Annotated in this window: 48 protein-coding genes, 1 pseudogene and 1 riboswitch; of the genes and pseudogenes, 36 read left to right on the forward strand and 13 right to left on the reverse strand. The window is 73.9% G+C overall.

The window, feature by feature from the left end; translation table 11 throughout:
- From NFU81_RS28575 to NFU81_RS28650, 16 genes are all read left to right on the forward strand, one after another.
- Nucleotides 1–1708: glycoside hydrolase family 3 C-terminal domain-containing protein (locus NFU81_RS28575; protein ID WP_251495942.1), on the forward strand; the 1708-nt coding region annotated here is incomplete at its 5' end.
- Between the two features lie 298 nt (nt 1709–2006).
- The gene (locus tag NFU81_RS28580) at nt 2007–2513 is read left to right on the forward strand and encodes a hypothetical protein (protein ID WP_251495945.1); all 507 of its coding nucleotides are present in this window, start codon (nt 2007–2009) and stop codon (nt 2511–2513) included.
- The gene (locus tag NFU81_RS28585) at nt 2513–3901 is read left to right on the forward strand and encodes a hypothetical protein (RefSeq protein ID WP_251495947.1); all 1389 of its coding nucleotides are present in this window, start codon (nt 2513–2515) and stop codon (nt 3899–3901) included. The genes NFU81_RS28580 and NFU81_RS28585 overlap by 1 nt, the downstream gene beginning before the upstream one ends.
- Nucleotides 3898–5376: a vWA domain-containing protein gene (locus NFU81_RS28590; RefSeq protein WP_251495950.1), complete on the forward strand. Its 1479-nt coding sequence runs from the start codon at nt 3898–3900 to the stop codon at nt 5374–5376. The genes NFU81_RS28585 and NFU81_RS28590 overlap by 4 nt, the downstream gene beginning before the upstream one ends.
- A 60-nt stretch (nt 5377–5436) precedes the next feature.
- On the forward strand, nt 5437–6510 hold the full coding sequence (locus NFU81_RS28595; RefSeq protein ID WP_251496042.1) for an ATP-binding protein: 1074 nt from the start codon (nt 5437–5439) through the stop codon (nt 6508–6510).
- The gene (locus NFU81_RS28600) at nt 6507–9347 is read left to right on the forward strand and encodes a DUF5682 family protein (RefSeq protein WP_251495952.1); all 2841 of its coding nucleotides are present in this window, start codon (nt 6507–6509) and stop codon (nt 9345–9347) included. The genes NFU81_RS28595 and NFU81_RS28600 overlap by 4 nt, the downstream gene beginning before the upstream one ends.
- A 301-nt stretch (nt 9348–9648) precedes the next feature.
- Complete coding sequence (locus NFU81_RS28605; protein ID WP_251495954.1) at nt 9649–10860, forward strand: ROK family transcriptional regulator; 1212 nt, start codon at nt 9649–9651, stop codon at nt 10858–10860.
- Between the two features lie 129 nt (nt 10861–10989).
- The gene (locus NFU81_RS28610; RefSeq protein WP_251495957.1) at nt 10990–12426 is read left to right on the forward strand and encodes an aldehyde dehydrogenase family protein; all 1437 of its coding nucleotides are present in this window, start codon (nt 10990–10992) and stop codon (nt 12424–12426) included.
- 9 nt (nt 12427–12435) lie between these two features.
- On the forward strand, nt 12436–13770 hold the full coding sequence (locus NFU81_RS28615; RefSeq protein ID WP_251495959.1) for an ABC transporter substrate-binding protein: 1335 nt from the start codon (nt 12436–12438) through the stop codon (nt 13768–13770).
- Nucleotides 13770–14666 (forward strand): carbohydrate ABC transporter permease, encoded by an 897-nt coding sequence (locus NFU81_RS28620; RefSeq protein WP_251495962.1) that lies wholly within the window; start codon nt 13770–13772, stop codon nt 14664–14666. The genes NFU81_RS28615 and NFU81_RS28620 overlap by 1 nt, the downstream gene beginning before the upstream one ends.
- A complete protein-coding gene (locus NFU81_RS28625) occupies nt 14663–15565 on the forward strand; it encodes a carbohydrate ABC transporter permease (protein WP_251495964.1) in 903 nt (300 codons plus the stop codon). The genes NFU81_RS28620 and NFU81_RS28625 overlap by 4 nt, the downstream gene beginning before the upstream one ends.
- 212 nt (nt 15566–15777) lie before the next feature.
- Nucleotides 15778–16977, forward strand: coding sequence for a glycoside hydrolase family 6 protein (locus NFU81_RS28630; protein WP_251495967.1), 1200 nt, complete (start codon nt 15778–15780; stop codon nt 16975–16977).
- A gap of 388 nt (nt 16978–17365) precedes the next feature.
- The gene (locus NFU81_RS28635; protein ID WP_251495971.1) at nt 17366–18127 is read left to right on the forward strand and encodes an RNA polymerase sigma factor; all 762 of its coding nucleotides are present in this window, start codon (nt 17366–17368) and stop codon (nt 18125–18127) included.
- Between the two features lies 1 nt (nt 18128).
- Complete coding sequence (locus tag NFU81_RS28640) at nt 18129–18830, forward strand: hypothetical protein (protein ID WP_251495973.1); 702 nt, start codon at nt 18129–18131, stop codon at nt 18828–18830.
- A gap of 58 nt (nt 18831–18888) precedes the next feature.
- Nucleotides 18889–19437: a hypothetical protein gene (locus NFU81_RS28645; RefSeq protein WP_251495975.1), complete on the forward strand. Its 549-nt coding sequence runs from the start codon at nt 18889–18891 to the stop codon at nt 19435–19437.
- 85 nt (nt 19438–19522) lie between these two features.
- Nucleotides 19523–20476: a carbohydrate kinase family protein gene (locus tag NFU81_RS28650; protein WP_251495977.1), complete on the forward strand. Its 954-nt coding sequence runs from the start codon at nt 19523–19525 to the stop codon at nt 20474–20476.
- Nucleotides 20477–20533: 57 nt separating this feature from the next.
- On the opposite strand, the gene NFU81_RS28655 is transcribed toward NFU81_RS28650, so the two are convergent.
- The 4 genes from NFU81_RS28655 to NFU81_RS28670 form a co-directional block, all read right to left on the reverse strand.
- The gene (locus tag NFU81_RS28655) at nt 20534–21340 is read right to left on the reverse strand and encodes a DUF6227 family protein (protein ID WP_251495979.1); all 807 of its coding nucleotides are present in this window, start codon (nt 21338–21340) and stop codon (nt 20534–20536) included.
- 216 nt (nt 21341–21556) lie between these two features.
- Complete coding sequence (locus NFU81_RS28660) at nt 21557–21781, reverse strand: hypothetical protein (protein WP_251495981.1); 225 nt, start codon at nt 21779–21781, stop codon at nt 21557–21559.
- A complete protein-coding gene (locus NFU81_RS28665) occupies nt 21778–22866 on the reverse strand; it encodes an AraC family transcriptional regulator ligand-binding domain-containing protein (RefSeq protein ID WP_251495983.1) in 1089 nt (362 codons plus the stop codon). The genes NFU81_RS28660 and NFU81_RS28665 overlap by 4 nt, the downstream gene beginning before the upstream one ends.
- Before the next feature lie 455 nt (nt 22867–23321).
- Nucleotides 23322–23957 carry a TetR family transcriptional regulator gene (locus NFU81_RS28670; RefSeq protein WP_251495985.1) on the reverse strand — a complete coding sequence of 212 codons (636 nt, stop codon included), beginning with the start codon at nt 23955–23957 and terminating at the stop codon, nt 23322–23324.
- Nucleotides 23958–24058: 101 nt separating this feature from the next.
- Between NFU81_RS28670 and NFU81_RS28675 the strand changes: the two genes are divergently transcribed.
- Both NFU81_RS28675 and NFU81_RS28680 read left to right on the forward strand, forming a co-directional pair.
- Nucleotides 24059–24211 (forward strand): hypothetical protein, encoded by a 153-nt coding sequence (locus tag NFU81_RS28675; RefSeq protein WP_251495987.1) that lies wholly within the window; start codon nt 24059–24061, stop codon nt 24209–24211.
- 136 nt (nt 24212–24347) lie between these two features.
- Nucleotides 24348–24563, forward strand: coding sequence for a DUF4190 domain-containing protein (locus NFU81_RS28680; RefSeq protein WP_422665311.1), 216 nt, complete (start codon nt 24348–24350; stop codon nt 24561–24563).
- Nucleotides 24564–24626: 63 nt separating this feature from the next.
- Here NFU81_RS28680 and NFU81_RS28685 read toward each other — a convergent pair whose 3' ends face one another.
- Nucleotides 24627–26069 carry a glycine hydroxymethyltransferase gene (locus tag NFU81_RS28685; protein WP_251495992.1) on the reverse strand — a complete coding sequence of 481 codons (1443 nt, stop codon included), beginning with the start codon at nt 26067–26069 and terminating at the stop codon, nt 24627–24629.
- A gap of 23 nt (nt 26070–26092) precedes the next feature.
- Nucleotides 26093–26183: riboswitch (ZMP/ZTP riboswitch) on the reverse strand.
- Nucleotides 26184–26387: 204 nt separating this feature from the next.
- Between NFU81_RS28685 and NFU81_RS28695 the strand changes: the two genes are divergently transcribed.
- The 11 genes from NFU81_RS28695 to NFU81_RS28750 all read left to right on the forward strand — a co-directional run bounded on the left by NFU81_RS28695 (nt 26388) and on the right by NFU81_RS28750 (nt 38817).
- Nucleotides 26388–27377: an enoyl-CoA hydratase/isomerase family protein gene (locus tag NFU81_RS28695; protein ID WP_251495994.1), complete on the forward strand. Its 990-nt coding sequence runs from the start codon at nt 26388–26390 to the stop codon at nt 27375–27377.
- A gap of 112 nt (nt 27378–27489) precedes the next feature.
- Nucleotides 27490–28230 carry a class I SAM-dependent methyltransferase gene (locus NFU81_RS28700; RefSeq protein ID WP_251495996.1) on the forward strand — a complete coding sequence of 247 codons (741 nt, stop codon included), beginning with the start codon at nt 27490–27492 and terminating at the stop codon, nt 28228–28230.
- A gap of 161 nt (nt 28231–28391) precedes the next feature.
- The gene (locus NFU81_RS28705; RefSeq protein WP_251495998.1) at nt 28392–29417 is read left to right on the forward strand and encodes a LacI family DNA-binding transcriptional regulator; all 1026 of its coding nucleotides are present in this window, start codon (nt 28392–28394) and stop codon (nt 29415–29417) included.
- Nucleotides 29418–29719: 302 nt separating this feature from the next.
- A complete protein-coding gene (locus NFU81_RS28710) occupies nt 29720–31636 on the forward strand; it encodes a ricin-type beta-trefoil lectin domain protein (RefSeq protein WP_422665310.1) in 1917 nt (638 codons plus the stop codon).
- Between the two features lie 293 nt (nt 31637–31929).
- On the forward strand, nt 31930–32907 hold the full coding sequence (locus NFU81_RS28715; RefSeq protein WP_251496000.1) for a lysylphosphatidylglycerol synthase transmembrane domain-containing protein: 978 nt from the start codon (nt 31930–31932) through the stop codon (nt 32905–32907).
- 217 nt (nt 32908–33124) lie between these two features.
- Complete coding sequence (locus NFU81_RS28720; protein ID WP_251496002.1) at nt 33125–34402, forward strand: RICIN domain-containing protein; 1278 nt, start codon at nt 33125–33127, stop codon at nt 34400–34402.
- Complete coding sequence (locus NFU81_RS28725; protein WP_251496004.1) at nt 34402–35784, forward strand: ricin-type beta-trefoil lectin domain protein; 1383 nt, start codon at nt 34402–34404, stop codon at nt 35782–35784. Before NFU81_RS28720 ends, NFU81_RS28725 begins: the two co-directional genes overlap by 1 nt.
- A 94-nt stretch (nt 35785–35878) precedes the next feature.
- On the forward strand, nt 35879–36613 hold the full coding sequence (locus NFU81_RS28730) for a response regulator transcription factor (RefSeq protein ID WP_251496006.1): 735 nt from the start codon (nt 35879–35881) through the stop codon (nt 36611–36613).
- The gene (locus NFU81_RS40865) at nt 36610–38091 is read left to right on the forward strand and encodes a sensor histidine kinase (RefSeq protein ID WP_274037606.1); all 1482 of its coding nucleotides are present in this window, start codon (nt 36610–36612) and stop codon (nt 38089–38091) included. Before NFU81_RS28730 ends, NFU81_RS40865 begins: the two co-directional genes overlap by 4 nt.
- 55 nt (nt 38092–38146) lie before the next feature.
- A complete protein-coding gene (locus NFU81_RS28745; RefSeq protein ID WP_251496008.1) occupies nt 38147–38593 on the forward strand; it encodes a hypothetical protein in 447 nt (148 codons plus the stop codon).
- Nucleotides 38590–38817, forward strand: a complete 228-nt coding sequence (locus tag NFU81_RS28750) for a hypothetical protein (protein ID WP_251496010.1) — start codon at nt 38590–38592, stop codon at nt 38815–38817. Before NFU81_RS28745 ends, NFU81_RS28750 begins: the two co-directional genes overlap by 4 nt.
- Nucleotides 38818–38839: 22 nt before the next feature.
- On the opposite strand, the gene NFU81_RS28755 is transcribed toward NFU81_RS28750, so the two are convergent.
- Nucleotides 38840–40537, reverse strand: coding sequence for a bifunctional 3'-5' exonuclease/DNA polymerase (locus NFU81_RS28755; protein WP_251496012.1), 1698 nt, complete (start codon nt 40535–40537; stop codon nt 38840–38842).
- 88 nt (nt 40538–40625) lie between these two features.
- Nucleotides 40626–40997: a thioredoxin gene (gene trxA / locus NFU81_RS28760; RefSeq protein ID WP_251496014.1), complete on the reverse strand. Its 372-nt coding sequence runs from the start codon at nt 40995–40997 to the stop codon at nt 40626–40628.
- Between the two features lie 119 nt (nt 40998–41116).
- Here trxA and NFU81_RS28765 point away from each other — a divergent pair, with 119 nt between their 5' ends.
- The gene (locus tag NFU81_RS28765; RefSeq protein ID WP_251496017.1) at nt 41117–41332 is read left to right on the forward strand and encodes a hypothetical protein; all 216 of its coding nucleotides are present in this window, start codon (nt 41117–41119) and stop codon (nt 41330–41332) included.
- A 164-nt stretch (nt 41333–41496) separates the two neighbouring features.
- Here the strand turns inward: NFU81_RS28765 and NFU81_RS28770 are convergent, their stop codons facing one another.
- The gene (locus tag NFU81_RS28770; protein WP_251496019.1) at nt 41497–42831 is read right to left on the reverse strand and encodes a citrate/2-methylcitrate synthase; all 1335 of its coding nucleotides are present in this window, start codon (nt 42829–42831) and stop codon (nt 41497–41499) included.
- A gap of 110 nt (nt 42832–42941) precedes the next feature.
- Between NFU81_RS28770 and NFU81_RS28775 the strand changes: the two genes are divergently transcribed.
- The 6 genes from NFU81_RS28775 to NFU81_RS28800 all read left to right on the forward strand — a co-directional run bounded on the left by NFU81_RS28775 (nt 42942) and on the right by NFU81_RS28800 (nt 47704).
- Complete coding sequence (locus NFU81_RS28775; protein WP_251496022.1) at nt 42942–44150, forward strand: citrate synthase/methylcitrate synthase; 1209 nt, start codon at nt 42942–42944, stop codon at nt 44148–44150.
- A 191-nt stretch (nt 44151–44341) separates the two neighbouring features.
- Nucleotides 44342–45295, forward strand: coding sequence for a quinone oxidoreductase family protein (locus tag NFU81_RS28780; RefSeq protein WP_251496024.1), 954 nt, complete (start codon nt 44342–44344; stop codon nt 45293–45295).
- A 129-nt stretch (nt 45296–45424) separates the two neighbouring features.
- Nucleotides 45425–46324 (forward strand): zinc metalloprotease HtpX, encoded by a 900-nt coding sequence (htpX, locus tag NFU81_RS28785; protein WP_251496027.1) that lies wholly within the window; start codon nt 45425–45427, stop codon nt 46322–46324.
- Nucleotides 46324–46881, forward strand: coding sequence for a PspA-associated protein PspAB (pspAB, locus tag NFU81_RS28790; protein ID WP_251496029.1), 558 nt, complete (start codon nt 46324–46326; stop codon nt 46879–46881). The genes htpX and pspAB overlap by 1 nt, the downstream gene beginning before the upstream one ends.
- A gap of 133 nt (nt 46882–47014) precedes the next feature.
- Nucleotides 47015–47200: a hypothetical protein gene (locus tag NFU81_RS28795; RefSeq protein ID WP_251496031.1), complete on the forward strand. Its 186-nt coding sequence runs from the start codon at nt 47015–47017 to the stop codon at nt 47198–47200.
- 63 nt (nt 47201–47263) lie between these two features.
- Complete coding sequence (locus NFU81_RS28800; RefSeq protein ID WP_251496034.1) at nt 47264–47704, forward strand: nitroreductase family deazaflavin-dependent oxidoreductase; 441 nt, start codon at nt 47264–47266, stop codon at nt 47702–47704.
- A gap of 31 nt (nt 47705–47735) precedes the next feature.
- Here NFU81_RS28800 and NFU81_RS28805 read toward each other — a convergent pair whose 3' ends face one another.
- The 5 genes and pseudogenes from NFU81_RS28805 to NFU81_RS28825 all read right to left on the reverse strand — a co-directional run.
- Nucleotides 47736–48203, reverse strand: coding sequence for a hypothetical protein (locus tag NFU81_RS28805; protein ID WP_251496036.1), 468 nt, complete (start codon nt 48201–48203; stop codon nt 47736–47738).
- Entirely contained in the window at nt 48200–48640 is a 441-nt protein-coding gene (locus NFU81_RS28810) for an RNA polymerase sigma factor (RefSeq protein WP_251496048.1), read from the reverse strand. The genes NFU81_RS28805 and NFU81_RS28810 overlap by 4 nt, the downstream gene beginning before the upstream one ends.
- Before the next feature lie 342 nt (nt 48641–48982).
- Complete coding sequence (locus NFU81_RS28815; RefSeq protein ID WP_251496038.1) at nt 48983–50440, reverse strand: MFS transporter; 1458 nt, start codon at nt 50438–50440, stop codon at nt 48983–48985.
- 49 nt (nt 50441–50489) lie between these two features.
- The gene (locus NFU81_RS28820) at nt 50490–50855 is read right to left on the reverse strand and encodes a nuclear transport factor 2 family protein (RefSeq protein WP_251496040.1); all 366 of its coding nucleotides are present in this window, start codon (nt 50853–50855) and stop codon (nt 50490–50492) included.
- Nucleotides 50856–50951: 96 nt separating this feature from the next.
- Nucleotides 50952–51311, reverse strand: a pseudogene (locus NFU81_RS28825) (hypothetical protein); the annotation flags it as partial.

The raw sequence follows: 51311 nt of genomic DNA on the forward strand, positions 1-51311 counted from the left end.
CGCGCGCCGGCTGCTGCGCCGGGCGGTGGCGGCCGGCTGCGTGCTGCTGCGCAACGAGGGCGGCCTGCTCCCCCTGACCCCCGCGCCGGCCCCAGCGCCCGGCGCGGCACCGCACTCCGCGCCGGGCAGCACGACCGGGGGGCTGCCCGGCGCGGACACCAGCGGCACGGCGGGCGACGTCGCGGCCGACGTCGCGGCCGACGCGACTACGGGCGGACTGCCCGGCGGCGTCCGGCGGTTGGCGGTGATCGGGCCGAACGCCGCCGCCGCGCGGGTGCAGGGCGGCGGCAGCGCCGGGGTTTTCCCCGCGGCGGTCGTCTCACCGCTGGACGGCATCAGGGAAGCGCTCTCCGGCACCGGGACCGAGGTCGTCCACGCCGAGGGCGTCAACCTCGACACCAGGCCGACCCCGCTGCACCCCGGCAACTCCCGCGACCCGCGCACCGGCGAGCCCGGCGTGCTGGTCCGTTACCTCGCCGCCGACGGCACCGAGATCTGCGCGGAGCACCGCCTCAGCGGGCGCATCCTGGAGCCCGGCGACGCACCAGAACTCGCCCGCACCGCCGCCACCGTGGAGGTCAGCGCGCTGGTCACCCCCGAGGCGCCGGGGGAGTGGCGCTTCGCCGTGGTCGGCCTCGGCGCGGTCACCCTGCACGCGGACGGCGAACCGCTGATCGACACCCACGTGGCCGCCGAGTCCGACGACCCGACCTACGTGCACGTCGCGCCCTCCTTCCGCACCGCCGCCCGCAAGGTCACCCCGGGCGAGCCGCTGCACCTGGTCGCCACCCGGGAGCTGGCGCCCGGCCAGGGCCTCGCCGTCGCGCTGGCCGCCGACCCGCCGCGCCCCGACGAGGATCGCGCGCTCGCCGAGGCCGTCGCGGCGGCCCGCGGCGCCGACGCCGCCGTCGTGGTGGTGGGCACGACCGACGAGATCGAGAGCGAGGGCTTCGACCGCCCCTCGCTGGCGCTGCCCGGCCGCCAGGACGAACTGGTCGCCGCGGTGACCGCGGCCAACCCGCGGACCGTGGTGATCGTCAACTCCGGCGGGCCGGTCGAACTGCCCTGGCGGGAGAGCGCTCCCGCGGTACTGCTGTGCTGGTTCCCCGGCCAGGAGGCCGGACACGGCCTGGCCGACGTGCTGTTCGGCAACGCGGAACCCGGCGGGCGGCTCCCCACCACCTGGGCGGCCGGCGCCCAGGGCGCCCCGCTGCCCGGCACCGCCCCCGACGCCGGGGTGCTGCGCTACACCGAAGGCCCCTACCTCGGCCACCGCGCCTGGCGCAGGGCGGGCGCGACGCCCGCGTACTGGTTCGGCCACGGCCTGGGCTACACGACGTGGGCGTACGAGGCGCTGACCGTCCGTCCGGCCCCGCCCGCCGCGGACGGCGAGGGCGCGTCCGAGTACGGCGCCCTGGCCCTGGTGACGGTGCGCAACACCGGTGCGCGGGCCGGGCGGGAGGTCGTCCAGGTGTACCTGACCACCGGCCCCGACGACCACGACGACGGCGGCCCCCGGCTGGCCGGCTACGCCGCCGTCCACGCGGCACCCGGCGGAACCGCGGTCGCCGAGGTGCGGGTCGCCCCGCGGGCCTTCGAACGCTGGTCGCCCCGGGAGGGCCGGTGGGTGCCGCGCCCCGGCCCGTATACGCTGCACGCCGGCGCGTCCGCCGCCCGGCAACCGCTCTCCCGCCCGCTGGACGGCTGACCCGCCGCCGCCTCACCGCCCCCCGCCGGCCCCGCCGGTCACGGCAGGCGGCGGGGCAGCACCCGGGACCGGGCGTCCCCCGCCCCTGACACGGGGGGCGCCCACCGGCGGTGCCCTCCGTACCGCGGCCCCCGAACGGCGGGGGCGCGACCCTCCCGCGGCGCCCTCGCGCGGCCCCGCGCGCAGCGCGTGCCGGACACCTGATTCCAAGATCGGCGTTGTCAGTGCCTCCCGCTAGGTTCAGTGGTGTCCCGCCGTCGTGGCGTGGACATCCCCCTGGCGCAGAGGAGATGACGCGTTGTCAGACTGGGAGAGGTCGAGCACCGTGCGGGTGGTCCCACCCGCACACCCGCGCAGGCTCGCCAAGGTCCCGTTCGTCGAACTGGCCGACGGGCGGCTGCAGGGCGTGGTGTCCAGCGGCTCGGACATCGAGCGGGTCTACGTCTCGTCGGTCTCGGCCGGCAGTTTCACCTTCGCGTGCAGCACCAACAACAACCGCCCCTGCGGCGGTGCGCGGGGCTACTTCTGCAACCACATCCGCGCCCTGATCGGCGAGGCGGTGCTGCAGTACGGCGCCGAGCGGGTCACCCGCTACCTGCGGGTCGACCTCGCCGACCACGGGGAGCCGAGCGTCCTGTCGCTGCACGCCGCGATGAGCGCCGCCCGTCCCGCGCAGGGGGACAGGAGCGCCGCAGCCCCCGTCTTCAGCCGCTTCCTGCGCCACCTGGCCTATCTGGAACTCGCCCCCACCACCGCCCCGCTGCCCGAGATGCAGTGGTTCCCGCCGACCCGGGCGGTGGCGTGATGCGCACCGACCTGCTCGCCGACGGCATCGACGGGCTCGACGAGGCCCTGGCCGCCGTCGACGCCTTCGACCAGGTGCTCACCGGCGGACTGCTGCGCCCGCAGCCTGCACAGGCCGCGGGCCTGACCGGGCTTGCCGCGGCCGTCGCGGGGACACCGCTGGCCGCCAGGGTCGCCGAGGCGGCCGAGAAGGCGGCGGCCGGGACCGCGGGCGATGACCACTTCGTCGCGCTGGCCGCCGCCCGTACCGCACTGCTCGGCTCGGTCCACGACGCCCTGACCGCCCGCGCCGAGGAGGCGACGGGCCGGCCCGGCGGCGAGTGGACCGCACCGGAGCCCGGCGGGCAGCAGCCGGTCAACGTGCTGGCGGCCGCCCGGTCCTGGCTGTCGGACCTGGCGCGCTGCGGATGGCGCGGCATCGACCACGACGTCGTCTCCGGCGCCGCGCAGGTCGTCTCCGCGATGCTCCCCGACCCGGCGCTGCGCCGCCAGGCGGCACTGCTCGACGGATTCGCCGCCGAGCTGGCCGCGTCCTGCCCGGGCGCCGCGCTGGAGCGGGTGCCCGCCCGCCGCTGGGCCGACCTGTGGTCCCGCGCGATGCTGCTCACCCTGCCTGGCGCGGCCGCCGCGCCGCCGGCCGGCGAGGCCACCGGGCGGCTGCTGCCGCTGGGCGTCGACCTGCAGGAGCACGCCACGGCCGTGCAGGCCCAGGTGCACGCGGTCTTCGAGCCCGCGGACGGCGCCACCGCGCTGCTGGTGCGGGCGAGCGTGTCGGCGCCCAAGCCCGACACGGTCGTCGGCGCGGGCCTGTGGCAGCTGCTCCGCCCCCACATGTCGCTGCTGGCCGCCGCGGGCGAGGGGCGCTCGATGGACCTGGTCGGCATGCCCCTCACCGCGGAGGGCGACCTGCTGTGGAGCGACGCGCACGCGCGGCAGGGCGAGCCGGCCGACGCGTTCAGCACCGCCCGGGTGGCGCTGCCCACCGCCACGGGACCCGCGACCGCGCCGCTCGACCGGCACCCGGCGCGGATCGCCGTCCCGGTCTTCCTTGAGGGGTACACCGCCCAGCAGGACGGCGAGCGGCTGACGTTCACCCTGGCCGGGCAGCAACTGGCCGTCGACACCGACCGCATACCGGCCGCGGGACCGCTCACCCCCGAGGCCGTCGCCGCGTCGGTGGCCTGTATCGGACTGCTGCGCTGGGACGCCGGGAGCTTCGGCGTGCAGCCGCTGGCCGTCGAGACGACCGTACGCAAGAGGCCCGTCGCCGTGCAGGCCGGGGCGTGGGCCGGCGGCACCGCGGACAAGGCCGCGGCCAAGGCGGAGAAGGCGGCCACCGACGCCGCGGCGGTGCTGCGGGAGCGCGCGGGAAGGCTGCTGCGCAAATGACCGAGCAGATCGGGCAGATCGGGCAGATCGGGCAGGCGGCCCTGCCGCCGTCCCACGACAACCGCAGGCAGGCCGTGTACTGGCGGCTGCTGGCCCGGCTCTTCGACCCCGAGGAGCAGCCCGCGCTGGAGTCGGCGAGCCTGGCCGTGGTCGAGGACATCGGCCTGCCGCCCGCGCTGCTCGACCCGCAGGCGTCCGTCGACTCCGTCGTGCAGCGCCACCCCGAACTGGCCGCCGAGTTCGACGGGTTGATGCTGCCGCCCGCCGGCCCCGCGCCGGACGGCGACGGCGACGCGGACGGCGGCGGGCGCGACCGCGCCGCCGAGGTGCGGCGGGCCGCACTGGTCTCCAAGGTGCTGCTCAACGTCTTCGCGACCGGCAGCGGCACCGTATCGGCGGGTCAGCTGTCCCGCTGGCAGTCCGACGCCGGCTGGCTGGAGCGCGCGCTCGGCTGCACCCCCGGCGAGCTGCGCGGCGGCCGCCGCGGCGGAGCGGGCGGCACCGGCACCGGCCCCGGCGGCACCGGCGTCAGCCCGTACGGCACCGGCGGCCGGGGCGGGACGCCCGACCTGAGCCGGCTGATCCCGGCCATCGGTCCCGAACTGGGCGCCATCGAGGCCGACCTGGTCAAGCGGATGCAGCTGCGCGAGGTCCTCGCCGACCCCCGGCTGGCCTCGCAGCTGACCCCGAGCATGTCGCTGATCGAGCAGCTGCTGCGCGACAAGGACAACCTGTCGGGTGTCGCGCTGGCCAACGCCAAGGCGCTGATCCGCCGCTTCGTCGACGAGGTCGCGGAAGTCCTGCGCACCCAGGTGGAGAAGGCCACCGTCGGCGCGATCGACCGCTCGATCCCGCCCAAGCGGGTCTTCCGCAACCTCGACCTGGACCGCACCATCTGGAAGAACCTCACCAACTGGAGCCCCGAGGAGCAGCAGCTCTACGTCGACCGGCTCTACTACCGCCACACCGCGCGGCGTACGACCCCGCAGCGGCTGATCGTGGTGGTCGACCAGTCCGGCTCCATGGTCGACTCGATGGTCAACTGCACCATCCTGGCGTCGATCTTCGCCGGGCTGCCCAAGGTCGACGTGCACCTGATCGCCTACGACACCCAGGCGCTCGATCTCACCCCCTGGGTGCACGACCCGTTCGAGACGCTGCTGCGCACCAACCTCGGCGGCGGCACCGACGGCACCGTGGCCATGGCACTGGCGCAGCCGAAGATCGCAGAACCGCGCAACACCGTCGTGGTGTGGATCTCCGACTTCTACGAATGGCGGACCGAACCGCTCTTCGAGAGCATGGCCGCCGTCCACCGCTCGGGCGCGAAGTTCATCCCCGTCGGCTCGGTGACCAGCTCCGGCCGCGGCAGCGTCAACCCGTGGTTCCGGGAGCGCTTCAAGGACCTCGGCACCCCGGTGCTCTCCGGCCACATCCGCAAGCTCGTCCACGAACTCAAGACCTTCCTCGCCTAGAAAGGCCCCGCTATGTCCGACCTGTTGCGCGCCCCCGCGGAGATCAAGTAGGCCGAGGAGCTGGACTGGCTGGAGTCGGTCGACGACGGTCCCAAGCCCTTCACCTGGCGGCTCTCGCCGAAGATGGTCCGGCTGTTCGTGCTGGGCTCCGAGCGCTCCGACGGCCTCGACCGCGAGATCGCCCCCAAATGGTTCGGCGACCGCAGCTTCGTGGAGCGCTCCATCGTCACCCTGGCCTCCGACCGCGGGCTGCTGCTGATCGGCGACCCCGGCACCGGCAAGAGCTGGCTGGCGGAACTGCTGTCGGCCGCGATATGCCGCAACTCCACGCTGGTGGTGCAGGGCACCGCCGGCACCACTGAGGACCACATCAAGTACTCGTGGAACGTGTCCATGGTGATCGCCAAGGGCCAGTCGCGGCATTCGATGATCCCCTCACCGATCATGACCGCGATGGAGGCCGGCGCGATCGGCCGCTTCGAGGAGCTGACCCGCTCCACCAGCGACGTCCAGGACGCGCTGATCTCGATCCTGTCCGAGAAGTACATCTCGGTGCCGGAAATGGACAACGACAGCGGCGACAACATCGTCTTCGCCAAGCCCGGCTTCTCGATCATCGCCACCGCCAACAGCCGCGACCGCGGCGTCAACGACCTGTCCTCCGCGCTCAAGCGCCGCTTCAACTTCGTCCGCATCCCGGTGGTGACGAACAAGAAGAGCGAGGCGGAGATCGTCCGCTTCCGCACCGAGGAGCTGCTGCGCCGGCACCGCATCGAACTGGACGTGCCCCCGACCCTGCTCGACGTGCTGCTGCAGAGCTTCGCCGACCTGCGCACCTCGGCGGCCGCGGCGGGCAGCGACGACGAGAAGCTGGAGTCCGCGCTGTCGACGGCCGAGCAGATCGGCGTCCTGGAGGACGCCATCCTGCACAGCAACTTCTTCGGCGAGCGCGCCCTGACCGCCCGCACCCTCGCCTCCTCGCTGGTCGGCTCGCTGGCCCGCCGCGACCCGGAGGACCTGGCGATCATGAACAAGTACCTGCACGGCGTCGTGGAGCCGCGCAGCAAGGAAGTGGGCGGCTCCTGGCCGGAGTTCCTCGAAGGCGGCCGCGACGCGATCGCCACCCTGTCGTGACCACCGCAAGCCCGGAACGGACCGGGCAGGAGGCCGGCGGCAGCGAGTCCTTCGACGCGCTGCGCGCAGAACTGCAGCAGGCGGCAACCGAGTTCGCCGACGGCCCGGACGCCCTCGAAGGCATCCTGCGCGGCATCGTGGACGACGTCGACCGGGCGGTGCGCGAACCGCTGGAGATCTTCCCGGTCTGCCACCACTCGCCCGCCTCGGCCGTCGCGATGGCCCGGCGGCTGCGCGAGAAGCAGCCGAAGACGGTCTACCTGGAGCTGTGCGAGGACATGGCGCCGCTGCTGACCGAGCTGCGCAACTGCCGGCTCCCGGTGGCGGTCCAGGCCTTCGCCGGCGACATCGACGGCTTCCCGCCGGAATGGGCGCCGCTGTCGGTCGTCGCGCCGATCACCGAGGCGTCGGCCGAATACCAGGCGATCGCCTACGCGTTGGACACCCCCGGTGTCGAACTGGTCCTGGTCGACCGCTCCAGCGACCACGTCTTCCAGTGGCAGGCCCGCGACGAGCGGCCCGCGGGACCGGCAGGACCCGACGCCGGCCCGGGCGCCGCACCCGCCGAGGAGGAGGCCGCGCTGCACGGCGACGCGGTCGGCGTCGAGATCGGCGACCTGCGGCCGCGCTTCGCCGAGCTGGAGGAGCACCTGCTGCGGCACGGCAGGGTGCGGCACTGGTCGGAGTGGTGGCACCAGTACGTGGAACTGCCGCTCGGCGACAGCGACCACGACACGTACCGCCAGGTCATGCTGCTGATCGGCAGCCTCTTCCGGCGGCTGGCGCCCGGTGACGCCGAGCGCGTCACGGTCGACGAGGACCGCGAGCGGTACATGTGGACCCGGATGCGCGAGCACCTGGCCGCCTCCGGCACCGACCCCGCGGACTGCCTCTACGTCTGCGGCGCCTTCCACGCGGCAAGCCGGGTCGCGGAGTTCGGCATCGACGGCACCGACACCTTCGAGATCACCCCCCGCAGCGCCAGCAGCTGGCAGTACGGCCTGATCCCGTCGAGCCACACGGCGATCGAGGCGCAGTTCGGCCTCGCCTCGGGGTCGGTGTCGATCGCCGCGACCCAGTGGGCGAAGAACCTCAGGCGCACCCGGGTGCAGCCCTTCCGGCTCGCCGGGCAGGCGGGCGCGAAGAAGCCCGCCAAGCGGGCCGCGGCGGCCGCCCCGGCGCCCGCCGCGGCCGGCGGCGTCCCCGCCGACCGGCTCACCGGCTTCCTCCAGCGCCCGCCGGTGCTCGACCGGCTCGACGAGGCCGAACTGCTCGGCTGGTCCGTCGACATCGTGCGGGCCGCCAGAAAGGCCGGCTACCTCGCCTCCACCGCCGACGCCATCGCGGTCTTCGAGACGTCGATCCTGCTGGCGGGCATGCGCGACCGGGCCAGGCCCACGCCGTACGACTTCCAGGACGCGGCGGTCACCTGCATCGAGAAGGACGCCGTGCCGGGCCGGCGGGACGTACGCCGCCTGGTGGAGATCATGATGGGCGGCGACCGGATCGGGCAGGTCGGCTACGAGGCGCTGCCGCCGCTGGCCCGGGACGTGTACGACCGGCTCGCGCCGCTCGGCCTGCGGCTCCAGCAGCGCGGGGTGCAGCGGGCGCTGCTGGACATGTCCGCCCGGCCCGAACTGGGCGCCTGCTCCGACGTGCTGTGGATCCTGCGCCACCTGATGCCGCACGGCACCGCACGGCCGATCATGGGCGAGCGTCGGCTGGGGGAGCGCCCCATCCAGGAGTCCTGGGACGTGGCGCTGGGCACCCACCAGCGGGCACTGGTCGAGCTGGGCTACGAGGGCGTCAGCATCGAGCAGGTGCTCGAACAGCGGCTGCGGCGCACGGCGTACGACCCGAAGGCGACCACCGCGACGGTGCTGCAGGCCGTCGAGGACGCCACGCTGTATCTGCGCAGCCGCCGGCTCGCCGACGAGCTGGGGCAGCGCGCACTGGAGGTGCTGGCGACCGAGCGCAGCGTCGACGGCGCGCCCGAGGTGCTACGCCGGGTGCGCCGGCTGCTCGCGTACTACCGGACCGCGGAACCGGTGCTGCCGGCCTGGATCGAGTCCTTCGTCACGACCGGCTACGCGCACTACTGCACCCTGTTGCCGACCGCGTTCACCGACGAGGACGCCACCGTCGCGCAGGTCGCCGCGATGCTGGGCTTCCTGTTCAGCATGGAGGGCCTGGCGCTGTCACTGGGCTGCGACCGCACCCAGCTGGAGCTGGCGTTCGCGCAGTCGCACCCGCAGGAGCCGGCCAGGGTGGCGCTGCTGTGGGCGGCCCGGGTGCAGCTCGGGCAGCTGACCCGGGCGGATCTGCGGACCCGCTGCGACGAGCTGCTGGGCAACCCCCTGGTGGTGCCGGCCTATCCGCGCTATCTGAGCGGGTTCCTGCACGCGCTCGAACCGGTGCCGCAGCTGGTGGACTTCGTGGTGGAGCTGGTCTCCAGCGCGTTCGCCCGGCTGCCCGACCCGGTGCTGCTGCCGTGGCTGCCCACGCTGATCAGCACCCTGCGGGCCGGCGGCGCGGACCTGGCACCGCTGCTGATCCGGGAGGCGGGGCGGATCTTCCCCGGGCGGCTCGCGGACCTCGACGCGTGGGTGCCGCCGTGGCTGGAGGGCGGCGAGCCGGCCCTCCTGCCGCGGCCGGCGGCTGCCGGGGCAGGCGGCGCGGTCTTGCTGGCCGAGCACCCGGCGGCCTGCGACGCGCTGGCGGAGCTGCTGGGCTGCGAGGGCGGCTGGGCGGCGCCCGGCACCAACGGGCGGGGTGTGGCGCTGGCCGGGCGGCACCCGGACACGGCGGCGGCACTGGAGGCCCTGCTGACCGGGTGACGCGGTGGCGGGGCGCGGGGTGGTGGCGGGGCGGCCGGATGACGGGTGACCGGCCGCCCCGCCGGCCCCGGCGGCGGGCACAGGGGCGGGGTGTACGGTCCGGCGGGACCGGCGCAATTATGGGAGAGCGCTCCCCGAAGGGCGGCGGGAAAGCCGCGATCTGGCACTATGTGCCATGTCGTCGCGATTCCCGGGGGGTGCCGTGCAGCCGAACGGCACGCCGGTTCCGACCGGCCGGGTCCCGCGCCAGGACCGGCGGTCCCCGCGGACCGCAGGGACCGAGATCATGAGGGGGAGCCCGGTGACGCGCGAGGTGGGCCGGACGACGAGGGACCTGCGTCGGCACAATCGCACCTCCGTGCTGACCAGGCTCTACCTGCACGGCCCCGCCAGCCGCTTCGACCTGATGAAGGCCACCGGGCTCAGCTCGGCGACGGTGAGCAACGTCGTCACCGACCTGGTCGCCGACGGCCTGGTCGCGGAGGCGGGACTGCTGGACTCCGACGGCGGCAGGCCCCGCACGCTGCTCGAAGTGCGCCCCGGATACGCCCAGGTGGTCGGGGTCGACATCGGCGAGACGCACGTCCAGGTCGGCCTGTTCGACTGGACCCTGGACACCGTCGCCACCGCGACCTATCCGATGGACGAGGGCCGCCCCGACCCCGCGGTGCTCGCCGAACTGGTGCGGGCCGGCATCGAGGAGGTCACCGCGAAGGCGGGCGCCGACCCTGCCGCGCTGCTCGGCGTCGGCGTCGGGGTGCCCGGTGCCGTCCTGCCCGACGGGCTGGTGCACGCGCCGACCCTGGGCTGGTCCGACGTCCCCTTCGACATGCTGCTGCGCCCCCATGTGCCGGCGCCCCTGCACCTGGACAACTGCGCCCGCACCCTGGGTCAGGCCGAGATGTGGCGGGGCGCGGGCCGCGGCGCCCAGCGGGCCATCGTCGGCCTGCTCGCGGTCGGCGTCGGCGCTGCGGTCGCCACCGGCTCGCCCGGCGGGGTGACCAGTACCACCAGCGAGTGGGGCCACACCGTGGTGGAGGCCGGCGGAGCGCTCTGCCGGTGCGGCTCGCACGGCTGCCTTGAGGCCTACGTCGGCGCGGACGCGATCCTGGAGCGCTACGGGCGGCTGGCCGGACTGCCGGCGCCCGCCGGCTCCGGCCGCAGGTCCGGCAGGGGCGCCGACACCGAGGCGCGGCTGGCCGCGCTCGTCGCCGAATCGGGCCGGCCGGGTCCCGCGGCCGACACGGTCCGCGCCACCGCGGAGTACCTCGGCATCGGGATCGCCAACCTGATCAATCTGCTCGGCCCGGACCGGGTCATCCTGTCCGGCTGGGTCAGTGCCGCCATGGGTCCCGCGATGCTGCCGGCGGTGCGCGACGCGACGCGCCGGCACACCCTGGACTACCTGGGCGAGCGCACGGTGCTCGAACTGGGCCGGCTCGGCCCCGAGCAGGTCGCCCTGGGGGCGGCCACCCTGCCCGTGCACGGGCTGCTGACGGCCGGCGGCCGCTGAGCGCGCGGGTCCACGGGACCTGACGGAAATTTGTTTCGTCAGGACCGTTGACCCCCCATCGGCTTCTACTTAGTTTAAGTCCCGGAAAAAGCGGCAGCAGCCGCCACCCTCCCGCACCCTGGAGCACGTATGCCCTCCCAACCCGGCGACGGCCGGCTGTACATCGACGGCGCCTTCGTGCCCGCCGCCTCCGGACGCACCGGAGTCGTCGAGGAGAAGGCGACCGGCAAGCCGATCGGCAGCTACGCGCTCGGCTCGGCCGCCGACATCGACCGGGCGGTCGCCGCCGCCCGGGCCGCACAGCCCGGTTGGGGAGCGCTCTCCGCACCGGAACGGGCCGGCTACCTGCGCGCCTTCTGCGGATACCTGGAGGCGCACTACGGCGAGCTGGTCGAGCAGAGCATGCGCGAGACCGGCGGGGTGCGGGCCAAGGCCGAGGACGAGGTCGGCACCAGCATCAAGCAGCTCGCGCTGTCCGCCGTCCAGGTCAGCGAGAACGCCGGCGACATCCTGCCGCCGTACAAAGCCGGCAAGCTCTCGCTGTCGCGGGCGGTGCCGCTGGGCGTGCTGGGCCTCATCACCCCCTGGAACTACCCGATGAACCTGGCGATGCGCGCCCTGGCGCCCGGGCTGGCCTTCGGCAACACCGTGGTGCTCAAGCCCGCCGAGCTGACCCCGGTGATCGGCGGCCAGGTGCTCGCCGCCGCCGCCGACCACGCGGGCCTGCCGCCCGGCGTGCTCAACGTCGTCACCGGCGACGGCCCCGACGCCGGCTGGCCGCTGGCCCGCCACCAGGGCCTGGACATGCTGGACTTCACCGGGTCGCGCGAGGTGGGTCTGGCCATCGACCGCGCCGCGGCGGGCGAGTTGCGCGACATCCGGCTCGAACTCGGCGGCAGCAACGCCTTCGTGGTCCTCGATGACGCCGACGTCGAACTCGCCGCGAACTGCGCGATGATCGCCTCCCTGGAATTCCAGGGCCAGACCTGCATCAGCGCCAGCCGGCACATCGTGCAGCGCGCGGTGGCCGACGACTACCTCGACGCCCTGACCCGGCGGGCCGCGGCCCTCACCGTCGGCGACCCCTTCGATCCCGGAACCGCGCTCGGCCCGCTGATCAGCGCCGCCCAGCGGGACCGGGTGCACCGCACCATTGTCGAACCCTCGCTGGCGATGGGCGCCCGACTGGTCACCGGCGGCACCTACGACGGGCTGTTCTACCGGCCCACCGTGCTCGCCGGCGTCACACCCGAGATGCCCGCCTTCCGCGAGGAGATCTTCGGGCCGGTCATCCCGGTCACCGTCGTCGACACCCAGGCGGAGGCCGTCGCGCTGACCAACGGCCTGCCGATGCTGATGAATTCGGTCTTCACCCGCGACCTGATCCGCGGGCTGTCCGTCGCCGAGCAACTGCAGGCCGGCGAGGTGCACGTCAACGACGCGCACGCCAGGCACGGCGCCGAGAACCAGATGCCCGGCTTCACCCGGCGCCAGTGGATCGGCCTGCAGCGCACCCCCCTGAACTTCCCGGACTGGGCCACCGCGCCCGCCACGCAAGAGAGCTGAGGACAACCCATGAGCGTGCTACCGAGAGGACGGCGCGGTGCCGTCGCCGCCGCGCTGCTGGCGGCCGGGCTGCTGACCGCGACCGCGGCCTGCGGGGGCGGGAGTTCCGACGACAAGGCCGGCGGTCCGGCCACCGCGAAGAGCAAGGGCAAGGTCACCCTGACGTTCTGGGACTGGGACCCGAACATCGACAAGGTGGTGGCGAAGTGGAACAGCAGCCACCCCGACATCCAGGTCAAGCTCTCCAACCCGGCCGGCGGCGACCAGCTGGTCGCCAAGATGATCACCGCCCACGAGGCGAAGAACGGCCCCGACATCGCCAAGGTCGAGTACCAGTCGCTGCCCGCGCTGGTGTCCAAGGGCGTCGTCGCCGACATCACCGACTACACCAAGGACACCGTCACCAAGTACGACGACGCCACCTTGAAGAGCACCGTCTTCCAGGGCAAGGTCTACGGCGTCCCGCAGGACATCGCCCCGCTGATGTTCTTCTACCGCACCGACCTGTTCACCAAGTACGGCCTGAGCGTGCCCAAGACCTGGGACGAGTTCGCCGCCGAGGCGAAGACCGTACGGAGCAAGGCCCCCTCGTCGTACCTGACCAACTTCGACGCCGCCGACCCCGGCTGGTTCACCGGCCTCGCCCAGCAGGCCGGCGCCAACTGGTGGTCCACCAGCGGCGACACGTGGAAGGTCGACATCGCCGACGCGCCCACCAAGAAGGTCGCCGGCTACTGGCAGGGCCTGGTCGACGACGGCAGCATCGCCAAGAACCCGTCGTTCTCCCCGCAGTGGAACAAGCAGATGAACGACGGCACCCTGCTCAGCTGGATCTCCGGCGCCTGGGCGCCCGCCCAGCTCGGCGGCATCGCGCCCGCCACCAAGGGCAAGTGGGCGGTGGCGCCGCTGCCGGCCTGGACCGCGGGCGACCTGACCACCGGCATCTGGGGCGGCTCGGCGACCACCGTCACCACCGACTCCCAGCACCCCGAGCAGGCAGCCGAGTTCGCGTCATGGCTGAACACCGATGACGCGGCGGTCACCGAGCAGGTCAAGCAGATCAACGTCTACCCGGCCGCGACCGCGGGCCGTTCACTGCCGGTGCTGCAGGCCGCGCCCGCCTTCTTCCCCAACCAGCCCGACTTCTACGCCGAGGTGAAGAAGGTCGCCCCCGCGGCCCGCAGCTTCCCGATGTGGGGACCCGACGTCACCGTCACCTTCACCGGCTACACCGACGGCTTCGGCAAGGCCCTGCAGTCCGGCGGCTCCTTCACCGGCGCGCTCGACGGCATCCAGAGCGCGACCGTCGCGGACATGAAGAAGCTCGGATTCACGGTCGGCTGATGGCACGCACCACGACGACCGGGCGCAGGACCGGCGGATTCCCCTATCTGCTGGTCCTGCCCGCCGTACTGCTCTTCGCCGCCTTCGTGGTGGCCCCCGGCGGCTACGCGCTGCTGCTCAGCTTCCAGCGCCGCAAGGTCAACGGCGGCCTGCTCGGCGGCGGAACCCACACCGTCTTCGCCGGACTTGCCAACTACCGCGACGTGCTGGGCGATTCCGACCTGTGGTCGGGTGTGCTGCGGATGCTGGCGCTGGGCGCCGTCACCGTGCCCGCCACCGTCTTGTTCGCCCTGCTCTTCGCGGTGCTGCTCGACCTGGAGCGGACCCGGCTCAAGCGCTTCACCCGGCTGACGATCTTCCTGCCGTACGCGGTCCCCGGCGTGATCGCCTCGCTGATGTGGGGCTTCCTCTACCTGCCCGCCACCAGCCCGATCGGCGGCGACCAGGTGGACTTCTTCGGCCAGGTCGCCGTCTACTTCTCGGTCGGCAACGTGGCGGTGTGGGGAGCGGTCGGCTTCAACATGATCGTCATCTACACCGCGCTGCGCGCCCTGCCCGCCGAACTCTTCGAGTCCGCCCGCCTCGACGGCGCCTCGGAGCGGCAGATCGTGCTGCGCATCAAGGTGCCGATGGTGATGCCCGCCGTCGTGATGTGCACGCTGTTCACCGTGCTCGCCGCACTCCAGGTCTTCAACGAGCCCAACACCCTCAAACCGCTGTCCAACGCGGTGTCGTCGACCTGGGTGCCGCTGATGAAGATCTACGACGACGCCTTCGGCAACTCCGACATCTACTCGGCGGCCGCCACCTCCGTGGTGCTGACCGCGGCCGCCCTCACGGTGTCCTTCGTCACCGCCCGCATCGTCCAGTCCCGGGTCCAGCAGGAGGCCGCATGACCGCCACGGCCGGGACCTCGGCCCCGCCCCGCGACCGCACCGCCCACGCGCCGGCGGCCCGCCGCCCGCGGCGGATCGCGGTCCTGCCCACCACCGCCCTGGTGCTCGGTGCGCTCTACTGCGTGGTGCCGACGCTGTGGATCCTCATCGCCGCCACCAAGTCGCGCACCAAGCTCTTCTCCACCGACACCTACACCCCCTCCCTCGACCTCGGCATCGTCGACAACATCCGCGACCTGTCGAACTACCAGGGCGGCATCTTCTGGCACTGGATGCTCAACAGCTTCTTCTACGCCGCCGTCGGCGGGCTGCTGGCGTCCTTCGTGTCCGCGGCGACCGGCTACGCGCTGGCGAAGTACGAGTTCCGCGGCCGCAGCGCGCTGTTCAACACCATCCTCGCCGGGGTCCTGCTGCCGCAGATCGTGCTCGCGGTGCCGCAGTACCTGCTGCTGTCCAAGGCCGGACTGACGGACAGTCTGATCGGCGTCCTGCTCCCGCAGTTGTTCAACCCCTACGGCATCTACCTGTGCAAGATCTACGCCCAGTCCGCCGTCCCCGACTCGCTGCTCGAAGCCGGGCGGATCGACGGGGCGGGGGAGGGGCGGCTGTTCCTGTCGGTGGGCCTGCGGCTGATGGGACCCGGACTCGTCACGGTCTTCCTGCTGCAGTTCATCGCGATCTGGAACAACTTCCTGCTGCCGTACGTGATGCTCACCTCCGACGACAAGTTCCCGCTCACCGTGGGGCTTTACAGCCTGCTGCGGCACGGTGCCGCCGAGGCGTCGCTCTACTCGCTGGTGATCACCGGGACGCTGCTGTCCGTGCTGCCGGTGATCGCGCTCTTCCTCTCGATGCAGCGCTTCTGGCGGATCGACCTCGTGACGGGGGCACTCAAGTAGGGGACCGCGACTCGCGCCTGTGTCCGGCCCCGAACCTGTGCGGGCTTCAGGAGTCTTCATCTCTTGAAGCCCGCACAGGGGATTGACTGCGGTCAGCGGTGAGGAGTTAATTCCTTAACGCACGTGGGAGCGCTCCCACTTCGGCGGTGCCAACCATCGGAGAGCGCTCCCCCGAACGGCACCCGTGTCCGCTTTCCAAGGAGCCCACCCGCATGACCGCACGCGTCCGCGCACGTACCCGTACGCTCACCGTCGCCGCGGCCACCGCCGCCCTTGCCGCCGTCACGGCCGCCGTGCCCGCGCACGCCACGGCACCCGGCCACCACGCAGCCGCCCCCACCACGCTGTTCACCCCGCCGGCGAACCCGGACGCGAACGCGCAGATCCTCGACCTCCTCAAGCACCGGCAGCTCAAGGACGCCGCCGGGCTGCTCGCCATGACCCTCACCCCGCAGGCCGTCTGGTTCGACGGCGGCACCAGCCCCGCCGACACCCGCAAGGCCGTCGACAAGACCGTCGGCGACGCCGCCCGCCGGCACGCCCTGCCCGTCCTCGCGCTCTACAACATCCCCGGCCGCGACTGCGCCCAGTACTCCGCGGGCGGCGCCGCCGACACCGCCGAGTACCAGGCCTGGATCGACGCGGTGAGGGCCGGCATCGGCAACCGCCCCGCCGACGTCGTCCTCGAACCCGACTCGCTCGCCCTGGTGCCGTCCGACTGCGGCATGGACGACGCGCAGGGCACCATGACCGCCCAGCGCTACGACCAGATCCACTACGCCGTCGAGGCCCTGCAGTCGCTCGCCGGCACGAAGGTCTACCTCGACGCGGGCCACAGCGGCTGGCACAGCATCAACGACATCGTGCCGCGGCTGGTCGCCGGCGGCGTCGACGACGCCACCGGCTTCTACCTCAACATCTCCAACTACCGCTCCGACAGCGAGATCGCCTGGTACGGAAAGCTCCTGTCCTCCTGCCTCGCCTACGTCTCGGCCGGCGGCCAGGCCGCCGCGTGCCCCAACCAGTACTGGCCGGTCAACGACGCCCAGACCTGGCTGGACGCCAACGTCCACACCGCGCCCTCGGCGATGAAGCACTTCATCGCCGACACCAGCCGCAACGGCCAGGGTCCGTGGACCCCGCCGGCCGGCGTCTACAGCGACGCCCAGGACTGGTGCAACCCGCCCGGGCGCGGCCTCGGCGCCCGCCCGACCCTGAAGACCGGCGACCCGCTCCAGGACGCCCGGCTCTGGGTGAAGATCCCCGGCGAGTCCGACGGCCAGTGCACCCGCGGCACCGCGGGCCCGAACGACCCCGAGCGCGGCTACCTGGACCCCGCCGCGGGCCACTGGTTCCCGCAGCAGGCACTCGAACTGGTCCACAACGCCGACCCGGCGCTGCTCCCCAGGTGATCGCCAGGACCGGCACCCGCCCGGCGACCTGACCTCCCGTCAGGCCGCTCGCGCGACCCGCCCGACCACCCGGCCCCGTCCGCGGCCCGTGCCCGAAGTTCCGGCGTGCGGGGTGCGGGTGGGGCCGGTGTGACGTTTTCTGCGTCCTGTGCGCTGTGAGAGGCAGGACCGTGCGCCCGAGGGCGGCGCGCGGTCCGCCAGCCACGGAAGGGAGCGGCATGGTGCGACGGGCCGACCGCCCGGCTCCCGGCGCACCCGCGGACCGCCGCCCCGCGCCCGGCCGGGGCCGGATGTGACACCTGCCGCGGCCCCGGCGCTGTACCTGTCGGGACGGCCACCCCGCGGGGACCACCGCCCGGGGGGCATGGGCACGATGCGCGGTGCCGCGATGTACAAAGAGGAAACGGTGGTCGGTGCCGGTGGGCGGCGGCGTGCCCGGGCGGACGACGGGGCGCTCGGCCGCGCCGTGACGCGTGCCCGCGAGGGCGACGAGGCCGCGTTCGGCGTCGTCTACCGCGTGGTCCAGCCGATCCTGCTGGGGTACGTACGCGGGCTGGTCGGCGACGACGCCGACGACGTGGCCGCGGAGGCCTGGCACGACATCGTCCGCGACCTGGCCGACTTCCACGGCGACGGAGCCGCCTTCCGCGGCTGGGCGGCGACGATCGCCCGGCACCGCGCGCTGGACCACCTGCGCAGGATCGGCTCCCGGCCGCGCACCACCGCCCTGGACGCGGTCACGGCGGAACCGGCCGCCGCACCGGACTCGGCGGGCGTCGCGCTGGAGAACCTGTCCACCGCGCACGCCCTGGCGATGATCGCGACCCTCCCGCCGGACCAGGCGGAAGCGGTCCTGCTGCGCGTCGTCATCGGCCTGAGCGGCCCGGCGGCGGCCGAGGTCCTCGGCAAGCGCCCGGGCGCCGTCCGCACCGCCGCCCACCGCGGCCTGCGCCGCCTCGCCGAACAACTCGCCCCCGCAGGCGAGGCCGAGGCGCCGCCGTCGACGCCGGCGACACCCGCGGACGACGCGGACGGGCCGGGCACGGCAACCCCCGGCGGCGCGCAGGGCAGGGGCGGCCGAGGTGTTGCGGGCGCGAGCGGGGGAACGCCCGAGGGCAGCGGTGGCGTCAGTGACGACAGGGAGGTGTGAGGTGAGCGGCGGTAGGCAGACGGGGGCGGGGCGGCGGACGTCGGACGTCGAGCGGCTGGTGGACAGGGTGGCCGCGGGGCAGGCGGACGATCCCCGGTGGAGCGCTCTCCTGCGGGTGCTGACCGTCGCGTCCCGCGGCGCCGACGTCGACCCCGAGCGCGAGCAGGCCGCGGTCATCGCCTTCCGGGCCGCCACGACCGCCGGCCCGGCCCGTGGCGTACGGGCGAGGCGGCCGCGCTCCCCGCGGGCCGTGCGGGCGCTGGCCGGCGGGCTGGCCGCGGTCTTCGCGCTCTGCGGCGTCGCGGTCGCCGCAGGCACCGGCCATCTGCCCGCCCGCGGCCACGCCGCCCACGGCGGGCCGCCACCCGCACCCGTCGCCCGTACGACGTCCCCGGCCCCGGCTCCGGCACGCAACGGTGCCGCCCCCGGCAGCACCCACGGCCCCGCAGCCCGGACGCCCGGCCCCGGCCGGAGCGCCACCGCGGAACCGCCCGAGCACACCAGGGCGGCCGCGCCGCCCCGCGACCGGTCGCCGGCCGCGGTCAGGTCGCTGTGCCGGGGGTATCTGGCCGCCGTCCTGGACGGCCGTACGCCCGCGGCGCAGCCGACCGACCGGCTGCAACGGGAGGCGGGCGGCAGCCGCAGGGTCGCCGCCTACTGCCGCGCCCTGCTGTCGGCCGTGCCCGGCGGCGCGGCGAAATGACCCTCCGTCCGGCGTGGAGGCGCGGCCGTGCCGGCGGACCATCGGGCACAGTGGCGGCATGCAGCCAGAGGTCCCGCCGCCTAACGACCCGCACATCCGTCACATGCGCGCGGTGTTCCTCGCCGTCATCACGGCAAGCTTCCTCTTCCTCATCCCCTGGATCGCCTACCTGTCGGTGAGCCTGCCGACCCGGCGGACGGTCAGCAACTGGCGCTACGCCTGGGTCGGCTTCGACGGCGCGCTGATCATCCTGATCGGGATCACCGCGCTGTGCGCCTGGCGCCGGCTGCAGGTCTTCATCCCCTGGGCGGTGGCCACCGCCACCCTGCTGTGCTGCGACGCGTGGTTCGACATCGTGCTGGACTGGAACAGCGACGACCTCACCGGCGCGATCGTGACCGCCCTGGTCGCCGAACTCCCGCTCGCCGCACTGCTGTTGCACGCCGCCCGGAAGATGATCCGGCTGACGGTGGCCATCGCCTGGCGCCGGGCGGGCCGCAGCGGCCCCGTCCCGCCGCTGTCCCGCCTCTCGCTGGTCGCGCTGACCGACGAGCACGACACGCAGCGGGGCGCCGGTGAGCGGCACAGCGATCACCGCACGCGATGATCTGGTGCGGCGGCGGACCCTTCGGTAATCTCTTGCTGCAAGTTGCAGCGCGCTGTGCCGCGTTGGACCACGACGGGGAGCACGGATGACCGCCACCGCACCGACAGAGCCTGCCTACGACGTGCTGGTGGTCGGCGGCACCGGGGTGGACACCATCGTCCTGGTCGACGAACTCGCCGTCCCCGGCGGCGACTCCCTCGGCGTCCCGCCGATCAGGGACTACGTGGCGCACACCGGCAACGGCGTGGCGCTGGGCTTCCACGCCCTCGGCCTGACCACGAAGTTCGTCGACTTCCTCGGCGACGACCCGCAGGGCCGGATGATCCTGGGCCGCTACGCCACCGCCGGCCTGGACTTCAGCCACCTGCCGGCGCCGGCCGGTACCCCGCGCAGCGTCAACCTGGTCGACCGCGAGGGGCGCCGCTTCTCCTTCTACGACGGCCGCCACCCGGACGGCCTGCGGCTGCCCCGCGACTTCTACCTGCCCCACCTCGAACGCGCCCGGCACGTGCACGTCTCCCGCTCGCCGCACGCCGAGGCCGTCTTCGCCGACGCCGTGCGGCTCGGCCGCACCGTGTCCACCGACCTGCACGCCTGGGACGGCGAGGACAGCTCGGTGCACCCCTGGGCCTACGGCGCCGACCTGGTCTTCCTCAGCGCCGCCAGCGTCGGAGAGCGCATTCCCGCGGTCATGCGGCAGATCCTGGAGCACGGCAGGGCCGCCCTGGTGGTGGCCACCGACGGGGCCGCCGGCTGCCACGTGCTGGAGCGCGGCGACAGCGCGCCGCGGCATTTCCCCGCCGTCACCCCGGAGCGCCCGGTGGTGGACAGCAACGGTGCCGGCGACGCCTTCCTCACCGCCTTCCTGCACAGCCGCTTCTCCGGCGCCCCGCTCGACGCCTGCGTGCTGGCCGGATCGGTCTCCGGCGCCTACGCCTGCGGCAGTCCCGGCACCCACGAGGAGCTGATCAGCGCGGCCGCACTCGCGGCGGCCGTCGAAAGGGCGGAGCACACCGGCCCCGGCGTGCCCGTACGCTGAGCCGCCGCTGACCGCCTGTCACCCGGCGACGGCACCGCAAGGGTTGCCGCGCCGCGGTCAGCCCGCCTCGATCCGGCGGATCGCGGTGTCCAGGGCGGCGTCCTGGGAGGCGTAGACCTCGCACACCGGGTCGCCGCTGGGCGTGCGGGTGTGGTCGATCTCCCACAGGCTCAGCTCGCTGCCGTCCAGCAGCAGGAACGCGTGCTCGTACAGCGACCACGACACATGGCGGCCGGCGACCAGTGCGGACCTGCGGGTGACGATGCTGATGTCGTGCGCGATGGCCGCGCGCAGCCGGATTCCGACCTCGCTGCCGGGCGCACCGGCGTTGGCCGCCCTGCGCAGCAGCCGCCTGGCGTGCTCGGCCGAGTCGCCCTCGGTGTAGGCCCGGCGCAGAGCGCTCTCCCCGCCGCCCGGCGCGAGCAGCGCGTCCAGGTCCTCGGTGCCGTGCTCCCGCCGGATGCCGCCGCTGCTGCCGTACGGCAGCTCCTGCGGCCCTGTCGTCCCGCCGAAGGCCGTGTCGACCTCCCACTCGGCGAGCGTCAGCTCCTCCTGCTCGGCGAAGACCGAGCGCTGCGGGACCGCGTCGGGACCCGTGTCGTGTTCCAGCTCCCACAGCACCCGCACGGTGCCGTCCGGCAGCAGGAAGCTGTGCCGGAAGGTCCGCCGGTTCATCCGGCGCGGACTCTTGGCGTGACGGCACGACTGGAGTCCGCAGTGGTGCATCAACGCGCGGCGGACCGCGTCCAGTCCACCTGCCGCGGCGGCGCCGTTGTCGGCTCTTGCGAGCAGCCGGGCCAGCTGGCCGGCCGGCGTACCGCCCGATCGTTGGGGTTCTGCCGTGTCCGCTCCGTCCACGTCCATACGGTCCTCCCGGCCTCCGCCGTGCTCCACCCCGCCCGGCGACTCAGGGTAGTAGCGTCGTCGCCGATTGCGCCCGCGAACGCCGACATTTCCGGGCGTGCGGCCGATTTTCGCGCCCCCTGCCGACCGGATCGGGCCTGCACGCGCCCCGGGGACGGCGGCCCGGGCCGGGCGCCGCCGCCAGGCGGCCCCGTGTCCTCGGCGTCCTCGGCGTCCTCAGCGGGCGGGCGGCTGCTGCGCGTCGCCCCGGTCGGCGCCGGCACCGTGGAAGGGGGTGCCGCAACGGGCGCAGCGGGCGGCCCCCATGTCCTCGCGCATCGCGCCGCACTCGTTGCAGACCCGGTCCAGCCAGCACACCGGGTCGCCGCCCTCGGTGCGCTCCTCGTGCTCCTCGTGTCCGTCGGACCGCAGGTCCCGCCGGTCGTCGCGGCTGTCGGTCATGGCGCCACCGCCTCCCGTCCTGGTCGGCGGGCCGGTCCTGCGGCCCGGTCGGTGTCGAGGGTGTCCCACCGGTTCATCGCCCGCCGCAGGGACCGCGTTTCCGAAAAGCCGAGCTGCGCGGCCGTCCGCTGGGCCGACCCGGTGCCGAGCAGGCCCGCCGAGCGCTCGCGGCGTACGGTGTCGAGCTCGGCACGCCAGGTGGTCCCGGTCTCGGCGAGCCGCCTCTGCAGGGTGCGCCGGCTGACCGCGAGCCGGCGCGAGGCGCCGGCCAGCGACGGTCGGCCGTCGGCCAGTTGCGCCAGGATCGCGGCGCGCAGGCCCGGCACGGGGTCCGCGGGGTCCTGCCGAGGGGGCGGGAAGGCGGCGGCGGTCCGCTGGATGATCGCGGCGAGCGCCGGGTCCGCGGTGGCCATCGGCAGCGCCAGGTCGCTGCGGTGCAGGGTGATCGAGTCGGCGGGGGCGCCGAAGTCCACGGCGGCGTCGCCGAAGCAGTCGGCGTAGGCCGTGGTCCGCCGCGGTGCCCGGTGGGCGAAGGACACCCGAGTCGGGGAGAGCGCTCTCCCGGTGTCGTGCCGCAGGTGACGGGTGAGAGCCGCGAGCACGAACTCGGCCACCACGCCGCGCAGTTCGTCGTCCGGGCGGAGGATCTCGTAGGCGACGGTGACCTCGTCGTCCGACTCCTCGGTGACGAACACGGAGCTGCTGCTCACCAGGTGCACGTGTGCGGCGGCCAGCGCCAGGCCGTCGCCCAGGGTGGGCGCGGTGCTCAGCAGGTAGTCGAAGAGGTCGAAGGAGCCGTGGCGGTACTCCCCGGCCACCAGCAGGCCCGCGTCGCTCCTCCCGGTGTGCTGAAGCACCTCGCGCCACAGCCTGAAGGTGCCGGCCGACGGCGTCCGCGCGGTGTCGGGGGCGCCGAGCACGTCCGGCGTGCCCGCGGCCCGCACCAGCGACTCGGCCTCCGCGCGGCCGCGTGCGGCGGCCCTGGCTATGAACCTGGGCACCACGACGCAGTCGGTCAGCGGGGCGGTCCCGGCCGGCTGCGCGGCGGGTGGCGGCGCGGCGTCGGGCGGCGTGGGGGACGGCATGGCAGGCACCTCGGCGGGACAGCGTCCTGCGGCGGTCGCGGCAGGTGGGGACGGACACGGAACGGGCGGGGAACGGACACGGAACGGACAGGGGACGGACAGGGACGGCCGGTCGTGCGCGCCGCGTGGGAGCGCTCTCCCGCAGCCTACGCCGGGGCTGGCGCGTTGTGTCCGCGGCCTGGCACGTTCGGTCCTCCCGCGGCCTGACCGCCCGGTCCATGATCGGGGGCAATGGTGCCTTCGGGCGCCGGGTTCGCTCGCGCAGGGAGGTGCGGCGACACCGGGGGGAGGGCGCCGGCGTGAGCGGTTCACCGCTCGCGCCGGCGAGAAATCGCGCCTGTTCGTGACCGCGCCGCGGGAAATCGCGCCTGTTCGTGACCAGGCAGGCGAGAATGCGCGCCTGTTCGTGACCGGGCCGGCGGGAAGCTCGCCTGTTCGTGACCGGGCAGGCGGGCTCAGGCCCCCCGCTCCGCCCAGTGGCTGCGCCCCAGGCTGATGATCTGCATCCGCAGCCGGGCCGCGCGGGTGATCTCCTCACGAGCCGCCGGGTCGTCCTCCGGGACCTCCATGATGGCCGCGGCCGTCAGCACCATGTGGTCGACGTACAGCCCCGCCAGCACCCGCAGATCGGCCACGCTCCAGCCGGCCGACGCCGGTTGCGGCGCGAGCCCGGCGGCCACCTCGTCGGTGAAGCGCCCCAGCTCCGCCGCGATCGCCGCACGTACCGGCTGCACCCCGCCGTAGCGCTCCCTGGCGATGAAGCGGATGTGCGCCCGGTGCTCGTCGACGTAGGCCGCAGTGACGGCCACCGTACGGTCGATCAGGTCCTCGGCGTCCTGCCCGCCCGCCAACGCGTCCCTGATCACCGCGTGCAGGCTGCCCAGCGCCTCGCCGACCAGCGCGACGCCCAGCGCCGCCATGTCGGGGAAGTGCCGGTAGAAGGCGGCCGGTGCGACCCCGACCGCCCGGGTGACCTCGCGCAGTCCCAGGCTGCTGAGGCTCTGGCGGTCGAGCAGTTGCAGCCCCGCGTCCAGCAGTGCCTGCCGGGTCTGCTCCTTCTGGGCCTGCCGGGCGCCCGGTGTGTGACTCATGTCATTCAGTAAACAGCTGTTCGCCGAGTCTCGCCACTGTAGGGTCGTACTCAGTGAACAAGTGTTATCCCAAACGTCAACTCCTCGGAGGTGCAGCCGACATGAGCTTCGTCGTCCTCCTGATGTTCATCGGCGTGCTGATGGGCACCAGCGCCCACATCTCGCTCACCGCCTTCACCGTCGCGTCCGCCGCGATCGCCGCCTGGTTGGCCGCGTTCGCGGTACGCGAGGCCGTCGCCCGGCACCGCGGGTGACCGCCGGCCGGCACGTGCCAGGACGTATCCCGAACCACCCGTCGACCTCCACGTCTCAGGAGAGGACACCGTGAACACCGCAGCCCACCCGGTCGCGACCGGCACACCGGCCGCGCAGACCCGGGACGCCGACGGCATGGCCGTCGCGTCCTTCCTGCTCGGCCTGCCCGGCCTGCTGGTCCTCAACCTGGTGCTCGGCCCGGCCGCGATCGTGCTGGCCCTGACCGCACTGACCCGCGGAACCCGCCGCCGCGGCCGCGCCCTGCTCGGCCTCGTCCTCGGCGTCGCGGGCCTGGTGATCCAGGCCGTGCTGGCCGTCGCGGGCCACGGAGTGCTCTGGTCCGTCAGCTGACCGTGCACATGCGAGGGGAGGCCCGGCCGAACGGCCGGGCCTCCCCTCGCATGTGTCCCGCGGTCAGCTCAGGTCGATGCCCGGGTAGAGCGGGAAGCCGGACAGCAGGTCGGACGCCCGCTTGGCGACCTGGTCGGCGACCGCCGCGTCCAGTACGTGGTGCGCCTTGGACAGCCCGCCCTTGGGCGCTGCCGCGGCCGTCGTCCCGGACAGCACCGTGTCGATGAGCCCGGCGATCTCGTCCATCTCCCGCACGCCCAGGCCGCGGGTGGTCAGCGCCGGGGTGCCGATCCTGATGCCCGAGGTGTACCAGGCGCCGTTCGGGTCCTGCGGCACCGAGTTGCGGTTGGTGACGATGCCCGAGTCCAGCAGCGCGGCCTCGGCCTGCCGCCCGGTCAGGCCGTAGCCCGACACGTCGATCAGCACCAGGTGGTTGTCGGTGCCGCCGGTGACCAGCTTCGCGCCCCGGGTGAGCAGGCCCTCGGCCAGCGCCCGCGCGTTGTCCACGACGGCCTGCGCGTACGTGCCGAACTCCGGCCGGGACGCCTCCGCCAGCGCCACCGCCTTCGCCGCCATCACGTGCGGCAGCGGCCCGCCGAGCACCATCGGGCAGCCCCGGTCGACGTGCTCGGCCAGCGTGTCGTCGCACAGCACCATGCCGCCGCGCGGGCCGCGCAGCGACTTGTGGGTCGTGGTGGTGACGATGTTCGCATGCGGCACCGGGTCGAAGTCGCCGGTCAGCACCTTGCCGGCGACCAGGCCCGCGAAGTGCGCCATGTCGACCATCAGGGTCGCGCCGACCTCGTCGGCGATCTCCCGCATGATGCGGAAGTTCACCAGCCGGGGGTAGGCGGAGTAGCCCGCCACGATGATCAGCGGGCGGAACTCGCGGGCCGTCGCGCGCAGCGCCTCGTAGTCGAGCAGCCCGGTCTCCGGGTCGGTGCCGTAGCTGCGCTGGTCGAACATCTTGCCGGAGATGTTCGGCCGGAAACCGTGGGTGAGGTGGCCGCCGGCGTCCAGCGACATGCCGAGCATGCGCTGGTTGCCGAACTCGGCGCGCAGCTGCGCCCAGTCCTGCTCCGACAGGTCGTTGACCTGCCGCACGCCGGCCCTGGCGAGCCCGGGCGTCTCCACCCGCTGCGAGAGCACCGCCCAGAAGGCGACGAGGTTCGCGTCGATCCCGGAGTGCGGCTGCGCGTAGGCGTGCGCGGCGCCGAAGACGTTGCGGGCGTGCTCGGCGGCCAGGGACTCCACGGTGTCGACGTTGCGGCAGCCCGCGTAGAAGCGGCGGCCGACCGTCCCCTCGGCGTACTTGTCGCTGAGCCAGTTGCCCATCGTCAGCAGGACGGCGGGGGAGGCGTAGTTCTCGCTGGCGATCAGCTTGAGCATCTCGCGCTGGTCTGCCAGCTCCGCGGCGATGGCGTCGGCCACCCGCGGTTCGACCCCGCGGATCACTTCGAGCGCGCTGCGGTAGGCGATCGTCTCTGTGCTGTACGGCTCTGCCATGGCGGTCCTCCGGTCGTCGGATACGGGACGGCCCAGGCGCACGGCTCTTGTGGTCACGACGAGCCGCTCCCCGATGGTTGACCCCATCCCAGCGCGCCAGTCACGGCTCCACCCGACCTTATCAATTCCCCGGGGCCGCCCCCGCCCTGTCCGCGCAAGAGTGGACCCACCAGGGGCGCGGGGAACTGCGCGCCCGGCCGCCCACCGGGGGAGAGGCGACCGCCCACCGCAAGGGCAGCCCGTCCCGGGGCCGCGCGGGCCGGGTGTTTTGATGGAGCCGCAGCCCGCGCAGGGCATGGCACGAACCAGGGGAGCCCCATGCACACCCAGGAGCCCGGCAATTCCGTTCAGACCCGGGTCACCCGGCACGGCACGGGCGTGATCACCCTGTCGCGCCCGGTCGCCCTGAACGCCCTGGACCTGACGATGGTCCGCCTCATGACCGACGCCCTCACGCAGTGGTCCGCCGACCCCGCGGTGCGCTCCGTGGTCGTCCGCAGCAGCTCGCCGAAGGCGTTCTGCGCGGGCGGCGACATCCTGGCCGTACGGGCTGCCGGGATGGCCGGTGACGACACCGCGGTCCGTACGTACTTCACCGCCGAGTACGCCCTCGACGCGCTGGTCGCCCGCTACCCCAAGCCCTACACCGCCCTGATCGACGGCTACGCGATGGGCGGCGGCCTGGGCATCTCGGTGCACGGCTCGGCCCGGGTGGTGACGGAGCGCGCGTGGCTGGCCATGCCGGAGACCGCCATCGGCTTCTTCCCCGACATCGGCGCGAGCTTCTTCCTGCCGCGCCTGCCGGGCGCGTTCGGCTGGTACCTGGGGCTGACCGGCGCGCGGGTCGGCGGTGCCGCCGCGGTGGCCTGCGGGCTCGCCACGCACTACGTGCCCGCGGCCGACCTGCCCGCGCTGGAGGCCGCGCTGACGCAGACGGGTGACGGCCCCGACGCCGTCCTGCGGCGCTTCGCCGCACCGCCCCCGGCGCCGCCGGCCGGGCAGGCCGCCGCGATCGCCCGCTGCTTCTCCGCCCCCGGTCTCGGGCAGCTGCGGGACCGTCTTGCGGCCGAGGCGAAGGAGCAGGAGTGGGCGGGCGACGCCCTCGCGCTGCTGGACAGCGCCTCGCCGGCGAGCCTGGCGACGACCTTCGACCTGCTGCGGGCGGGCGCGGGCTCGACCCTGGAGGAGTGCCTGGCGCGCGAGCTGGACCTGGCGTGCAGGACCGCCCGCACCGCCGACTTCCACGAAGGGGTGCGCGCCGCCCTGGTCGACAAGGACCGCAAACCCACCTGGTCGACCACTCTCTGATCCACATTATGAGACGGCGGTGTCACGATGCGGACTGTCGGGCGTAGCGTGGGCCGTGAACTCGCCGAGCCGCGGCGGGAGATGCCGCACGTGACGACGGGAGCACCACGCCATGCCTCGGGAATGGGACGCGAAGACCTACGACTCGCTGCCGCTGCCGCACCTCGGCTGGGGGCGGCGCACGCTGTCCCGGCTGCCGCTCAGGGGTGACGAGAGGGTACTGGACGCGGGCTGCGGCATGGGTCGCGACACCGAGGGCCTGCTCGACCTGCTGCCGGACGGCCGCGTGGTCGCGGTGGACGGCTCCGTCCGCATGCTGGACCAGCTGCGCGACCGGCTGGCCGGCCGGCTGGACCGGGTCGAGGTCGTGCACGCCGACCTGACCCGGCCGCTGCCCTTCGAGGGCGAGGTCGACGCGGTGTTCAGCGTCGCCGCCTTCCACTGGATCGAGGACCACGCCGCGCTCTTCTCCGCGCTGGCCGCCCGGATGCGCCCCGGCGCCCGCCTGGTGACCGAGTGCGGCGGCCGCGGCAACATCGCGGCGGTCAACGCGGCCGTCGCCGACGTCCTCGGCGGCGCTCCCGACATGTGGGACTTCGCCGGCGAGCAGGACACCAGGCAGCGCCTGGCCGCGGCCGGCTTCACCGACGTCGAGGTGGCGCTGCGGCCCGACCCGGCCAGGTTCGAGCAGGGCGAGCAGTTCGAGGCCTATCTGGCCACCGTGATCCTGGGCGCCCACCTGGACCCGATGCCGGACGCCGACCGCGAACCGTTCGTCACGGCCGTTGCGGCACGCCTCGCCGAGCCGGTCGCGGACTACGTGCGGCTGGAGATCTCCGCGACCCGGGCGTGACCGGTCAGTACTCAACCGGTTGAGCGCACGGGGCCTTCCGGGAGCGCGAAGGGCCGTGCCGGGGCGGGTTCCGCGTTGTTAAGGTGTGCGGGCCGATCACGCCCCCCACGCGACCGAACCCGTTCACGGCCCGCGGGCCGCCCTGCCGTATCGAGGCCGACATGAGCCCCAAGAAGCGTCCCACCATCGCCGACATCGCCGAGGCCGCAGGTGTGTCCAAGGGTGCCGTGTCCTACGCGCTCAACGGCAAGGCGGGGGTCTCGGAGCAGACCAGGGCCAGGATTCTGGAGATCGCCGCCCGGATGGGCTGGCACCCCAGCAGCGCGGCCCGGGCGCTGTCCGACGGGCGCAGCGGGGCGATCGGGCTCGTGGTGGACCGCCCGGCCTGGGTGCTGGGCATCGAGCCGTTCTTCATGCAGCTGATCTCCGGTGTCGAGGCGGGCCTCGCCCCGACCGGCACCGCGCTGCTGCTCCAGGTCACCGACGACGCCAGGGCCGAGGAGGTCGCCTACCGCCGCTGGTGGGGCGAGCGCCGGGTCGACGGCGTGCTGCTCGTCGACCTGCGCGAGCAGGACCACCGGCTCGCCCTGGTCGCCGAGTTGGGACTGCCCGCGGTCGTGATCGGCCATGCGTCGATCAGCTCGGGCGTACCGTCGGTGTGGATCAACGACGCTGCCGCGGTGCGCGAGACGCTGGCGTACCTGGCCGCGATGGGGCACCGCAGGATCGCCCGGGTCGCCGGCCCCGCGCACTTCGTGCACACCAGGGAGCGCGGCGAGGCCTTCGACGCCGCCACCGCGGAACTGGGCCTGGACGGTGTGCCGTGCGTCTACACCGACTACTCGGGTGAGGAGGGCGCGCGGGCCACCCGGCGGCTGCTGTCCGGGTCGCTGCGGCCCACCGCGATCGTGTACGACAACGACGTGATGGCGGTCGCCGCGCTGAGCGTCACCCAGGAGATGGGCGTGTCGGTGCCGGGCGAACTCTCGCTCGTCGCCTGGGACGACAGCGAACTGTGCCGGCTGGTGCACCCCGCGCTGACCGCGGTCAGCCGGCGGGTCATGGAGTACGGCGAGCGGGCCGCGACCGCGCTGCTCTCGCTGATCGAGGGCACCCCCGTCCCCGACATCGTCCTCCCGCCGCCGGCCCTCGTCCCCCGCGGCAGCACCGCGCCCTGCGGCGCCTGACCGCCGCGCCGGTACGGGCGGGCCGCGCGCTTCGCGGCCCGCCCGTATTCACCTGCCCTGCGCCCGCGCGCCCTGCCCGCGCGCCCGCCTGCGGCACCCGCTGAAGCGGTCAACCGCCGTTCGTTACATGGCGTTTCACGCCTGCGCCCAGCGTGCGATCCCTTGACGGCCGTGATGCGCCCTAGTTAAATCACGTCGCGATATAAGTCGTGAAACAAGGCGTGAAACAAGCGTGCGGACCCCCTCGCCGCGCACCCAGCCATGTCAGGCCCATGCCATCGTGCCGAGAAAGGCAACGACCCATGAGCGCAGCAACCCGGCCCCACACGGGCAGATCCTCCGGATCCCGACTGCGACGCGTCATCGTCGGGACCCTCACCGCCGCGGCCGCGGCGGTCACCCCCATGCTCGCCGTACCCACGACCGCGCACGCGGCGGGCGAGAGCGTGCAGGTCTACCTCACCACCACCAGCGACGCGGGCGGCCGCAACGTCGTCAAGGGCCTGGAGCAGCAGGCCCCGCTGGCCTTCGGCTCCGGCACCGGCGGCTCCGGCCAGAACGTGACGGTCGACGAGGGCACCACCTACCAGCAGTTCACCGGCGGCGGCGCGTCCTTCACCGACACCGCCGCCTGGCTGATGAACAGCAGCGGCGCCCTGTCGGCGTCCACCCGCAACACCGTCATGCAGAAGCTCTTCGACCCGGTGAACGGCATCGGCCTGGGCTTCCTGCGCAACCCGATGGGCGCCTCCGACCTGGCGCGCGGCAACTACACCTACGACGACATGCCCGCGGGCCAGACCGACGCGAGCCTGGCGCACTTCTCCATCGCGCACGACCTGGCCGACGTCGTCCCGCTCACCAAGCAGGCCCGGCAGCTCAATCCCAGCGTCAAGGTCATGGCCACCCCGTGGACCCCGCCGCCGTGGATGAAGGACAACGACGCCTACAGCCAGGGCTGGCTGGAGTCGCAGTACTACGCCGCCTACGCGCAGTACTTCGTCAAGTACCTGCAGGCCTACCAGGCGCAGGGCGTCCCGGTGGACTACGTCACCGTGCAGAACGAGCCCACCTGCTGCAGCGGCTACCCGTCGGCGCAGTGGAACGGCTCGGGCCTGGCGTACTTCACCAAGACCAACCTGCTGCCCGCGCTGCACGCAGCCGGGCTGTCCACCAAGGTCCTGGCGCTGGACTGGAACTGGGACACCTACGACAGCTACGCGGCCCCCACGGTCACCGACGCCGCGGTGCGCGACGACCCCAACTTCGGCGGGATCGCCTGGCACGGCTACGGCGGCAGCGTCGGCGAGCAGACCACGATCCACAACCAGTACCCGAGCCTGCCCGCCTTCGACACCGAGCACTCCGGTGGCACCTGGATCGCCAACCAGCAGAAGGAGGACATGGAGAACCTGATCGACTACACCCGCAACTGGGGCCAGAGCTGGGTCAAGTGGAGCCTGGCGGTCGACCAGAACATGGGTCCGCACAACGGCGGCTGCGGCACCTGCACGGGCCTGATCACCGTGCACAACGGTGACAGCCGCAGCGGGCAGGTGGACTACACGATCGAGTACTACACGATGGGCCAGCTCACCAAGTTCGTGAAGCCCGGCGCGACCCGGATCGCCTCCACCGACAACTCCACCGTCCGCAACGTCGCCTGGCGCAACCCCGACGGCTCCAAGGCGCTCATCGCCTACAACGAGTCCTCCTCCGCGCAGACCCTGCGGGTCAACTGGGGCAACGAGAACTTCTCCTACTCGCTGCCCGGCGGCGCCTCGGCCACCTTCACCTGGGCCGGCACGCCCGGCACCGGCGGGAACACCGGCGGCCACACCGGCACCATCACCGGTTACGGCGGCAAGTGCGTCGACGTCGCCGGCGGCTCGTCCACCAACGGCGCCGCCGTGCAGCTCTACGACTGCAACGGCAGCACCGCCCAGTCCTGGACCGCCACCGGCAGCACCCTCCAGGCGCTCGGCAAGTGCATGGACGTCGCGGCCGCCGGCACCGCCAACGGCACCCAGGTCCAGCTCTACGACTGCAACGGCACCGGTTCGCAGGTGTGGACCAGAGGGGCCGGCAACACCCTGGTCAACCCGCAGTCCGGCAGATGCCTGGACGCGACGGGACCCAGCTCGGCCAACGGCACCCGGCTGCAGATATGGGACTGCACCGGCGCGGCCAACCAGCAGTGGAACGCGCCCGCCGCGTGATCCGCTGACCCCGTGAACGACCGGTCCGCGGACCTCTCACCGCGCCCGGTCTCGCCGAAGGAAGAGAAAAAGGGACCGCCGGACCCGCGCAGCCAGCGCGGGCCGGCGGTCCGGCACGCCCGGGCCCGGCATGTCGCGATCACTCGTCCGGGTCAACTGCCCACCGGGACGTCGGCAGCTGTTTGTCAGACGTTGACCCAGGTGGCCGTGTGCGAGGGGGATCCGGTGGCCGCAGCCGCCTAACCTGGGCTGGAGCGTCCACCCGCCGTGCCCCCACGCGACGAGGAGTCCCCGTGTCCATCGCCCGCAATGAGGGTCCCGGATGGCAGCGCGCTTCCGTCCGGTCGATGGCGGTGCTGCTGCCGGTGGCCGCCGTCGCGCTGCTGGTGACCAGCAAGTGGGCGATGATCGACTCCAGCGCGGGTCAACTGGGCTCGGCGGACGTCGAGTGGCTGGTGGTCGCCTGCCTCGCCGCCTTCATGACCTGGGTCTGCTCGGCCACCGCCCAGCAGGGCGCGGTCGTCGAACGCCTCCCGCCGGGGCTGCTGCTGGCCGCCCAGTTCGCCGCCTCCGCGGCCAACCACGTCCTTCCCGCGGGCGTCGGCGGCAACGCCGTCAACCTGCGGTTCCTGGTGCGCAGGGGGCTGAGCCCGACCCGTTCGGTGGCGGCGCTCGCGGTACGGGCCTGCGCCGCGGTCATCGGCCGGGTCGCGCTGCTGCTCGCGGTGCTCGTGCTCTTCCCCGGCGCCCTGCACCTGCACCGGGTCACCGGCGGCGGCCCCGGGGTCCCCGACCATCCGCTGGTGATCGCCGGCGTGGCGGTGGCGATCGTGGCGGGCGGCGTGGTGCTGATCCGGTGCGCCCGCCGGCTGCGCGACCGGCTGCGGGACTTCCTCGCCTCGGTCGTGCGCGACGTCCGCGTGCTGCACGGCAACCGGGCCAGGGTGGCGGCGCTGTGGGGAGGCTCGCTGGCCTTCCCTGCCATGCACGCGGCCGTACTGGTCTCGGTGGTGCGCGCGGTGCACGCCCCGGTGCCGGTGAGCGGGGTGGTGGTGGCGTACCTGTTCGCCAGCACCGCGGCCGGCTGGCTGCCGACGCCGGCCGGTCTCGGCTCGCTCGACGCGGCGCTCGGCCTCGCCCTGGTCACCGCGGGCGCCTCCGCGGTCGCCGCCACCTCCGCCGTCCTCGGCTACCGGCTGGTCACGGCCTGGCTGCCGCTGGTGCCAGGGGTTCTGGTGCTGGCGGTACTGGTGCGACGGCGGCAACTCTGAGCGGTCCGCGGGAAGTTCTTGGTACAGACCTTTGCCGGAAGTATTGACGGCACTTCTCTCCGCCATTTAAATCACGTCCTGAACTAAGACGTGAGCGAAGTCCGCCCCCGGTACGGGTGATCCGCCGGGGGTGCACTCCGGCTCGCCGTCTGTCAGGAGCATGACCTCCCCGTGTGCTCCGGTCCGTGTTTCCGCCGCCCCTACCGAGGAGCCCGGCATGTCGGCATCACCCCCCACCCGACGGTTCAGACGGATACGCCCCCTGCCGCTGCTGGCCGCAGCCGCCCTGCTGGTCGGCGGACTGCTGCAGCAGGCCGGGTCGCCCGCGCGGGCCGCCGCCGAGCCCGCGGTGGCACCCGCGGCCGCGACCGCGACCTTCACCGACGACTTCAACGGCCCCGCGGGCAGCGCGGTCGACGGCTCCAAATGGGGCTACGAAACCGGTGACAACGTCAACAACCACGAGCGCGAGTACTACACCAGCGGCACCCACAACGCCGCGCTCGACGGGCAGGGCGACCTGGTCATCACCGCCCGCAAGGAGAACCCGGCCAACTACCAGTGCTGGTACGGCACCTGCCAGTACACCTCGGCCCGGCTGTCCACCCCGCAGAAGTTCAGCCAGGCCTACGGCCACTTCGAGACCCGCATGAAGCTGCCGCGCGGGCAGGGCATGTGGCCCGCCTTCTGGATGCTCGGCGGCGGCAACTGGCCGACCGACGGCGAGATCGACATCATGGAGAACGTCGGCTTCGAGCCCGGCAGCGTGCACGGCACCATCCACGGCCCCGGCTACTCCGGCGCCAACGGCATCGGCGCCGGGTACACGCTCCCGGGCGGCCAGAGCTTCTCCGACGCCTTCCACACCTTCGCGGTCGACTGGGCGCCGAACTCGATCAAGTGGTCCGTCGACGGCAACGTCTACGAGACCCGCACCCCCGCCGACCTGGGCGGCAACCGCTGGGTCTACGACCACCCCTTCTACCTGATCATGAACCTCGCGGTCGGCGGCTACTGGCCCGGCGACCCCGACGGCAGCACCACCTTCCCGCAGCAACTGGTGGTCGACTACGTGCACGTGACCACCTCCGACACCTCCGGCGGCGGCACCGGCGGCCACGCCATCACCGGCATCGGCGGCAAGTGCGTCGACGTCGCGGGTGCGAGCAGTGCCAACGGCGCCGCCGTGCAGCTCTACGACTGCAACGGCACCTCGGCGCAGTCCTGGACGGTCGGCTCCGACGGGACCATCAGGGCGCTGGGCAAGTGCATGGACGTCACCGCCGCGGGCACCGCGGACGGCACCCCGGTCCAGCTCTACGACTGCAACGGCACCGCCGCCCAGAAGTGGACCGTCACCGCCGCCCACGACATCGTCAACCCCGCCGCGAACAAGTGCCTCGACGCCACCGGCAACAGCTCCGCCAACGGCACCCGGCTGCAGATATGGACCTGCGGCGGCACGGCCAACCAGAAGTGGACGGTGACCGGCTGATGAGAAGACAACACGCCGTCCTGCTCGCCACCGCCCTGGCGGCCGGCACTCTGGGCACCTTCGGCATCACCCAGGCCGCGGGCGCCGACCCCGCAGGCGCGATCACCGGCTACGGCGGCAAGTGCGTCGACGTCGCCGCCGCCAGCAGTGCCAACGGCGCCGCCGTGCAGCTCTACGACTGCAACGGCACCTCGGCGCAGTCCTGGACCGTCAGCTCCGACGGGACGCTGCGGGCGCTGGGCAAGTGCATGGACGTCACCGCCGCGGGCACCGCCAACGGCACGCAGATCCAGCTCTACGACTGCAACGGCACCGCCGCCCAGAAGTGGACCCGCAGCGGCGGGGAACTGGTCAACGCCGGCTCCGGCCGCTGCCTCGACGCGACGGGTCCCAGCTCCGCCAACGGCACCCGGCTGCAGATCTGGGACTGCGCGGGCAGCGCCAACCAGACCTGGACGCTGCCCACCGGCACCGGCACACCCCCGACCGACCCGCCGCCCGCGAACGGCGTGCAGGCCGTGGCGCCGTACCTCTACAACGGCTGGGGCAACCCGCCCGACCCGACCACGATCATGAACGCCACCGGCGTGAAGTGGTTCACCCTCGCCTTCGTGCTCAGCAACGGCACCTGCAACCCGCAGTGGGACGGCGGGCGCGCGCTGACCGGCGGCGTCGACCAGTCCACCATCAACAAGATCAGGGCGGCCGGCGGCGACGTCATCCCGTCCTTCGGCGGCTACAGCGGCAACAAGCTGGAGCAGTCCTGCACCAGCGCGAGCGCGCTGGCCGGGGCGTACCAGAAGGTGATCAGCGCCTACGGGCTGCGGGCCATCGACATCGACATCGAGGCCGACGCCTACAGCGACGGCACCGTCCAGCAGCGCACCGTCGACGCACTCAAGACCGTCAAGGCCAACAACCCCGGCCTCGCGGTCTACGTCACCATCGGCACCGGGCAGAGCGGCCCGGACACCGGCCTGATCAACAAGGCGGCCGCCTCGGGCCTGACGGTCGACAGCTGGACGATCATGCCGTTCGACTTCGGCGGCGCCGGCCAGAACATGGGCACCCTCACCACCAGGGCCGCCGACGGCCTGAAGAACGCGGTGAAGAACGCCTACGGCTACACCGACGACCAGGCCTACCGGCACAGCGGCATCTCCTCGATGAACGGCATCACCGACAACAGCGAGACCGTCACCGTGGCCGACTTCCGCACCATCCTGGCCTACGCGCAGAGCCACCACCTGGCCCGGCTGACCTTCTGGTCCGCCAACCGGGACCGGCCCTGCAACGGCGCCTACCCCAACGACGACACCTGCTCGGGCGTCTCGCAGCAGGCCTGGGACTTCACCCGCACCTTCGCGCAGTACGGCGGATGACACCCCGGTGAGAGCACTCCGCCCCCCGGCCGTGTAGGCATGGTTCCCGCGATGCACCATGCGCGAGCGGCCGGGGAGCGGAGGCACACAGGACATGACGGGCACCACAGGCAGTACGGGGCCTGGCGGCGGTGACGCGCGCGGGCGGGTCCTGGTGGTCGACGACGACGCCGCCATCCGCCGCTCGCTCGGCCGCGCCCTGCGGCTGCGCGGCTTCACCGTCGGCGAGGCGGACGGCGGCGCCGCCGCCCTGGAGCAACTCGCCGCCGCCGCGCCCGACGTGCTGGTCCTCGACGTCTCGATGCCCGGCATCGACGGCATCGAGGTCTGCCGCACCCTGCGCGCCACCGGCAGCGACCTGCCGGTGCTGGTGCTCTCCGCCCTCGACGAGGTCGCCGACCGCGTCGCGGGGCTCCAGGCCGGCGCCGACGACTACCTGGTCAAACCTTTCGCGCTGGAAGAGCTGGTGCTGCGGCTGAACGCCCTGCTGCGCCGCCGCCCGCCCCGCCCCGACGACCAGGTGCGCGCCTGCGGACTGGTCCTCGACCCGGCCGCCAGGACCGCCACCCGCGACGGCGACCCGCTCGACCTGACGCGGCGCGAGTTCGAGCTGCTGGAGACGCTGGCCCGCAACGCCGGCATCGTGCTGACCCGCGACCAGCTGCTCGACCGGGTGTGGGGCTACGACTTCGAGGTGCGCACCGACGCCGTCGACACCTTCGTCAGCTACCTGCGGCGCAAACTGGAGGCCGGCGGGCGCCCCCGCATCCTGCACACGGTCCGCGGCGTCGGCTTCGTCCTGCGCCCCGGCGACGGGAGCGGCACATGAGACTGTCCACCCGTATCGCGCTGGCCGTCGCGGTCGTCGTCCCGCTGCTCGTCGTCGGCTCCGGCTGGATCATGGTCAGGCTCGTCGGCCGTGACGTGCACGCCGCCGGCGACGCCCATCTGCGCGAACGCGCCGCCGCGGTACGCCCGGAGGCCCTCAGCCTGCTGCGTGCCATGGCCAACGACCGCCCGGCCAGTGTCGAACAGGCCAGGCAGCGCAAGCTGTTCACCGCCGCGCTGGACGTCGGCATCCGGGTGGCAGGGCCGGACGGCACGGTCACCGGCGGCCCGCAGCCCGCATCCTCCGTCACCCTGCCCGCCGCGCGGGACGCCGCCCGCCCGGTCACCGTGGCGGCCGGCGCGCAGAGCTGGCGGGTGCTCGCCGTGCCGCTCACCGCGGTCCGGCCCGCCGCGAGCGGCACCCTGTGGCTGTTCTCCACCGACGCCGCGGGCCAGCGGCAGATCGCGCAGGTACGCCGCCGGGTGCTCACCGTGGCCCTGCTGACCGCACCGGTCGCGGGACTCGCCGCCTGGCTCGCCGCCGTACGCCTGGCCCGCCCGCTGCTCGCGCTCCGCCGCCGGGCCGCCGGCATCGACCCGCGGAGCAGCGCCGCCCGGCTCGACCACAGCCGCACCGGCGTGCCCGAGGTCGACGACCTGGCCCGCACCCTGCAGACCGTGCTGGCCCGCTACGACGAGCAGGCCGCCCGCACCGCCGAGGCCCTGGCCACCGCGCGCTCCTTCTCCGCCGCCGCCTCGCACGAGCTGCGCACCCCGCTGATGAGCATGCGGATCAACCTCGACGTGCTCGACGGCGACCCCGCACCGGAAGGCGCGGAACGCGCCGAGGTCGTCGCCGACCTGAGGGCCGGCCACGAACGGCTGCTCGGCCTGCTGGTCATGCTGCGCACCCTCGCCCAGGGCGACCTGGTCGAGGCGGACGCCTTCGTGCCGGTCGACCTCGCAGACCTGCTCGACTCCGCGGTACGCGACCTGCGCCGCGACCACCCCGCGGCCCGTGTCGCGGTGCGGACCGCCGGACCCTGCGTCGTCCGCGGCTGGCCGCAGGGCCTGCGCTCGGCCGTGGACAACCTGCTCACCAACGCCGTCGTGCACGGATCCGGCGCGGTCGAGGCGGAGCTGCGGCCCACCGCCGACGGCGCCGCGGTACGGCTGACCGTCGGCGACCACGGCCCAGGAGTGCCGCCCGAGGCCAGGCACGCGGTCTTCACCCGCTTCCGACGCCGCTCCGGCAGCCCCGGATCGGGCCTCGGCCTGGCCCTGGCCGGCCAGCAGGCCGCCCTGCACAGCGGCACCGTCACCGTCACCGGCCGCCCCGACGGCGCGGCAGGCGCCTGGTTCGTCCTCGACATCCCGCACATGGCCCAAGGCCCCGCCCTGCCACGGCAACGCGACTGGCTCACCGCGGAGCCGCCGCCTCCCGACGCCCCACAAGGTTTCCACAAAGACCGCTCCTAGCCTCCCGGCGAAACGGCACCGGCAGCAGCAGGTGCCGCCACCGAGGAGGTCAGCCATGCCCACCACCCGTACCGCGATCGCCGTCACCGCGGCGGCCGCGGCCCTGCTCGCCGCGGCCGGGACGGCCGCCGCCGACACCACCGCCCCCACGCCCTCCGCCTCCGCACCGGCCGCGGGCAAGGCGCCCACCGGGGACGGCGCCCGCGCGCTGTGCAAGCGGCTGCCGTCCGTCGACGCGCACATCGACCGCGCACTGGCCCGGCTGAACGGCCCGGTCACCGAACGCGGCTCCATCGCCCGGCTGCAGAAGCGGATCGACAACGCCGACGCCAAGGGCGACACGGCCGTCTCCACCTTCCTCAAGGACCGGCTGGCCTTCCGCCAGTCGCTGCTGCCCAGCCTCAACAAGCGCTCCACCGACCTGGACGCCGTCCGCACCTGGTGCGGCACCCAGCACTTCCCGGCGAAGGTCGCGAAGTCGGCGAAGGGCAGCGGGAAATGAGCCGCGCCCAGCGGCGGGCGCTCGCCCTGCTGCCGGCCGGGGCACTGGCCGCGCTGCTGCTGACCGGCTGCGGCAGCCACGGCGGGGCCGCCGGCGGCCCGGGCGCCGCGGGCAGCACCTCGCCGGCGCCCGCGCCGTCGGAACTCGCCCACATGCAGAAGCTGGTGGACGACGCCGACTCGGCGGCATCGGCGGCCGACTCCGACGCCGCGGCCGACAACTGACCGCGGCGGCACACCCCGCGGGCTATTTGGCGTCCGCGTAGCGCTCCACCGCGTGCGTCTCCAGCGGGAAGGGCACCGGCGTCGCGCCGAAGACCAGCCGGCGGGCCTCGTCGGCCGCCGCCGCGACCGCGGCCTCCACGGCGGGCGCGAGGTCCGCGGGGGTGTGCACCACCACCTCGTCGTGCTGGAAGAAGACCAGCCGCGGCGCCGGGCCGATCGCGGCCAGCTCCCGGCGCAGCGCCGCGAGCATCGCCAGCGCCCAGTCCGCGGCGCTCGCCTGGACCACGAAATTCCGGGTGAAGCGCCCCCAGGACCGCGCCGCCCTGCGGTCGGGTGACGCCCCGTCCGCCGGGTCGGCGGCCTCGTCGAGGAAGCGGTCCGCCGACGGGGCCGGGGACGTACGCCCGAGCTGCGAGCGGACGATCCCGCCCGCCTCGCCGGTCCGGGCCGCGGCCTCCACCAGGGCGAGCGCCACCGGGAAGCGCCGCCGCATCACCGCGAGCAGCTGGCCCGCCTCGCCGCTGGTCTGCCCGTACATCGCGGCCAGCAGGGCGATCTTGGCCCGCGGCCGGTCGCCGGAGAAGGCGTCCCTGGCCACCGCCGTGTACAGGTCGCCGCCGGCCGCGGCCCGGGCCAGGCCCTGGTCGCCGGACATCGCGGCCAGCACCCGCGGCTCCAGCTGCCCGGCGTCCGCGACCACCAGCAGATGGCCCGGGTCGGCGACCACGGCAGCCCGCAGCGGCCGCGGAATCTGCAGCGCCCCGCCGCCCCGGGTCGCCCAGCGCCCCGAGACCACACCGCCCACCACGTACTCCGGCCGGAAGCGGCCGTCCCGCACCCAGGCCTCGCGCCACGCCCAGCCGTGCGCGGCATGGATACGCGACAGCTCCTTGTAGCGCAGCACCAGCTCGGCCGCCGGATGCGCGACCTTGCGCAGCTCGTGCGAACGGGTCGAGGTCAGCGGCACACCGACCCGGGCGAAGGCAGGCAGCAGCTGGGCGGGGGAGTCGGGGTTGACCGGGCGGCCCAGCGCGTCCTGGATCTGCTGCGCCAGCTCGCCGAGCCTGGCCGGCCTGGCACCGCCCGCAGGTCGCGGGCCGAGCAGCGCGGTGAGCAGCTCGTCGTGCGCCCGCGCGCTCCACGGCAGGCCGTCCCTGCCCATCTCGACCGCCGCCAGCGCGCCCGCGGACTCCGCCGCGCACAGCAGCCGCATCCGCTCCGGCTGCTCGCTCGCTGCGATCCGCCGCTGCTGCGCGGCATGCACCTCGACCAGCGCCGTCAGCGGGTCGGCGCCCGGCGGCAGGTGGTGCCGGTCGGCGGCGAACAGCACCGGCTGGTCGTCGGCGCCGGTCTCCGGCGCGTCCGGCGGCTCGGGCAGCCCGTGCAGCCGCGCCCAGGCCGCCCCCAGCGAACGCGGCGTGCCGTGCCTGCCCTCCTGGCCGAGCAGCAGCGACTCGACCAGCTTCACGTCATGGCACCGCCCGACCCGGACCCCGCCCCGGTCGAGCAGCTCCTGGTAGATCCCCTCCGTCCCGCCCCACACCCAGCGCGGGCCGGACGCCGCCTCGACCTCCCGCACCGCCCGGGCGAGGTCGGCCGCCACCGCGGTCCCGCCGACCGTCCCGCCGTCCTCGCCGACCCCGCACAGCCGCCCGCCGCCGCCGACCGGATCGGCCACGACGGCCACCCGGCCGGCACTCGCGTCAACGGCTCCACCCACTCCATGAGGGTAGGTCCGACCACTGACATCGCCGCACGCCGAAGAGCCCGGCGGCGCTTGGCGCCTGCCGGGCTCGTGGCGGAAGGGGTCAGCCCTGCTGCTCCTGGGCTTCCTTCACGGACTTGTGGACCTCGGCCATGTCCAGGGCGCGGGCCTGCGCGATGACGTCCTCCAGCGCCGGCTCGGGCAGCGCGCCCGGCTGGGCGAAGACCGCCACCTTGTCCCTGACGATCATCAGCGTCGGGATCGACTGGATCTGGAAGGCCGCCGCAAGCTCGGGCTGCGCCTCCGTGTCGACCTTCGCGAAGACCAGGTCCTGGTGCTTGTCCGACGACTTGTCGTAGACCGGTGCGAAGGATCGACACGGGCCGCACCAGGCGGCCCAGAAGTCGATGAGGACGAAGTCGTTGGCGGACACGACCTCGTCGAAGTTCTCCTTGGTCAGCTCCACAGTGCTCATGCCCCCACAACGGGCCGCGGCGCCGGGAAATTCCGCCCGGCCCGGCGGTTCCTTCACTCGTCCGAGTGGTGCGGGCGGAGCTTCCATGGCGTGCGCCGCCGCACACTCGTTGAGGGCGTATGGCACCGATGCAGAGGGTCAGGAAAGCGCAAGCCGTCGACGAGGCGGCACGAGGTGGAACGGTTCTGCAGTACCAGCACCACCACCGGGCGGACGCGCCGGTCTTCGCCGCACTCGCCGACCAGTGGCGTTCCGCCGGCCGGATGGTCCCCGGCCAGACCGACGCGGAGTGGTCCGACCTGGTCGCCCGCGTCCCCCACCTCTCCCGCACCTAGCTTCCCCCGAGTGGCCCTCGCCCCTGACAAACGCCCGCCCTCTTGCGCAGAGGTCGAGCCAGAAGGGGCGCGGGCAACTGCGCGACCGGCCCGCCGCCGGGGGAAGGCGACGCCGACCGCGAATGGCACCCACCCGAAAGCGCGGCCGGCAGGCCGGTACGCGCTCACGCAGGGGCGCCACCCGGTCGCGGGAGCGGGAGGGGCTGAGGGGCCGGCGGCCCGTCGTACACCCCCGCGGGCCGCATGCGCAGCGCCTCCTCCCCGTACTCCTCCAGCGCGTGCGCCACCCACCCCGCGGTCCGCCCCACGGCGAAGATCGCCTCGCCCGCCTCCGCGGGCATCCCGGAGGCGACCGACAGGACGGCCAGCGCAAGGTCGACGTTCGCGTGCAGCGGCGTGTGCCGCGCCGCCGTGGCGACGGTGTCGCGTGCGGCCGCGAGCGCGCCGGCCGCCGCGGGGACCTCCGCGAGCTGCGCGAGCAGCAGCCGCGCCCGCGGGTCCTCGCCGCGGTAGAGGCGGTGCCCGAGCCCCGGCACGCGGTGCCCGGCCCGCAGGTGCGCGGCGACCACCGGCCCCGCACCGCCCTGGTCCATGACGTCCCGGAGCATCCGGTGGGCCAGTGCGCTGGCCTGCCCGTGCAGCGGCCCGTCGAGCGCTCCGAGTCCGGCCGAAACGGCCGCGTAGGGGTGGGCGCGGCCGGAGGCGGCGACCCGTACCGCCAGCGTCGAGGTGGCCAGGTCGTGGTCGATGAGCAGCGCGAGCGCGGTGTCGAGCACCCGCAGCGACGCCGGGTCCGGCTCCCGCGCGGTCAGCCGCGACCACAGCCGCCGGGCCAGGGGCGCGTCACCGTCACCGCCCTGCCCTCCGCCGGCCGGCGGCAACGCGTCGACCAGCGTCGGGATCAGCCCGCGCGTGCACCCGAGCACCGCCTCCCGCGCGAGGTCGAAGCGCAGCGGATCGGCCGCGCCCGCCGCGATCACCGCGACCCGCATCCGGTCCATCGGCCCGCTGCCCTCCGGCAGCGAACCGGCCGCCGCCCGGGCCGCGGCCAGCGGCAGCGGGGGAGCGGTGAAGCGGACGCCCGGCCGCAGCTCCCCGGTCCACAGCCAGTCGGCGACCTCCTCGTAGGCGTACGCCTCCGCGAGGGCGACCGCGTCCACCCCGCGGAAGGCGTAGCTGTCGGCCACCGGGTCGATGAGCGTGATGCCGGTACGGATCCGGCCCCACCCGTCCCCCTCCCCGCCTGCTGGGGCAGCGGAGGCGGTGGCAGAGCCCGGGGCGGGAGCGCCGGAGCCGCCCGTCCCGGCCCGGCCCCTGGCCGCCAGCGCGGCCACCTCGGCCGGGTCGAAGGTGCTGCCCCGCCCGCCGGCGGCCCGCCGGCTGCCGAGCAGCCCCCGGCTGACGTACGCGTACAGCGTCTCCGGCTTGACGCCGAGCCGCGCCGCGGCCTCCCGCGTGCTGATGCGGGCGTCGCCGCCGCCCGCCGTCCCCTCCGTCATGGGCGCCACCGTATCCACCTCCCGTCAACCCCCGCTCACATTGATCAGTCAACGTTGACAGCATGATAATCAATCATGGACAGTCAAGTGAAGAGCCAAGGAGGAATCCGATGCCCACCACCCACCTGCCCGCGGCCACCCCGAACCCGGCCGCACCGCGGTCCGCCGAGCCGCAGGCGGCCCCGCTCCAGGTCCCGCGCGGCCTCAAGGGCGTGATCGTCACCGACACCGTGCTCGGCGACGTCCGCGGAGCCGAGGGCTTCTACCACTACCGCCAGTTCGACGCGGTCGAGCTCGCGGCGGTCCGCAGCTTCGAGGACGTCTGGCACCTGATGGTCAACGGCACGCTGCCGACCGCGCAGGAGCGCGCGAGCTTCGCCCGGCAGATCGCGCCGCTGCGCCACCTGCCCGACGCCGTACGGGAGGCGCTGCCCGCGGTGGCCCGTGCCACCGCGGGGTCGGGGCCGCTGGCCGGGCTGCGTACGGCGCTGTCGCTGACCGGCGCCGCCGCCGGCTTCCGGCCGGTCTACGACCTCGACCCCGAACAGCGGCAGGCCGACGCGCTGGCCGCCTGCGCGGCCGTGCCGACGCTGCTCACCGCGCTGCACCGGCTCGGCCGCGGCCTTTCGCCGGTCGAGCCGCGCGACGACCTGCCGTACGCGGCGAACTACCTGTACATGCTGACCGGCCAGGAGCCGGACCCCGCCAGGGCGCGGGCCGTCGAGCAGTACCTGATCTCGACCGTCGACCACGGCTTCAACGCCTCCACCTTCACCGCCCGGGTCATCGCCTCGACCGGCGCGGACCTGGCGGCCTGCCTGGTCGGGGCGGTCGGCGCGCTGTCGGGTCCGCTGCACGGCGGCGCGCCGAGCCGCGCGCTCGACACGCTGGACGAGATCGGCACCCCTGACCGCATCGACGGCTGGCTGCGCGAGCACATCACGGCCGGCGAGCGGATCATGGGCTTCGGCCACCCCGTTTACCGCACGGAGGACCCGCGCTCCCGGCTGCTCAAGGGCATAGCGCGGGACATCGGCGGCGACCTGGTCGACTTCGCGGTCCAGGTCGAGGCGCGCGCGGAGGCGCTGCTCGCCGAGCTGAAGCCGGGCCGCGAGCTGCACATCAACGTGGAGTTCTACGCCGGGGTGGTGATGGAGTTGTGCGGGCTGCCGCGGGAGATGTTCACGCCGACCTTCGCCGCCGCCCGGGTCGTCGGCTGGAGTGCCAACATCCTGGAGCAGGCCGCCGACAGCAAGATCATCCGACCGTCCGCCCGCTATACGGGACCGCCGCCGCCCCAGCCGGTCCCGGCCGCCTGACCGAGGCCCGGGGCGGCCCCGGCGGCGCGGCAATGTACGGCAGGGCGTGGCAGGACGCGGGAATGTACCGAGGTGCGGGAAAGTGAGACAAGGCGTGGCACATTGCCGCGACTAGCCACCATACCGACCGGTCGGTAATATGCGGCCGGTGCCGGGAACCCGGCATGAGGCACCACCCCGGAGGAGACGCCGTGCGCGCGATCCAGATCACCGAGTTCGGCGGACCCGAGGTCCTGCGGGAGGCCGAGGTGCCCGACCCGGTCGCGGGCCAGGGGCAGCTCCTGCTGGACGTCGACTCCGCCGGGGTGAACTACGCCGACACGCACACCGTGGAGAATTCCTACCTCGCCCGCGCCACCCTGCCCCTGGTGCCGGGCGCCGAGGTGGTGGGCCGCACCGCCGACGGCCGCCGGGTCGTCGCCCTCACCGACAACGGGGGATACGCCCAGAAGGCCGTCGTCCAGGAGCAGCTGGCCGTCGAGCTGCCCCACGAGGTCGCCGACGGCCAGGCACTCGCGCTGATCGTGCAGGGCCTCACCGCCTGGCACCTGCTGCGGACGTCGGCGCGGCTCGCGGCGGGGGAGAGCGTCGTGGTGCACGCGGCGGCCGGCGGCACCGGCTCGCTCGCCGTGCAGCTGGCCAAGGAGTTCGGCGCGGGCCGGGTGATCGCCACCGCCTCCACCCAGGACAAGCGCGACCTGGCGCTGGAGCTGGGCGCCGACGTCGCGGTGGACGCCGACCCCGAGGGGCTCACGGACCGCCTGACCGCGGCCAACGGCGGCCGCAAGGTCGACATCGTGCTGGAGATGACCGGCGGCCCGGTCTTCGATGCCTCGCTCGCCGCCCTGGCCCCCTTCGGCCGGCTGGTCGCCTACGGCATGGCGTCCAGGACCGCCCCCACCCCGGTACAGCCCGCCCAGCTCATGGGCCGCTCGCGGGCGGTCGTCGGCTTCTGGCTGATGCACTGCCTGGGCCGGCCGGGGATGTACCGCGAGCCGCTGGCGGAGCTGCTGGCGATGACGGCGGACGGGCGGCTGCGGCCGCAACTCGGCGGCGTCTACGGCCTGTCGCAGGCGGCCAGGGCGCACGCCGACCTGCGCGCCAGGCGCACGGTGGGCAAACTGGTGCTCGATGTGACCCGATAGGCGGAACCGCAAGGGTCGTCACGGTCGTTGGATCGGTGCAACAGTTGGAGATGCACCCAGCATCATGACCAGTGGAACACGCAGGGCCGCCGCCCGCGACCCGCGCCCCAGCACAGCTCGGGAGGGGCCATGCCACGCAACCGCTTCGCACAGGACCGGGGACTGACGACCCGCATGGTCGTCACGATGTTCCTGATCGGACTGCTGTACGTCGTCTTCGTCGGAGCACTGCTCGCCCTGCTGCGCGGTGCGTGGCCGATGATCCTGATCATCGCCGGGCTGCTCTTCGTCGTGCAGTTCTGGTTCAGCGACCGCATCGCCGCCTTCAGCATGGGCGCCCACGAGGTCACCCCGCAGGAGCAGCCGGAGCTGCACGGCGTCATCGACCGGATCTGCGCCCTGGCCGACCTGCCCAAACCGAAGGTCGCCGTCGCCCGCTCGGACGTGCCCAACGCGTTCGCGACCGGGCGCAACCAGAAGAACACGGTGGTGTGCGTCACCACCGGGCTGCTGCGCCGGCTGGAGCCCGAGGAGCTGGAAGGCGTCGTCGCCCACGAGCTGTCGCACGTCGCGCACAAGGACGTCGCCGTGATGACGATCGCCTCCTTCCTCGGCATCCTTGCCGGCGTCATCACCAGGATCGGCCTGTGGGGCGGCTTCCGGCGCAGCCGCGACCCGGGCACCGCGGCGCTTTTCATCCTCGTCCCGCTGGTCAGCGCGGTGGTCTACGCGATCAGCTTCCTGCTCACCCGGATGCTGTCGCGCTACCGCGAGCTGTCCGCCGACCGCAGCGCCGCCCTGCTGACCGGCCGCCCCTCCGCGCTGGCCTCGGCGCTCACCAAGGTCAGCGGCGACCTTGCCGGGATCCCCACCAAGGACCTGCGCGCGGCCGAGCCGTTCAACGCGTTCTACTTCGCCCCCGCCCTCACCACCAGTGCCACCGTCTCCAAGGTGCTGGCCACCCACCCCAGCCTTGAGCAGCGGCTGGCCCAGCTGGCCGCGATCACCGTCGAGCTGGACCGCCGCTGATGGGGCTGCTCGACGTGCTGCTCGGCCGCAGCAAGCCGGTCAAGCCCGACCTGGACCAGCTCTTCGGCCTGGCGTCCGCCGCGATCACCCTGCGGGCGGCGAGCGAACTGCGGCCGACCGGGCGGGGAGCGGTGTGCTTCGCCGCCGTGGAGGGGGGCGCCTTCGCCGAGATCCAGCAGGACCTGCGCGCCCTGCTGCCGGTCGAGTCCAGCCGCGACAGCTACGGCTACACCTGGCTGCAGTCCCGGCGCGACCCCAGCGAGGTCACCGACCTCGTCACCGACCTGCACGCCGTCAACTCCGCGCTGGAGTCCGGCGGCTTCGGGCCGCAGCTGCTGTGCTCCCTGGTCGGCTTCGAGGACGGCGAGGGCCACCGCATCGCCCTGGTCTACCTGTACAAGCGCGGGTCGTTCTACCCTTTCGCCCCGCTGCCCGGCGAGAAGCGCGACCACGCGCTGGAACTGCAGGTCAAAGCCCTGGTCGCGAACGACCTGCGGCTGGAGGCCGACCTGTCGCGCTGGTTCCCGGTCTGGGGCGCACCCGGCATGGCGGGGTGAGCCGCTCCCCATCCCGGTGAAACAGCCTGCGTCGAACGGGGGTTCGGGGGCAGGTGCTCGGTGACGGGCGCCGCAGGTGCCCGGAGCCGGGAGCGCCGCCCGCACGGGCGGCCCACAACCGAGGAGGGGTCGCATGCTGGCAGCCGTAGGCGCCGTCATCTTCGCCATCGCCTATCTGATCAACGTCACGAGCACCGACACGGACGCGGCCTTCACACCGATCAGCCTGATGCTCGCGGGGCTGTTCTTCGTGGCCCTGCACTTCGCCGGGGTCGGAACCGGCTGGTCGTACTCCACCAGACGGCGGCGTCGCCGCTGAGCAGGGACGGGGGGCGATCTAGAGTGGGGAAGGTTGCCGACAAACCCCCCAGGAGGCATACGGATGACCGTCTACGACCCCGCCAGTGTGAAGATCAGCCCCGAATCGTGGGTGGCGGAACAGGCGAAGCGCTACGAGGAGTCGGACGGCACCGAGGCCACCGACCTCAAGGGCTCACCCTGCCTGCTGCTGGACTACGAGGGGCGCCGCAGCGGTGAGTGGCGCCGTACGGTGCTGATCTACGGCCGCGACGGCGACGACTACCTGATCGTCGCCTCCAAGGGCGGCGCCCCCGAGCACCCGCTGTGGTTCAACAGCCTTGTCGCGAACCCCGAGGTGCACCTGCGCGTCCTCGGCGAGCGCTTCGCGGCCCGCGCCGAAGTGCTCTCCCCGCAGGACAAGGCCCGCGTCTGGCCCCACCTGCTCGAGGTGTACGCGCCCTACGACGACTACCAGAAGGGCACCGACCGCGACATCCCGGTCGTCCGCCTCTCCCGCATCTGAGGCGCCCGAGCCCGGGGGAGAACCCCCGGGCTCAACTCCGGGCCGCGGTACGGGCGGCGAGCCGGGCGAGGTTGCGCCGCCCCTCGGCGCGTACCCCGAGCGGGACCAGGGCCGCTCGGCCCGGCACCCGCAGCCCGCCCGTGAAGGCCACCGTGGTGCGACCGTCACCGTGGTCGGCCGCCGCGACGCCGATCAGCAGGAAGCGGCTCTGCAGCCAGCACCAGCCGGGGCGCAGCACCCCGCTGAAGCGCGCCCGCGGGCCGAACCTGCTGTGCGCGGACGCCTCCAGGCGATCGCCGTCCCTGCTGATCACCCGCACCCGCGCCATGTCCGTGACGATCCTCCCGAACTCCCCCTCCAGGTCGGCGATCAGCGGCCAGACGACGTCGACGGGCGCGTCGACGACCCCCTCGGTGACGTGGGCGTTGCGTACTCCCGCCGCCAGCGCGTGCAGCCGGCGTACGGGGTCGGGGTCGGCCGTCGGCCAGCCGGCGGTCATGCGGACCACGCCTTCCTGAAGGTGTCCCGGGCGCGGTGCAGCCGGGATTTGACGGTGCCGACGCGCAGCCCGAGGCGTTCGGCGGCGGTGCGCTCGTCGAGTCCCTCCAGGTCGCGCAGCACGAGAACGGCCCGGTGTTCGGGGGAGAGCCGGGTGAGGACGTCACGGATGTCGGCGCCGAGCTGCGGGTCGCCCGGCGCGGGCAGTTCCGCCAGTTCCGCGGGCACCGCACGGGCCGCCCGCTTGGCCACCCGCACCGCCTCGCGTGCCGCGACGGTCCGCACCCAGCCGTAAACGGCGGCCGGCTCCTTGAGGCCGCGCAGGCCGCGGAAGACGATCATCAGCGCCTCCTGCGCGGCGTCGGGGCCGTCGTCCAGCGCGATGGGCGCGCAGATCCGGCCGACGAAGGGCGCCAGCTCGTCGAGCAGGTCGTTCATCGCCAGCGTGTCGCCGCGCTGCGCGGCCCGCACCAGGCGGGCGGTGGCGCGGCGGTCGGCTGCCGCGGACTCGCCTGCCGCGTACTCGTCGTCCGCGGGCGGGTGGTCCGCAGGTGGGTCGGGTTCAGCCACGGATCGGGTCTCTTCCTCGCTGCGGCACGGCGGCCTCCTCGGACACGGCTGGTGCGTCACCCCTCAGAGGCGGCGGCACCGCGATTCGTTCCGTGGGCCGGAAGAGATTCTGGCCCACGGCCCACGGCCCCGGCCCTTAGCCGACGGCCCATGCGCACGGGTAAGGGGCACCCTCCTGGAGGAGTGCCCCTTACCCGTGCACGTCGCGCCTCAGCCCGCGTCGGCCCCCGCGCGGCCCGCTCCGCGGGCCGTCAGCGCGGCCAGCAGCACCTCCAGCACCAGCAGGAAGGCCAGGCCGAGCCCGAAGGCGTGCGGGTAGCGGCCCGGTGCGCCCGCGCCGACCGCGCCGTAGAAGACGATGCCGATCAGCGCGACGCCCAGCGCGCCGCTGACCTGCTGGATGGTCGCGACCACCCCGGAGGCCGCGCCGACCAGGTGTGCGGGGACGGTGCCCAGCGCGTCGTGGGTGAGCGGCGCGATCACCATGCCCATTCCCACGCCGTCGAGGAACAGCCCCGGCACCAGCTCCCACAGGCTGCCGCTGGTGCCCGACCCGTGCACCGCGGCCCACAGCGCGCCGAGCCCCGCGGCCATGAGCAGCGCACCGGCCGGGACCGTACGGCGCCCGAGGCGTTCCGCGAGGCGGTGCGCCGCGGTCGAGGTGAGCAGGTAGCCGGCGCCGATCGCCAGGAAGACCACACCCGACGCCAGCGCGTCCAGGCCCCGGCCGGCCTGCAGATACAGCGCGAGGATCAGGAAGAACGAGCCCTGCCCCGTCCAGAACACCAGCTGCGCCAGCGCTCCCGCGGCGAATCCGCGCTCCCGGAAGAGCGCCGTGTCCAGCACCGGGTCACCGCCCGTCGCGCCCAGCCGCCGCTGGTGCGCCACGAATACCGCGAAGAGCACCGCGGAGCCCGCCAGGCACAGCCACGTCCACACCGGCCAGCCCAGCGAACGGCCCTGGATCAGCGGCAGCACCAGGGCCACGACCGCGGCGGTGGACAGCGCCACCCCGGTGTTGTCCAGGCGCGGCCGGCGCGGCGCCCGCGACTCGGCCAGCGCCCGCGGCACCGCGGCCAGCGCGGCGAGCCCGACCGGCAGGTTGATCAGGAAGCACGCCCGCCAGCCGAGGCCCAGCACGTCCGCCTTGATCAGCAGCCCGCCGATCAGCTGCCCGAAGACCGCGCCGACGCCCATCGTCAGCCCGTACATGCTGAACGCCCTGGCCTGCGCCTTCCCCGTCCAGCCGGTCTGCAGGATCGCCAGCACCTGGGGGCCCGTCAGGGCCGCGGACAGCCCCTGCAGCACCCGCGCCGCCACCAGTGTCCCGGCGGTCGGCGCGAAACCGCAGGCCGCAGAGGTCGCGGTGAACAGCGCGAGCCCCACCGTGAACATCCGCCGGCGGCCGAAGATGTCACCGAGGCGGCCCGCGGTGATCAGCCCGGTGGCCACGGCCAGGCCGAAGCCGGCCACCACCCACTGGATCGCCGCGGAGCCGGCCCCCAGGTCGCCCTGCACCGCGGGTATCGCCACGTTGACGATGAAGATGTCCAGCGAGGTCATGAAGGTGGCGGCCAGCAGGACCAGCAGGCCGAGACCCGGCCGTCCGGCGTCGGGAGCGGCGCTCCTGGGTGCGGACGGGGAGAGCGTGGAGGCGGCCGAGGCCATGGCGGAACTCCTGTCACGTGTCGCAGGGGGAGGAGGGGGCGGGCCGCGGTCAGGCGGCGGCGGGCACCTTGTCGAGGAAGCCGAGGACGCGCCGCACCAGACCGTCGTCGCCGATGGCGACCACGTCGAAGCCGACGACCAGCGACTCGCCGCCGGCCGGCCCCAGCTCCCAGGTGAAGCGGGCGATGTCGTGGTGTGCGTCGACCGGGCCGAGGGTGAGGACCAGGCCGGGGAACTGCGCCTGCACCGCCGCGATCACCGCGTCGAGCGCGTCGGGCCCGGTGACGTCGGCCAGCGGGTCGGTGTAGCGCGCGTCGGCCGCGAAGACCGCGCCGATCCCGCGCCGCCTGGCGGCCGGGTCGGTCTCGTTCCACACCGCGATGTACTGCTCGACCAGCTGCTGGATGTCGCTCATGGCTGTCGTCTCCCTGCTGTCGCCGGCGCCGGGTTGCGCCGTCTCCTTGCAGGTCACGACGTTACGGAGCGGGCCGCACAGGGGAATCGGTCATCGTTAGGTATGCGCTGACCTGTCGCGTGGCCCGTCCTGGTCGAGGGTCTCCTTGAGCGCGTCGAGGGCGGCCGCGAGCCGCGGTGAGCCGCACTGCTTGGACAGCCGGGCGGCCTCCCGGCCCAGCGCCAGCGCGCCGTCCCGGTCGCCGGTGCGGGCGTGCGCCTCGGCGGCGTGCGCCGCGTAGATGCTGCGGTCGCGGATGTAGGACGGCTCCAGCTCGTCGAGCGCCCGGTCGAGCAGCGGTACCGCCTCGGCCGCCCGGCCGAGCGCGAGCAGGGCGAGGCCCTGCTGGGCCGTCAGTTCCGTGCCGTCCAGCCAGTACAGCCAGGCGGGACCGGGGCCGGCGCCCGCCGTGGCCAG

The sequence above is a fragment of the Actinacidiphila cocklensis genome (assembly GCF_907177275.1).
Lineage (GTDB): Bacteria > Actinomycetota > Actinomycetes > Streptomycetales > Streptomycetaceae > Actinacidiphila > Actinacidiphila cocklensis.

Coding starts and splice junctions, on each gene's coding strand:
- NFU81_RS28585 (WP_251495947.1), top strand. CDS start 2,513: ATGCGCACCGACCTGCTCGCCGACGGCATCGACGGGCTCGACGAGGCC.
- NFU81_RS28590 (WP_251495950.1), top strand. CDS start 3,898: ATGACCGAGCAGATCGGGCAGATCGGGCAGATCGGGCAGGCGGCCCTG.
- NFU81_RS28610 (WP_251495957.1), top strand. CDS start 10,990: ATGCCCTCCCAACCCGGCGACGGCCGGCTGTACATCGACGGCGCCTTC.
- NFU81_RS28615 (WP_251495959.1), top strand. CDS start 12,436: ATGAGCGTGCTACCGAGAGGACGGCGCGGTGCCGTCGCCGCCGCGCTG.
- NFU81_RS28620 (WP_251495962.1), top strand. CDS start 13,770: ATGGCACGCACCACGACGACCGGGCGCAGGACCGGCGGATTCCCCTAT.
- NFU81_RS28625 (WP_251495964.1), top strand. CDS start 14,663: ATGACCGCCACGGCCGGGACCTCGGCCCCGCCCCGCGACCGCACCGCC.
- NFU81_RS28630 (WP_251495967.1), top strand. CDS start 15,778: ATGACCGCACGCGTCCGCGCACGTACCCGTACGCTCACCGTCGCCGCG.
- NFU81_RS28635 (WP_251495971.1), top strand. CDS start 17,366: ATGTACAAAGAGGAAACGGTGGTCGGTGCCGGTGGGCGGCGGCGTGCC.
- NFU81_RS28645 (WP_251495975.1), top strand. CDS start 18,889: ATGCAGCCAGAGGTCCCGCCGCCTAACGACCCGCACATCCGTCACATG.
- NFU81_RS28650 (WP_251495977.1), top strand. CDS start 19,523: ATGACCGCCACCGCACCGACAGAGCCTGCCTACGACGTGCTGGTGGTC.
- NFU81_RS28655 (WP_251495979.1), bottom strand. CDS start 21,340: ATGGACGTGGACGGAGCGGACACGGCAGAACCCCAACGATCGGGCGGT.
- NFU81_RS28660 (WP_251495981.1), bottom strand. CDS start 21,781: ATGACCGACAGCCGCGACGACCGGCGGGACCTGCGGTCCGACGGACAC.
- NFU81_RS28665 (WP_251495983.1), bottom strand. CDS start 22,866: ATGCCGTCCCCCACGCCGCCCGACGCCGCGCCGCCACCCGCCGCGCAG.
- NFU81_RS28670 (WP_251495985.1), bottom strand. CDS start 23,957: ATGAGTCACACACCGGGCGCCCGGCAGGCCCAGAAGGAGCAGACCCGG.
- NFU81_RS28675 (WP_251495987.1), top strand. CDS start 24,059: ATGAGCTTCGTCGTCCTCCTGATGTTCATCGGCGTGCTGATGGGCACC.
- NFU81_RS28680 (WP_422665311.1), top strand. CDS start 24,348: ATGGCCGTCGCGTCCTTCCTGCTCGGCCTGCCCGGCCTGCTGGTCCTC.
- NFU81_RS28685 (WP_251495992.1), bottom strand. CDS start 26,069: ATGGCAGAGCCGTACAGCACAGAGACGATCGCCTACCGCAGCGCGCTC.
- NFU81_RS28695 (WP_251495994.1), top strand. CDS start 26,388: ATGCACACCCAGGAGCCCGGCAATTCCGTTCAGACCCGGGTCACCCGG.
- NFU81_RS28700 (WP_251495996.1), top strand. CDS start 27,490: ATGCCTCGGGAATGGGACGCGAAGACCTACGACTCGCTGCCGCTGCCG.
- NFU81_RS28705 (WP_251495998.1), top strand. CDS start 28,392: ATGAGCCCCAAGAAGCGTCCCACCATCGCCGACATCGCCGAGGCCGCA.
- NFU81_RS28710 (WP_422665310.1), top strand. CDS start 29,720: ATGAGCGCAGCAACCCGGCCCCACACGGGCAGATCCTCCGGATCCCGA.
- NFU81_RS28720 (WP_251496002.1), top strand. CDS start 33,125: ATGTCGGCATCACCCCCCACCCGACGGTTCAGACGGATACGCCCCCTG.
- NFU81_RS28725 (WP_251496004.1), top strand. CDS start 34,402: ATGAGAAGACAACACGCCGTCCTGCTCGCCACCGCCCTGGCGGCCGGC.
- NFU81_RS28730 (WP_251496006.1), top strand. CDS start 35,879: ATGACGGGCACCACAGGCAGTACGGGGCCTGGCGGCGGTGACGCGCGC.
- NFU81_RS40865 (WP_274037606.1), top strand. CDS start 36,610: ATGAGACTGTCCACCCGTATCGCGCTGGCCGTCGCGGTCGTCGTCCCG.
- NFU81_RS28745 (WP_251496008.1), top strand. CDS start 38,147: ATGCCCACCACCCGTACCGCGATCGCCGTCACCGCGGCGGCCGCGGCC.
- NFU81_RS28750 (WP_251496010.1), top strand. CDS start 38,590: ATGAGCCGCGCCCAGCGGCGGGCGCTCGCCCTGCTGCCGGCCGGGGCA.
- trxA (WP_251496014.1), bottom strand. CDS start 40,997: ATGAGCACTGTGGAGCTGACCAAGGAGAACTTCGACGAGGTCGTGTCC.
- NFU81_RS28765 (WP_251496017.1), top strand. CDS start 41,117: ATGGCACCGATGCAGAGGGTCAGGAAAGCGCAAGCCGTCGACGAGGCG.
- NFU81_RS28770 (WP_251496019.1), bottom strand. CDS start 42,831: ATGACGGAGGGGACGGCGGGCGGCGGCGACGCCCGCATCAGCACGCGG.
- NFU81_RS28775 (WP_251496022.1), top strand. CDS start 42,942: ATGCCCACCACCCACCTGCCCGCGGCCACCCCGAACCCGGCCGCACCG.
- htpX (WP_251496027.1), top strand. CDS start 45,425: ATGCCACGCAACCGCTTCGCACAGGACCGGGGACTGACGACCCGCATG.
- pspAB (WP_251496029.1), top strand. CDS start 46,324: ATGGGGCTGCTCGACGTGCTGCTCGGCCGCAGCAAGCCGGTCAAGCCC.
- NFU81_RS28795 (WP_251496031.1), top strand. CDS start 47,015: ATGCTGGCAGCCGTAGGCGCCGTCATCTTCGCCATCGCCTATCTGATC.
- NFU81_RS28800 (WP_251496034.1), top strand. CDS start 47,264: ATGACCGTCTACGACCCCGCCAGTGTGAAGATCAGCCCCGAATCGTGG.
- NFU81_RS28805 (WP_251496036.1), bottom strand. CDS start 48,203: ATGACCGCCGGCTGGCCGACGGCCGACCCCGACCCCGTACGCCGGCTG.
- NFU81_RS28810 (WP_251496048.1), bottom strand. CDS start 48,640: ATGAACGACCTGCTCGACGAGCTGGCGCCCTTCGTCGGCCGGATCTGC.
- NFU81_RS28815 (WP_251496038.1), bottom strand. CDS start 50,440: ATGGCCTCGGCCGCCTCCACGCTCTCCCCGTCCGCACCCAGGAGCGCC.
- NFU81_RS28820 (WP_251496040.1), bottom strand. CDS start 50,855: ATGAGCGACATCCAGCAGCTGGTCGAGCAGTACATCGCGGTGTGGAAC.